This window comes from Terrirhizobium terrae (assembly GCF_030323265.1).
GTDB lineage: Bacteria > Pseudomonadota > Alphaproteobacteria > Rhizobiales > Rhizobiaceae > Neorhizobium.
Window position 1 is genome coordinate 683,249 of record NZ_CP104991.1, and the last position, 54,973, is coordinate 738,221.

Below are 54,973 nucleotides of genomic sequence, written 5' to 3' on the forward strand. Positions count from 1 at the left end.
TGTCGACACCTTGTCGAGTGGCCAATCTCCTTCAGGAACAGAGCTCACGCTGTGGCGCTAAACGCATGCCAGGCGGCACTGCGTGGCGAAATCGAAGCAGAGACTGCACAGGTTTTGTTCGAAGCATTCGCGCAGAAACATGATCTCGTAGCGGTCGAGACGCCGGCGGGTGTGGTTGCTCGGTCGCGCAGCGACAAAGATCCACAGGTCGAATGAGGGTGGAATTATGGACGCAGAGATAGTCCACCAACTGGCCGACAGAGCCCATGCCGTGCGGCCTGTGGTTTTGATGCAGGCCTGCGACTTGAACAGCCTAGCGATGTGAAAGAAACCTCAGCATTGTCTGTCTATAACAAGCGGACTATATTGGCCGCTTGGGCGTCCGACCTCTACGCTTCAGATTGGTGCCCGGCCCTTCGACAGTCGCCAGGGGATCCAGTACCGGTGTCGATTGATGATGTGCAGGCAGCATTGGTCGACCTCTACCGGCGGCATCACTCTTGAAGGGTGGCCGGCGTGGAGGATTGTTGCGCCGGATTCTTGAGCGTCGGTGTTCCGTGTCAAGTTTCCATGTCAAGTGACCTGGGCTTTGTTGCGTTCGGGTGGAAAACCAGATAAGCGGCGCAAAAAATGAAAAACGCGCCGCAAGGCCGGCAAAGCAAGAGCATCATTGCCGCCACGCCGATTGTGCCCCGGTCAAAACGCGCGTATCGCTACCCACTGGCCCCGCCAGCACCACGGCGAGCGGCAGTGCCGGAAACGCTGGCATAGCTCGCTAGAATTTTGAACCTGATTTAGGGGCTCCAGCGTACTGTCGGAGCCCTATTAATATCGTTCTGGCGAAGGACAGAGGTATTGTTCGCCTATGATTTCTTCCGGATGGTGGTGTAAATGATGTTCCTGTTGTGACCGTACCACACCGAGGTGTTCACTGTATCGGCCGTCTCGCTGGAGTGGGCTATCCGCCACATATCTGCTTCGGATCTCTGCAAAAGCTCCCAGTTCATGTAGGATTCCATATAGCCGTCGTCGGCCATCTCGTCTGAGAAGTTCGCGAACAAGAAGGTTCCGCCGGGCTTTAACATTTCCAAGCAAACCTGCGTCAGCCGGATCGCTACTTTGTCGCTAAGGTAGTCGTAGAGGCCGGCTGCGTAGATTAGATCGAATGACCCTATCTGATGCTTTCTGGCAAGAAGCCCACGAACTGAGCCGTCCATGGGCTCGATACAAGTGTTTCTGAATTGTGTGGCAATCGTGTCGATGCTAACAGGATCCTGATCTAGGGCGACCCACCGCTTGAGGCGATTTTCAGCCAGGGCATCAGATGTCTCTGCCTCACGAAGATGACCGGCAGCAATCGCTAGGATTTCCGTATCGAAGCCTACCCGCCTAGCCGTGTCATCAACGAATTTGGCAAGGATATCGCGCCTTTCCCTTACCGCGACCGGACCTGGGGCATTGATGGTGTACTCGTAGATGTCTCGGCCAAGGGGTGTGGTTTTCGCAACATCCTCAGCTATTGCTGGGTGCTGATAGATGAAATCGATAAGGGTGGCGTCGCCGGAGTAGCCCCGAGGTTTCTCGAATGACCAATTGGTAAAGGGGCACTGCCGCAGAACCTCGGCAGAAGAGTGCGATCTAATGATCGGTGCAAGTTTCTGCCATACGGCTGCGCCGTACTTCAGGCGGACGTCATGGAGTTGGGTAATAAGCCACTTTACTGCATCTGCACGGTCATGGGTGGATGATAACCGTTGCATGGCAACGTTGATGATGATCGCAAACTCAGCGGCTGCAGTCTGCACTAAGTCGTAGACCTGCGCCTCTGTGTAAGTAACAAGGTGATTGCTGACAGATTGCGGAGTGATCAAGCTTTGGCCGTCGAGAGAAAAAGCGGGCTTTGCCACGTGAACCTCTAAAGTTAATGAAGATCAAAATTATTCGCTAAAATCGTCAGCATTTGTGCCGACGCGAAGCATCCGAAAGTTGCACGATTTCATTAAGGCCGATGTAACATTCAGAGAATATTAGCGAAGTTGGAACAATTCCGTGCGGTTACGCCTCTGCGTCGCCGATGTTAATTGAAGCGAAGTACACGCAAGGCTATCCACCTTCAGCTAGCGGTCCGCATCGAGTGACTGCGCCAGATGTTGGGTGACAGGGCATGATGCACGTGTTGGCCGAAAACGCAGCTATGAATCCCAGTTCGAAATATTCGACACAAGAGCTGCGAGCCTTATTCGATCTGAATAGCGAGAGCGAACGCAAGAGTGCTACGCGAAGGGGGCTCTGGATCGCTGTTGGCGCGTACCTTGCTTACTCGCTTACGGACTATCTCTTCATCGCCGATGTCGCCCAAAGCACGGTTCTTGGGCGATTCATTGTCGGTCTTAGCGCGCTGGGCGTCTTGGAATTTTTGCTCCGTCGCAAAGCGATAGCAAACACAATCGATGTGGCTTCGGCGATCTCTGTGTCAACAGGCTACCTGGTGTGGCTGGTTATGGCGCAGATGACCGAGGATCGGGCGGCATTGTCGTACTACATGGTTTTTGGCGCGATCTTCATGATGAGCGTCAATCTCTTTTTCCGGTTTCGATCCCCCGTGGCGATAGCATCGTCCGCAGCGAATATGATCATCTTCATAGGCGCTCTATGTGTTTTCGAGCCAATGCCTCTCACTCATAAGCTGATATTGGGTGCATTCTGTATCTCGTGTTTCATTTTCACTGCGTACGTAAATCTTGAACTCAATAAAGAGCGGTACAAGGTTTTTCTCAACGCGCTCGAGGCAAGCCTACAGCAAGCAGCGGCCGGCGAGAGAGGCAAGGCCCTGTTGCATCTCTCGAACACCGACTCCCTTACCGGGCTGGAGAACCGTCGAGCTATCGATCAACGTCTACGTGACTACTGGCAGCGCTGGCACGACGATCGCGCATCATTTGCAGTCCTACTCATCGATGTTGACTACTTCAAACACTACAATGATTGCTACGGGCATCAGCTAGGCGACCAATGCCTTGTTACGATATCCGAACAACTCCAACAGACGGCCTCGTCTCATGGAGCAGTTATTGGGCGCTACGGCGGTGAAGAATTCATCGTTATCAAATCGTCATCCAGCCCTGACGACGTGAAGGAGCTTGCGGAAGCGATACGTCGGGGAGTTGTAGAGATGGCTCTGCCGCACCAGCATAGGCGAGATGGAACCCCGATAATTACTGTCAGCGTCGGCGTCTCGTGTACCCGAAATGAAATCAGGCAGGTCGACAAGGTTGTTCACGAAGCTGATCGGGCGCTTTATGCGGCAAAAGCCGGCGGTCGCAATATTGTCGCGGTCTTCGACGCCACGGATCCAAATTACAGCATTGACCGTGAAGATGTTGCTGCAACCCTCAAAATTGCACTCGATCAAAAGCTAGTCTCGCTCGTCTATCAGCCAATCCGCAACATGCAGACTGGCATGCTTGATAGTGCGGAGGCATTAATGCGCTTGAAGATGCTTGATGGAACGCCGGTCGGACCTGATGTCTTCATTCCAGTCGCGGAAAGGACGGGCGCGATCGTTGCGCTCGGACGTTGGGCTATACGGACGACGTGCTGTGATCTGTTGGCAACGGATCTGGTTCGTGTTGCGAGCGTCAATGTATCTCCAATCGAGTTAAAAATGCCTGGGTTCGCAGACTACGTCGCCGCCACATTGGCGGAATTCGCGATAGATGGCGAGAGGCTCGCATTCGAGATTACCGAAGGTGTAGAGCTCGAAATCGATCAAGACCTTGTCCGATGCATCAGCGATCTGCGAAAGTTGGGCATCCAGGTCTGGCTAGATGATTTTGGGACAGGCTTCGCGGGGTTGTCCTGGTTGCGCCTGATAGATTTCGATACGGTAAAGATCGATCGTTCCTTCCTGCACGACTCTCATACGGATAGAGGCAGGAGAATGCTCCTCGATATCATCAACCTCCTGAGAAATCGTGGAGTAAGAATTCTGGTGGAAGGTGTAGAGACGGTCGAGCATCAAAGACTGATGCTACAGTACGGCATTCATCATCTTCAAGGCTATCACATTGCGCGACCTGCGCCGGCGGATCAATTCGCAACCAATAACGTGCTGCCATTTCTACCGTCAAAAAACAGCGTAGGTTGATTGGACGCGCCTTGAGCCGTGTCTAATACAGGAGTGCCTTGAGACCGGCCGCCTCTATTTTTCGATAGGTGTCGAGCGCAATGTAGATAGCACTCTTCATTTTGAAGCGGTGCGTGCTGGGGGAGTGCGAAATGCCGTCTTGGGACGATACTGCCGTCAGCCGCATGACAGCTTTGACTGCCCGCGAATTGCGGAAGGTTTGGAATTCCGTCTCAACAATGGCGTGTTCGGCGGAGGCTGGCAGGTCATTACGGTTTTGCAGGAGTAGGAGCCTGGAGCGAAAGCGGCTGATCTTTGCCGCGAGCATGGGATATCCGAGGCGACCAGGCGCTGGAGATGAGAACGCCAAGCTGAAGACATTGCTCGCCGGCAATGCAGGGATTATCGCCGTAGCCGGCTCCAACGCTACGCAATGTGGAGGCTTCGCGTTTCAGCCGGTCGCTTCCACTCCGCCATTTGGCTGATGAAAAACCGCCAAGGCTTTGACCGTAGCCGGTCGAAACTTCAACGGCTGGTCACCTTTTTGTGGGAATCGTGGGTGATTTCGACCAGGCAGAGCAAGTGCCTGATTCTCTTTCGTTCGGTTTGATGATCGTACCTGGGGCAAGCGCAACGGCTGGTGTCGCGTATCTGGTCGTAAGCAGTCGCGCCGCGACTTTTCTTAAAGAAAGCTGATCGTCGACCCTACACCAACATGATGGAGTTTTATCGATGACTGATACCGGAAAAACGCGTCGAAAATCTCTTGCCCTTTGCGCTGCAACACCTGCAGCCCCTTCGATCGTTGGAAGCGCTGTCGCTTAGAAAGCCGCGGTGGTTCCCGAAGCATCGATTAGTGCAGGTCGATGCGCGATTATGATCCGGCTCATCACGGGGTATCCGCGCGGCCGAGCAACTGATTGGAATCGAATTCGGCGAGGGCGTTGGCGGTAAGGCTGGCAATCCAGTCAGACTTCCCGGTCGTGGAGGAGGTTGACCTTGGATCGCCCTTTCAACTGTCATCGACTACTGCAAGTGCAACGAGTGTCCTGCCCAAAAGCGGCAATTTGCAGTGCCGCCACCACCTAGGGCACTAGTCAGTAACCATGTCTCGGTACAGGCAATAGGTGGCTCCCATCAACGGGAAGGGAGTAATCAAGCGCTAGCTCTAACCGACACGAGACTGATCGCAAATCCTTGCGACCGATTAGGGCGCACCCTTTTTTCTTTAGAGTAATGTATTATGAGTTACTGCTTCATTAGTTGATTCTCATCAGGATGGATGACGTGTTTCCAGACGACGCAATTGAACACCATACGAAGCTACTCTCAGCCCTCGCCAACAGTAAACGCCTCGAGATCATGCGCATTATCTCGGAGCGAGAAGTGGGCGTAGGTGATCTGGCAAAAGAGGTCGGCCTCAGCCAGTCGGCTCTATCGCAACATTTGGCTAGGCTTCGACAAGATAAGCTAGTTGCGACGCGTCGCGACGCTCAGAACGTCTACTATTCGACAAGTCATCCTGGCGTCCGAAAGATTCTGGCGAGCCTGCAGTCGCTCGAACTTAGGGTTGAGGCTCATGACCCTGACGCCACCCGGCCGCGTACTCGTAAGCGCTAATGTGGTTGGTGGGTTGGCGAGGCCTGGGCAATCATGGGTATAACAATGCCAACATATCGCACGATGTCTCCGTCCTGGTCTCGAAATCCGCGGCCAAAGCCTGTGACGAAAACATAGTGTCCCTCTGTGTTCTTGACCCGGTAGCTTTCCTGCTGGGGCCGATCCGCGACGATGCTGTCTCGGATCGTCTTGGCCAGCCGAGATCTATCTTCCGGATGAACACGGTCGAGATAAGCCTCTATTGGTGAGCCTTGCGATGAAACTTTAGGATCTAAACCAAACAGGTCGGCGAGAGCCCGATCAGCGTAAAGAATGTTTTCTGGCACATCCCACGTAAAGAAGCCAACTTCGGGTGGTGCATCGCCCGTTGTGTGGGCCACATATAAAACCTCATCCAAAGTGCGCATTAGCTATCCAAAAACAACATCGATCCTTGAATTTTAGGGATCGCGCATTCAACTTCAAGTGCATCTTCGTTATTCCGCTTCTTTCAACCGGTCAAGGATTTCGGACCGAATGAAAAGCGAGCGTTAGCTTCCCGGCGTTACCATCCTAACACGCAGCCTGTAGGTCAGCAGCTCCGCCAGTAGTGACGGCCTTGATTCGAAGAACGCTGCGCATCGATGTCACTATCGCGCCGGTTTTGGAAACATCTAAAATGCGTCAGTGTTCATCCCCATGGCTGAGGCAGACGGATTGATGAGTGATGTTGGGCTTCGGGTTTTGGAATACGCCTGTAGTGAAGCGTTGAACTGGCCAGACGACGCACCAAAAACCTAAGCTCGCTTTCTCACGGTCATGGTTAACGCGGACATCGATGAGGATGGCTGCGGCATCTGTGATCAATGCCTCGCGACTTGAGTGTGGAACCGCATGAACCGGATTTGCGTTCAATGCCGAGGACAACAACCAGGAGGCTGAAATGGCTACGACATCACGGGGAAGGGCGCAGGATCGCAAGCTGGTCGCGGGCGGTCAGGACCATGAAGTGCAGTACGAAGCCGAGAAGACTGGGGCATCAAAGGACAAGGTCGAGAAGACCGTCGACAACGTCGGTAATAGCCGACACAAGGTCGAAGCGAACCTGAAGAAGTAGTCATCGATGCTCTCTCTTGATCCCGAACCGAAGGTGATCACCTTCGATTGCTATGGCACGCTCGTGCGGTGGCACGAGGTGTTCCTGCACGAGATCGGCGAGGTTTTGGCTGAGCACCAGGACAGTGATGGTGACAAGGTCGCGGCGATCCTCGGCAGCTTCTCCGCCCAGAGCCGTAGGCTGACCGCGGAGCAACCCCATCGCCTCTTCAAGGACATCCTGCGGATCGGCTTCATGGCCGCTTTCCGGGAGCACGGCGTGTCCCCTGGCGCGGATGAAATCGAGCGCTTCGCATATGCACCCTCCAAGATGGATCCACATCCAGATGTGCCAGATGCCCTGCGGCGGCTGCGGGACCGCTACAAGCTCGCAATCTTCACCAATTCCGATGACGACCTCATCGGGCCGACCGCAGCCGGAATCGGCGTGCCGATCGACTTCGTCGCAACGTCGCAACAGGCGCGGGCATACAAGCCATCGCGAGTTCTCTTCGAACACGCCTACCGCGAGATGGACGTGGTGCCGGAGGAAACGGTCCATGTTGCGATGGGCATGTACACCGACATGAAGGCCTGCCACGAACTCCGGTTGCGTGCCATCTGGGTGAACCGACGGGGCGAGACTGGCAACCCGGACTGGCTGCCTTATGCCGAAGTGTCAGACCTGGACGAGGCAGCATCGCTGCTGCTGCCATAGATCTGCACTAGGCAGTGTCCCCATAACCGGGGTTCATCTTGTTGACGTTGTGTGATTCAATTTCCTTGAAAGGAGATTGCCATGCGCCGTCACGAATTGAGCGACGAAGAATGGGCTATCATCGCACCTCTCTTGCCGAACAATAGCCGTGGAATTGAACGCGTTGACGACCGTCGGGTGATCAACGGCATCCTGTGGCGTTTCAGGACCGGTTCGTCCTGGCGAGATGTGCCGGAGCGTTATGGCCCGCGCACGACGCTTTACAATCGGTTCTCCCGCTGGCGTAAGGCGGGCGTCTGGGATCGTCTTCTGGACGCTGTTTCAAAGCGTTACGATGGAGACATCGTGATGATCGACAGTTCCTGTGTTCGTGTTCACCAGCATGGTGCCAACGCTAAAAAGGGGCTCTGCCGATCCTTGCATGGGACGTTCGCGCGGCGGCCTAACGACAAAGATCCATGCTCTTGTCGATGCAGATGGCAGACCGGTGCGGCTGGAACTCACCGCCGGCCAAGCCGCCGATGCACCAATGGCTGAAAAGCTGTTGAGCGACCTGCAGCCCGGCGCGACGATCCTCGCGGACAAGGCATATGACACCGACGCAATTCGTAACTTTGCCAAGCAACGCAAATGCTGGGCGAACATCCCTGCAAAGGCCAACCGAAAGCAGACATTCAGCTTCAGCCGCTGGGTCTACCGTCAGCGCAACCTCGTGGAACGGTTCTTCAATCGTATCAAGCAGATGCGCGGCCTTGCGACGCGATACGACCGGCGTGCAGACAATTACCTTGCGGCACTCAAACTCGCAGCCACAAGGATATGGATCGCCTCAGCTAATGAGTCCGCATCCTAAGGCGAGCAGCCGGTCCTCGTCATCCATGCTCATCGTTGCATGGAGGCGCTATGAGCCTTCGATGAGCCGATCCAGCAGAGTTTTGGCCCGATCAAGGCAGGCGTCCACCCCTTCGCCCACCGTCGATCGCGGCTGCCGCTTCCCTTAGTTCGAGAACGGCATTGCTTTCAGGTGCGGTGATCACGGCGAAGCGCGCACCGGGACTGTAGATGCCAACCCAGTAGTCCCGGTACCTTTCGACGTGGCTAGGCATATCGTCGTCCTAGGTTTCGTGACCAACCACTCTTATCGGAGCACGCTTTCGATGCGCTCGACGTGATTTGCGGCGCCGCCACCGTCCTCGGCCGCCGTGATCTCTTCTGTTGTCAGGCCCGTCGCGATCGCGAGATCCTCGAGGCTGTATCTTTGGCGAGGCGTCGGGAGGTGAGGCTGTCGTTGGCGCCCGCATGCTGAGGATTGGAAATGTGATCCATATGGTGACTCCGGTCTGGGTGGTCATGAACTCGGAAGAGGGGAGCTCTGTTCCTTCGAAGAATCGGGGTTACTTCGGGGAGGCCCTGCTTGCAGCGGCAAGTCGAAGCGCGCGTAGCTTGGCGCTCTTTTCTTCTCGCCGGATACGCTCCTCGTCGGCCGCTTCCTGAGCCACCTTGTTGGTACGCTCGAATGCTGCCGCGCGTTCTTCCACGGTCAGAGTCCTGCGGATCCTGCTTACCATGTTACCATCTTCGTGCTTTGTGAGGGTTTCCTTATAAGTGGTTGGGCGGGTAGTCAGGTTCAACCTCGGGGAACGGATGACAGGTATATCCCACGTGCATGGGTGCCGCCTTGCGTAGACTGCGTTCAAGCAACATCTAAGGCATGCCGCCCCGCAATCAGCGCAGCCTCCGCACCGGCCTCTCCGTCGCGCGTCGATGACTGTGCGTGGGGTATGAGGGCGCTCCCGGAAACGGTCGAGCGCCCTCGGCTTGTTATTCAGCAACACAAGGAACGACATGGCATCGCAGGATAGCCTCGTCATCTTCTTCCACGGCATCGGTCCCTCTGGCGCACAGTTGATGCCTCTGGCCAGTTCATGGCGGTCCGCGCTTCCTGGTGCCCGCTTCGCCGCCCCGGATGCTCCATTCACCAATTAGCGCGATCACCAGTGGTTCCGTACAGACGGCAATCCGCTTGCTTCCTGAGAACATTCGATCCGCGCGTGAGGGCCTCGATCAAATCGTCACCGAGATGTCGGCCATACGATCTCGCCCGACGGTGCGGAGAGAACGCTCCAGTTCCTGCAGAAGTCTGTCTCCTGATGGAAACCGCCGCCTCCGTCAGGCGTTCTCCGGCGATGGTAATTGAAGCCGACAAAGAGGTAGGCGCCCATCCGGAACCGGAAACGGTATCGTTCGCCTTCGACCGGATGACCGTCGCGCGGTTCCGGGAGACGTTCCCGCGTGCCCGCTGGAGCGACGCGCTTCAGGCGTGGACGGTTCCCGGCACGACCGCCCGCCGCCGCATCGACCACTGGCTGGCGACCGAAGCCGCTCGGAGGACGCCCTACGAGGAGGAACGCGGCCGTGACGCCTACGAGTTCGAGCCCATTCTCAGCCCATACCTGTCAGTCTATGATCGCGGATTCCGGATCCAGACACCTTACTCGCGAACCGTGGCCGAGGAACTGAGACAGATCCCGTTCGCGCGATGGAACGCCGACGAGAAGGCATGGGAGGTTCCGTACGCCTCTTATGACGAGCTGCAGCATCGGTGGGAGACGATCGAGGAGGCTGCCAAACGGAACGAACCCGAGGAACGCCGCAAGCGCTTCGAGGCCCGCAAAGGCACCGAGGAGGAAACGCAGTCGAAGCGCCGTTCACTGGAACGCCGCAAGAAGCGCCTCCCAGTACCAAGCGACGACCTACCGCCACCGGAGCGACCAGTGGCAACCGTCAGATACGGGATCGTCGTGTTCACTGAGGTGACGGGCGAACTGGTCGACGCAGGAGAGGTCGCCGAGCTGTATCCGCATGCTAACGACGAATACGTCTGGGCAACATGGCGCCCGCCGACCGTCAATGAACTGGTACACACATGGCCTGCTCGGGCGGAACCGGGAGAGTATGAACGTGGCCGTGGCTGGTGGCAGCCGAGCTTGGAAGAACTTCGTGACGCTCGACGAAATGCGAAACGCCGTCAGCGAGGCGGTGTCGTTGCAGAGTGAATTCCCTTTCGTCACAAAAGACTAACTGGAACCCTAGGCGGATCTCCGGGTTGTAGGCGCGGTACAACAGGAGAGACCTCATGAAGAAGATCCTACTCGCCTCCGCATTCGTCCTGACAGCTACCGGTGCCTTCGCCCAGTCCGCCTCGGAATCGACCGGAGTGAACTCCGCCCTTGGCGTCGCGCCGAAGACCGAGGACTTTATCCTTCAGGCTTCCGCCAGCGACCTGTTCGAGATTGCGTCCAGCAAGCTGGCCCTTCAGAAGGGCGACGAGACCACCAAGGCGTTCGCGCAGCAGATGGTGACCGACCACGAGAAGACCACCGCCGAACTCAAGGCGCTGCTGACCAGCGGCAAGGTGCAGGGCAATCCAGTCACCGCTTTGACGGAAGACCACAAGGAAGAAGTAGACGAACTCGCCAAGCTGGAAGGCGCTGAGTTCAACGAGGAATACATCGACGATCAGGTGGAAGCCCACGAGGATGCCGTGGACCTGTTCAAGCGCTACGCCGAAGAGGGCGAGAACGCCGATCTGAAGGCCTGGGCCGCGAAGACGCTTCCTGCACTCGAGCATCACTACAAGATGGCTCAGGATCTCGACAAGTAAGCTGCTTGGAGGTTGGGAGGGCGTGCGGCCTTCCCAGTCTACCGTCCGCATTCCTGTTCCTGCTTGCTGAAGGAGAATATGATGCAGAAGGATATCGTGGAAGTCGCAACGCGAACCGAGGCAGGCCTGACCCCATTGGGCATCATGAATGCCGAACAAGCCCAGGCGCTGCCGGAAGGTCTCGACATTGTCGTTTCCAATTCGGACGGAGAAGGGATTCCGACCGGACCTGGGTTCGAAGAGCCAGATCAGGCAGAACCGCTTCGATAGTTGAATGGGTTCGTGCCTTTATCCTCAGTCCGAACACCTGTCGCAAGCACGTCGCTCTCCCGCACCCAAACCTTGCCGTCGACATCTTCGCCCCGGCGTATCACGGCGGCCGCAAGATCTCGATAGAACTCGGCGTAGCAAACGACACGACGTAGAGACTTCTCCGAAAGAGGAGTATTTGCCTTCATTGCCTCGCAGGTTACAATCACTATCCAGACGGTCGATCGGCCGTGACCGCGAGCTGACCGTTCTCGTAGTAAATGAAGGGCGCGGGCTCGCAGAGTTCGATGTCGCAGTCTTCCATCATCTAGCCTTCCTCTGCTTAGTCTCGCCTGCCAGGCTTTTGCGAAGTGCATCCGTGATGTCGATGACGTTGCCGTTGGACGGAGTGTCACTCGACTTCGAGCGTGACTTCTTCGTAGGTTTCAGAGCTTTCATTTTCTCGGCAATGACCGACAGGAGGGATTCCTGGATCGGGTCGGAAACCATGTCCGGAGACCACTTGGCTGTCTTCTATTGATCAGCTTTTGGACCATTGGCACCAGTTCTGGATCGCCCTTATCGTCAATGTCCTCGAAATAGCTCTCCTGCGGGCGGACCTCGTCTCCGAAGCGTAAGGTCCACAGAACGATGCCTTCACCACGAGGCTCCAGCACGACGGCACGTTCGCGTCTGCCCATGACCAGCTTGGAGATGCCGACGACATCACCGGCCTCCATCGCATCTCGGATGACCGCGAACTCTTCCTGACTGTGAGTTCATGCTGAACCGCGACTTGCGGGCCGCTTCAAGCTAACCGGCATGTCTCATCTGGGCGAGCAGTTTTTTGCGGAAGACTTCCGCCGGCGTTCGATAGCCGAGGCATTTGCGCGGCGTGCCGTTCAGTCTGTTGCAGATCTCGATCAAGTCGGTATCCGTCACCGACAGCGGATCGACCTCTCTCGATAGCCATTTCCGTGCTCGTCTATTGGTATTTTCGACAGTGCCTTTTTGCCAGGGCGATTGCGGGTCGCAGAACCAGGTCTGGGTGCCGATGCTCGCCTGGAGGTAAGGCCAGTCGGTGAACTCCGTGCCGCGGTCGAACGTGATGGAACGACGGGCGAGGTGGGGCAGGGCCTGGAGTGCTTGCACAAGGCCGTTCATGACCGGTCGAGACTGCCGATCGTTATTGCGCAAAAAGATCGCAAAGCGGCTGACCCGTTCGACCAGCGATGTGACATTGGCCTTTCCGAACTTCTTTCGGAACTGGATCAGATCGCATTCCCAATGTCCGAACTGCTTGCGATCGGCGACAACATCCGGGCGGCGCAGGATGTTGAGATCGGGGCTAAACCGTTGACCATGCTTGCGTCTTGCATGTCGCGGTCGCCGTCGAGCCCGATGCTCCGGCAGGTGCCGCCACAGCTTGATCGCTTGGCCGTCGGACGAGTATGCGAACTTGTAGATTGTTTCGTGGCTGACCGAGATCGGATGCCGCTCTAGGCGCATTCGGCCGGCAATCTGCTGCGGCGACCAGCCGTGCATGATCCGCTCTATGACTGATTGCCGGACATGCGAGAAGCGCACCAGCTTGCGGAGTTTCGCACGCCGTTCGCAAGCCATATCGTGCGCCGTCACACAATAGTAGCCGTTGAGATCCGGGCGACCTTGTCGACGAACATGTTGCGCTTGATCTCGCGGAAGATCGTCGAGCGATGTCGTCCGAGCTTCTCGGCGATGATCCCAACGCCAAGCCCGGCCATCCGCCAGCGGGCGATCTTGCGTCGTTCATCCAGATCGATATGGGAGTAGGTACGGTCCATTGCGTCTTCCTTGCGAGTGACAACCCATTGGTATCATTCGCAAGTCGCACTTCATCCTTGAACCCACCCCGGCTACATACGATGTCAAAGCTGGATAGGGCTGCGACGCTGTCGGCCAGTTAGAGATGCGACACTGGCTCCGACGATCAGCCCCCGATCCGACCGGCTGGGCCGGGTTGCAAGGGAGGAGCGGGGGCGGGTGAGGGTGAGGGTGAGGGTGAGGAACATCCCCCGGCTTTAGCTTTGAGACTATATTGCCTCATCACTCCGCCGCTTCCATCTCCGCCAGCGCCTTCTGTCTTTTGGCAATAACCGCAGGATCACTCATGAAATCCGTCCGCCGACCCGGCTTGCGGCCACGCTTCTGATACCCGTTCGCCGTGCTGCCGTCGCGAATGCCGAACATATGATCTTTCTGCCCGGTGCGCCGTGGTCCGCCCTTGCTTCGCTGCTGTTCCCGCTCAGCCTGCATCTCGGCGACAACCGACAGCATGTCGTCCAGACGCTTGTTGTCGACAACCTCGGCACGATGCACCGAGCGCAACGTGTCGAAAGTTCTGTAGGGCAGGGCATAGCTCTCGTGCATGATCTCCAGCCTTCCGTCCGGATAATCGCAGACAATCACCTTCTGGCCAGCCAAAGACGTGGAAATCTCGGTCGGATCGAGGATGAACAGCACCTTGTCGTAGCGCAGCGTCAAAGCCTGCGACAGCGTGCGAACTTCCTTGCGACACATGGCGCCATCGAGGTTCTCGTGATCGGCCAACGGCCTGTGCATGTCCTTCGGATTGCGCGGTTCCTTGCCGAAACGCACGTTGAAATCTAAAATGAACTCAGGCGCATAGGCGTTGGCTTCCTCGATCGTGTCGATGCCGCGAAGCCGCATCTCCTTGACCAGCCGGTCCTGCAGCGTCTGGTTGGCACGTTCCACCCGGCCCTTGGCCTGCGGGGTATTGGCGCAGATGATGTCAATGTTCAGCTCATAAAGCGCCCGGCCGAACTGCGTTAGGCCGCTCGTCCGGTCTTTCTTCGACGGATGGAGCGAGCGGAAAACGCCGTGCTTGTCGCTGTAAAACGCCAGCGGCTTACCCCATTGCTGCAGATAGGCCTTCGTCGCATGCAGATAGTCGAATGTATTCTCCGAGCCAGCAAACCGTAGATGCAGCAGCTTGCCAGTCGCGTCATCGATATAGACGAGCAGGGCGCATTTGGGGCCACGGTTCTCGAACCACCAGTGATGTGAGCCATCGATCTGCACCAGTTCGCCAAAGCAGTCACGTCGGCCGCGTGGCTGGAAAACCCGTTTCTTGCGTTCCCGGCGTGAGACCCAGATACCAGCCTCGGTCATCCATTGCCGCAGCGTCTCCTTGGCGACAGAAATCCGGTGCAGCTCGATCAGCTTCTCGCGCGCCAGCGTCGGGCCGAAATCCAGATAACGTTCGCGGATCAGATCCAGCGCCGCATTGCGGAACTCTTCGCTATGGCGCCGATTGCTCGGCCGTGATCGCTTTTTGAAACAAGACCGGCCGGACCATCCCGGTCATAGGCCTGCAGAAGCCGATGGACCTGACTTCGACTGAGGTCGAGCCGTTCGGCCGCCTGGACGACGCTCAGGCGTTCGTCACGAATCTTCTGGATGAGTTCGAGGCGATGCAACTCTTTCTGCGACATGGTGATCATAAAGGACATGACGACTCCGACCGCTCATGGTCTCGACCAGGCTGAAGATCGTCATCCTTGCTCCCAACGTTGGCTTTGACCAGTGCGTCGAGAGGCGAGACTGTCGCATCTCTAACTGGCCCAACTGTCGCATTACTAAATAGCCCTTACATACGAAGATCGCATAAGATAGCTTATGGAACTCGCAGTTCTTGATGTGAGTAGTGAGCGTCATAGACGAAGCTGCCGTGGCGCGAGGACGCCTTAGCCGACCTTGTGAACTCAATGGGCCTGAAGAGCGCTTGTCAGCCACGCCGCGGCTCGGTCAATTTCAACAGTGCGCCGCAATCGCTGCGGAAGCAAAACATTGTAACGCCCTTCCACCGCGAGCTCCGAGTCGTTGAACTTACGAGCGTTCCGTCATCAAGTAAGGTTTTGACCAGAACTCCCAGCGGAGTGCCACGCCTTGCCCGGAGCGTGCCGCCAAGAGCGCTTTGGTGTAATAATTGAACCGCAGCGACGGCGTGATGACAAAGTGACGGTCCGTGCCAATGGTTCCACGAGTACCAGGATCGGTCAAACACATCTGTCTCAATGTATTCCTCGGTTGGAGAAACGCTCCGCCTTGTCGGCGCGCAAGATATTTGGGCGAATAGATGGGGAAGTTCACGTCTCCTCGGGAGGCTATACAGCGCCATCGCTGAAGGATCGCTGTCCGTAGCGGATCACCAGGTCTACCTCACCGTCCCCAAGGCTCATTTTCGTATCCTGGGAAACCACCCGCACCTTAATTCCCGGATTCATGCGTCGTCCTAGATCTAATTTTGCTCTTTTCACAGCTTACTGCTCGGTGTTTACAATGAATAAGCTCGGAAGGAGACGACGTTGAACGGCGAGATCCACGACGCTGTTGTCGCGTTTACAGGCGCTCGCACCCCCGGACGGGGCGAAGCCCGGCATCTTGGGCAATAGTCAAAGGGGCTTGTCGCCTCGCACGTCGCGAGCCTTCTTCCCGAGTTGGCCGCCCTCTGAGACAGAGCGATACATTAGCCCGCCGCTGAAGATGTCATCCATCTTGTGCAGCTGCGCGGCGCTGACCGAATCTGCAAGGTCAGGCTCAAAGACATCAATGATTTCCTTGGATCAAAGTGATGCGGTCGCGCAGATCTGCCAAGACTTGGGCCACGACAGCCGACATCCTTCGGGGAAATCCTTCCGGTTCGCGGTGGTTGGCGAAGACGGCATCATGCCGCATGTGGCCGGGATTGCCGGCGCGCGTGGCGATGACGAAGGCCGACTAGTTTTCATCAGACAAGCCATGTCATGCGAAATGATACGCCGAGGAGCGTTAGCGCTGAAATGCGTTAAAGGATCAATATATTTCAACATTCTGCAAATCTGTAATGGAACAAGCTGAGCGCTAATCGGTTTCCCGTCCAAAAGGAGAGACTATGCCCTACTTAAGCAGCCGCCAGCAGAACCACACAGAACCGCATTTTCGTCGGTCCACCAAAAATAATGGTCCTGCGCTGACCGCCGTGCTGGTTTTATTGTGCTGCGCTGGACTTTTTTACTGTGGCATGACGCTCTTCGGAATGACGACCGGCTCTTAAGAGGTAAGCCGGTGTGAATCGCGTACCGCAGACTTCTTATCCTCATTTGCTCGCTTCAGGTGGTCTTTTAGCCCCTGCTCCCATAGTCGACTAAAGACAGCGAGTACCGCGATAGCCGATGGGCTTGTCGAGCGAGACGCGGAATTACGCTTGCGCGCTCGATACCGGCTAACGACAGCGAGAAATGCTTGAAGGACCAATTCGGCCCGCCCATCCGTGATAAATAAGATCAGTAACGGATTCTGGGCTTCATTCTGGCATTCATCAGAAGCTCGTGCTTCGTGGCGTAGGTGCCAAGCAAGCGGAGAAGGCGAATCTGCTCATCACTGGTGAGCTTATACATCAGGCAAAAATCACGAACGCTCATCACTGCCTTGAGGTTCTTTTCATCAATATTTTGAGTATCGATACGCGCGGTCACAGTGCCCTCCCCTATGCGGTGGCGGACAACGCGGATTCTGCCCGTTTTGTTCCGATTTGTAAGAAGGTTTTTAGTAATTTGAGCGCGTGAGCCATTATTAGCTTGGTTACGCCGGCTCCCTGGAGGCTGTACAGTCCGTTGACGATCTCGTGCTGATCGAAGCTTCGCCATACCTGCCATTGTCATCCCGCCGAAGACAAAGCCCCGCCCGTCTGCGACTTAAGAACCTACAAGGATCGAAACTGCACCGAGCGGATGTTCTATCGGATCAAGCAGTTCCGTCGTATTGCTACCCGATGCGACAAGACCCGAAAATCTTTCGATGGCTTCCTCGCCCTTGCCGCCGCAAAACTATGGTTGGCATACTGTTGTTAACAAGACCCAGGTTTGTCCGCGTAACTCATTTGGAGGCTAAAATCTTGACTGTTGCTTTGGTCGGAACGTCGTCCTTTGATCGGTTCTTCAATCCGGCCCATGACGCGTTGCAACGGCGTGGCCATGGTGTGGCACGGTTCATCACGCGCGAGGAACTGCTTGCCGCCGTTGATGCATTGCAGTCTTTGGAAATCCTTGGCGCGACCTCGAGCTTTGCAGCCGACCGGGAGCTGTTTGCCAGGGTGCCGCGTCTGCGCGCACTGGTTTCTCCGTTCACAGGGGTCGAAGAGTTCGATGTTTCGGCCGCGACGGAAAACGGCATCCTAGTGGCGAATGGCCAGATAGCGGAAAACACCGTCAGCATGGCCGAGGCCGCAGTTCTCTTTACCCTGGCTTCGCTCTATGACCTTCATGGCACGGAGCGCTACCTTCGCGAAAACCTGCCGCGTCCCTCGCAGGTCCGTGCGCGCATGCTCATGGGAAAGACAGTTGGCCTGATAGGCTTTGGCAAAATTGGACAGGCCATCGCGGAGCGGCTGTCTGTATGGGGCGTGAGACTCGTCGCTTCGGTGCGCACGGCGCGATCGATGCCCGCCTACGTCACCTCCCAGAGCTTTGATGAAGTGCTCGCAACAAGCGATGTCGTTATCATGGCGGCTGCACTCACTCCTGAATCACGGGGAATGCTGGATCTTGACGCGTTGCGCCGAATGAAACCGGACGTGGTGTTTGTCAACATCACGCGGGGCGGCATCATACCCGACGATACACTCGCCACGCTCGCCGCAGAGCGACCGGCTATGCGCCTTGCCCTCGATGTGTTCGACCCGGAGCCGTTGAAAGAGGATAGTCCGCTACGCGACCTTCCGAACGCCATCCTCACCCGACACATGGTGGGACATACAGTCGAGTCGCAGATGCGCCTGCGGGAGACATTTTGCGAGAACCTTCTCGCGGTGGCAGAGTGGCGGGTGCCTGAATACGTCGTCAATCCGTCTGTGATCGAAACGTGGCTGGAAAAACAGGACTGCCCACAGCTCTAATTGCGTCCGAGCTTGTATCACTCATCAGTGCATCGTCATCCATTCGCGGGCGGCGCGTAGTGCAGCGGCGAGTTCGGCCTTGCTTATCGTTTGGGCAGGGTCACCGCGCAGTGCTGCAGCTCGGTCGGAGCCCTTGATGGCGGCGATGTTCAGCCACTTGTGGGCGGCGATGAATCAACGGCGCAGCCGCGACCGGTCGCATACATGAGCCCCATTTTGAAGAAGACGTCGGCGTGACTGTCGCCGCCCACTCGAAGGGATCAGGCCGGTCATCCCGCCGAAGACAAAGCCCCGCCCGTCTGCGACTTGAGAACCTACAAGGACCGAAACCGCATCGAGCGGATGTTGAATCGGATCAAGCAGTTCCGTCGTATTGCTACCCGATACGACAAGACCCGAAAATCTCTCGATGGCTTCCTCGCCCTGGTCGCCTCAAAAATATGGTTGCCATACTTTGTCAACAGGACCTAGCCTCTCGTGCTTCGTTAGCACAGCTTCGAAGAATGCGCGGCGTCTGTAAGTCTCAATGCTGTTCTCCATAGCACGGCGGATAGCTCGGGTGTGGCAGGATAGAACTACGCCTCAAGGCGTACATCGACATTCGCGGGCTTGTGTGGCTCAATGACCGCGAGCCTTGTGGTGTCCGCTCAAACCTCCCAACCTCCTATGCCCCTCCGTATTTCTCTATGGAGGGGATCTTTTTATATATCCGTTGCCTACTCTTTATGAGCGAAAGTCATTATTTGACGGTTTTGAAATTCGGCTGGGACTAGGCAATGAAGCTTACTGAGAGCGAGAAGAATGATATAATCCGGGCGGGCACGAGAGCGGCGCTGAATGGCGTTGGAGCATTCACCTGTCCACATATTGATGACGATCTCCGCTTTGATGCTTGGATATCGGGCTATGAACTGGGTGAGCTTCGTTTAGCGTCCGCAAGAAGGCGGAATGATCCGGTGGAGGAAGCTGAAGGGTTCTGGGCTGAGGTTCGCCGAATTGAACGATAGGAGGTGCTAACCCGGATTACAGTATTGAGCATCCTCTTCCACACAAGGCTCAGTCCGTAATCCGTCCCGGTAGCGATCTTGCCAGTAAATCGTTCTTAGCGATGCCGCTACTCGACGGCATCGCGATCGACCGATCGAATGCCTTTCTCGGCTGGTTTGATAACGCAGGCTATGAAGCGTTCAGGAAATTCTTGCTCTTGATCCTTTGGCTTCATAGGTCTCTGAAACACCGCATGACCAGGCAGGCGGCAGCTAGCAACCTAGTCTTTGGGAAAATGCGGGTTTGACGTTCAGGCGCTTTAGATTCTCGCGCTCGGTAAGGAACCAAACTCACAACCGTAAGTTATGAGGCTCGCTGACCAGGGGCTTCGCATGATCATCGATGATGACGAGTGGTATTCTTATGCATTTGAGCAAGGACGCCGCGCAGCTCGCGTAGGCTTACCGATCACAGCCAATCCCCATCTCGACAGCCAACCCCTTGCCGTTGCGGCTTGGACGGATGGTTTCAGATCAATAGACACCAGCCGTCTTTCTTCTGATCATCGATTTCGCATCTATGAAGAAGGGCGAATAGCTGGCGAGCGTGGAGAGCCCGCTTCGGTTAGCCCATACCTTGATGATGATGATCCAGAGCCGTTGGAGCTTTGGTTGCTTGGTTATGCTCCCCATGTGTAGCAATACAATCAGCAAAACAAAAAGGGGCCGCACGAATGGGAACCCCTCTGGCGACGATGGAGGCTGCGGAACACTCTTCTCTCCAGGAAATGCTTGATTCCGGGTCGTAAAGCGGAAATGATTTAAAGCGTTCGATCATCTCCTTTAGGCGCTCAACGTGTGCTACCGTAGCTGTGAAATAGCCACGATCAGTAGCACGATGCGATCGCGACCTGCACATCAACCGCGTGAGAAGCCGGTTGGATGTTCCTCTGAGGTGGCTGAAGAAGGACAAGCCCGACGTCGGCTAAGTCGGGAGCTCTCCTCTTAAAGAGATCGAGCGTGCCGGATTGGCGCGGTCTGGCAGGGACAGAAATTAGGGAACGGGGTCGCGATCCTCGCCTGTGGACACCGAGCCGCTTATCACGTGCAAGGGCCTGCCGGACGATCCGAACAACAGTCACTCCCATTATAGCGAGCTGCGCTCGATGGCATCCTGCTTGGAAGCTACTATCTGCCAAATGGAAATCCTGCACCCGGGCGGTGCTCGACGCCATCGAATTCCGGCGCGTCCTGTAATGCCGGGCCAGAGGATCCCTCGCGATCTGCTAGGAAGAGTTTTGCTGATTGTTTCCCTAAAGAAATCCCTCGAAGAATGCGAGACGCTTTTCGCCCGTCGCTGTCGATTGCTCGACAACAATACGGTCCTCGCGCGGATGCGCGCCCATTTTCTTGGACAAGGTAGCGATAACTTTTGCCGAGGTTCCCGAGGTAAAGGTGATCGCAAGTGCCTTGGGGCCTGCATCCACTCTTGAAATGCCGCGACGGCCTGCAGCAATCTGGAGTCGGTGCAGGCGCAACAGTATCGAGGCATCTTCGGGAAGTTCGCCGAACCTATCGTCAAACTCCTCCTCAAGGCCGTCAACTTCCGTTACGGACGTCGCGCGCAGCAACCTTGCATGAAGATTAAGCCGGACTGCGGCATCCGAAACGTAGTCCTCAGGAATAGAACCAGTTGCGCCGACATTGACGACGGCGCGGGTGAAATTCTTGGCCGTTTCTTTGCGGATACGACTTAATGCCTTCCCAAGCAGGTTCTGGTACAGGCCAATTCCAATTGCTCTCACGTGCCCGCTCTGATTATCACCAACGACGTCGCCTCCACCGCGTAGGTCAAGATCACGCATGCTTATGGCGAGCCCAGACCCTAAACGATCCTGCTCGACCAAGGTCGACAGCCGAGCATGTGCTGCTTCGCGCGACTCGTTGTCGTCCCCGGTCAGGAAATACGCGAAACCCTGGGCTCTCCCTCTCCCGACGCGTCCTCGCAACTGATGAAGCTGAGACAGCCCAAATAGGTCAGCGCGCCAAATAAAAATTGTATTTGCGCGCGGGACATCGATGCCGTTTTCGATGATGTTCGTTGAAAGCAAAATGTCGCCACGCCCATCTGAAAAGCCGACAATCGCCTCGTCCATCTCCGCTGTGGGCATCTTGCCGTGCGCAATTTGAAATTTCAATTCCGGAACAAGTCTCGAAAAGATCGCCTCGATTTCATCTATGTCCTCGATGCGCGGGACCACAAGAAAACTTTGACCGCCTCTGCGAAACTCTCTCATCAACGCCGACCGCATAGCTGCTCGATCGAAGGTCGAAAGGAATGTCCGGACCGGTCGACGTTTGGACGGTGCTGTACGCAAGACATTGACGTCCTGGATACCGACCATTGCGGACTGCAGCGTGCGGGGAATGGGCGTCGCCGACATGGTCAACGTATGGAGCGAGGATGCTAAGGCACTCATCGCTCGCTTGTCCCTAAGACCGAACCGGTGTTCTTCGTCAACGATCAAAAGCCCAAGGCGAGCAAAGGTGACGTCCTTTGCCAAAATCGCCTGTGTCGCAACGACAATGCCGATCTCTCCATCGGCAAGTCCGGCTTTCACCCGTTTCGCCTCACTTAAACTGACGAGACGGGAGAGCATCGCTACGGCAACACCAGTTTCCGCGAAACGCCGTTCGAATGTCATAAAATGCTGCCGCGCGAGTACGGTGGTTGGCGCGATGATAACGACCTGGCCGCCAGCGTGTGCTACGGCTGCAGCGGCCCGCAACGCGATTTCCGTTTTGCCGAAGCCGACGTCGCCGCAGATGAGCCTGTTCATCACTTTACCGGAAGCGAGATCGGACAGGACAGCCTTTGTCGCCCTCGTCTGGTCGACCGTCTCGATATAGGGGAAGCGGCGCACGAACTGCGCATAGGCCGACCGAGGCGGGACGAAGGTCTCGGCGCGTGCCGTATGCCGACCCTTCGCGGCTTTCAGGAGATGGCGTGCAGCAGAGCCAATATCCTTTGCGATCTGGGCCTTTTTCTTGTCCCAGGCATCCGTATGAAGGCGATCCAGCTTTACTGCGTCCGGATCGGATCCATACCGCCAGAGTTTGCCGAACTCCTCGGTCGGCAACAGAAGAGACGCGCCGTTATAGTATTCAAGCCGGGCCGCGTCCCGTACAGACGCTTCGATGTCGATCTGTTCAAGACCAGCCAGCAGTCCGACCCCATGATCTTCGTGAACAACCACATCCCCGATCCGCAACTCTGGTTCGGCCAGTATCGGCGCATCCACAACGGAGGCCGTCGTGTCGTTTCCGGCTGCGACAAGGATGATGTCCTGAATATTGTCGACAAAGCCATCCTCTAAATCGCCTTCAAGCTTTAGAAAAGATCCCGATCTCGCCCTGAGGATATTCTCCCATCCGGCTACGACCGAAAAGTTCTGCCCTGCCGCCTTCACGATCCGCCGGCAAAGCGCCTCTAGTGGGCGACCGCGTCCGGCAACCACGACCTTGCGGCCGTTCTGCATGCCCTCCGCGCAGAGTTCCGCGAGTTTCCTGCGCAGGTCATCGGAATTTGCCCCTAAGATCGCGTCGCCGCCGGACAGATCCAGGTTCACTTGCGACAGGGTCTGGAGCTCCCCGATCCACTCCACACGTTCGAGATAGATAGAACGACGAGCTGGATGCTCCACACGGCCGATTTTTTCCTGCGTCCGACGGGCATCGGCGATGAGGTCAAGATATTCTTCGACACGTTCTTCCCACCCCGGCTCGAAAACGATGGGGCACTGCCCAATGATCTCAAAAACTGACGGCATCACCTCGTAGAGGCGCAGAAGAGACCGCTCAATGCGGTCCGCCGGAGTGTCATCTTCCGCTCTACTGTCAGTAGGGATCGCCTCCGACGCAGGACCAAAGACGATCGATTCAAGAATTGCGTCTGTCCTTTGCGTCTCCGCGTTATACGATCTGATTTCAGTGACAGAACCGTCCTGCGAGAGAACGATCCGCATCGGAAACGCCCCTCCAGCGGGAAAAATGTCGATAACTTCGTCACGGATGGCGAGTTCGCCCGGTTCATCAGCAACGCCTTCAAGGGCGTAACCCGTCGAGCGCACGAACATCTCGAACGCTGCCCGGTTGAACTGCTCGCCGACCTTAAGTTCGTAGCGGCTGCTTTTGATGACTGGCAAGGGAGGGACACGCTGCAGTGCTGCGTCTAGCGACGTGATCAGCAATCTAGGCCGATCGGAGCTGGCGCTCCATACCCTCAAAGCATCCATTCGCCTTCCCATGCACTGCCTCGACGGAGGAACACGATCGTAAGGCAGGCAATCCCATGGCGGCAGGTAAACCACATCGATAGCGGGACACAGGCACCGGACCGATTTCATGAGGCGTTCAGCAGAGCTCTCGCTGAGAGCGACGTAGCAGAGCGATGTGCCGACGCGTTTGAGCCAATCATCGATACGTGTCGCAATGAAGGGAGCTGGCTGCCTGATAACCGGCATTTCGGAACTGCGAGATGATGGCTGTGTAAGGTTTTGAACTTCGTAGTCTATGACGCGCAACTGAGGACCCCGCCTGGTGGCACGGCGACTTGCCGTCTTGCGCAAACAAAGAACGCGAGCGCTTGTTCCGCTCGCGTTCGAAAGTCGCCTTGGACAAGCTATTCGAATTACCAAGGTCACGAGCCTACTTAAAAGTGACCGTATTACCCTGGGATTGAGGCGCTTCTCAGTCGGTTACGACACCTACGATCTGTTCGACCTTGGTGAATTCGAGCAGAAAAGAACGGTCGCGACCAAGTATGGTGTGATCCACGATGTTGTATTCAATCACAAGTTGGGGGCCGACGAAGAAGAGACCGTCTATGTCAGGCGCGTCAAACCCGATGATCGCAATCAGATCGAAGACGAGTTGTTCGAAGCGCTCGCCTATACACGCTTCACCTTTCCGGGCCGTGGGGATACCCATTCAAGATTCATCTGGGACCGGAAATGCTTCAGCGGCGTCGATGTGATCGAAAACCCTGATGAAAGCGGCGTTTTCCGGCTCATCAACGAGTATGGCGAAGGCGAATGGAACGCCGAGGTCGACGATGAACTCGGCAACTTCGACTACTTGACGGGCGCTGATGTCGAGTTCCGCAACACGGACGAGCCTACGCCTTATAACAGGGCAGACCGCGAATGGTGCGCTCCAGGCGGTGCTCCGGAAACGAATGGCTCGGACGGGGGTTAGTATGCCGAACCTATTGGACACTCGCCATGACGCAGATCCGAACAAACACGCCAATTCCTGATCGAACCGTAATTGACCAACTGGCCAAGGCGCACGGGATAGACCCGATCTCGTCCAACCCCAGACGGGGCAGACGTAGCGGTCTCGCAGGAGACCTTGGCGAAACTTCTGCATGCCCTGAATGTGGACCTTTCCAGTGAGACCTTATCAAGGCTCGAAGCACCAGAGCCGCAATTGCATGTCTCGGAAGATCCGAGCGTCTGCTTCCTTCCGGAATTCCTGTCTAGCGAACGAGTATGGGGCATCAGTCTCCAACTCTATGAGTTGCGTTCAGCGAGGAACTGGGGGATCGGCGATTTCGACGATCTTCGAGTAATGATCGATTTGGTTGCATCGATCGGTGGAGATTTCATTGGATTAAACCCGCTCCACGCACCCTTTCTTGCAGATGCCGGACGCTGCAGCCCCTACGAGCCGTCCAGCCGGCTGTTCCTCAACCCGCTTTATATTGCGGTCGATACGTTGCCGGGCTTCCAGTTCGATCCGGATCTGCAGCAGGAAATCGCCGCCCTGCGTAACGGCGATCTGGTTGCCTATGACGCGGTCGCGTCAATTAAGCTTGCGGCCCTGCGTTCAATATGGGAGCGCTCGGTGCGCGATGACAGCGGCGACGGCGATTTGGCCGAGTTTCGATCCTTCGTCCTCGACGGCGGCGAGCCGCTCAAACGTCACGCAGTTTTCGAAGCTCTGTCGGCGCATATGGTGCAGAGCGGGTACCCGGCCGGCTGGCAGGCATGGCCAGACGAATTTCGGGATCCCGGATCAACGGCGGTTCGTTCCTTCGCAAAGGAACATGACGACGACGTTCGATTTCATATCTGGCTGCAGTGGATCACTCATCGCCAGCTTCAGGACGCGGGCACTCATGCCCGCGCCGCGGGCCTGCGGATCGGTCTGTACCTCGATCTCGCAGTGGGCGAGGCGCTCGACGGGTCGGCAACGTGGAGTGAGCGCGGCGTTTATCTCACTGACGCGACGATTGGCAGCCCACCAGATCCGTTTGCTCCAAGTGGACAGGACTGGCATCTCGCGGGTTTTCAACCTTCGCGGATCGCGGCTGGTGAAAACTCCCCATTCAAACGGATGGTCACCGCTGCCATGCGATATGCCGGCGCTATCCGGATCGACCACGCCGCGGCGCTCCGTCGGCTGTTCTTGGTTCCGATCGACGGCACGCCAGCCGAAGGCGGTTATGTCCGGTATCCGCAGGAAGATTTAATCAGGATCCTTGCAGAAACGTCTGCGCGACATCGGTGCCTCGTCATCGGCGAAGATCTCGGCTTGCTGCCCGATGGACTTCAAGATGATCTAACGGCAGCAAAGATCCTATCCTATCGGATTCTCTCCTACGAGCGCGATGACATCGGCTTCAAGCCGGCCACTGACTATCCGGTACTAGCACTTGCCTGCATCTCGACGCATGATCATCAGACGTTGGCCGGCTGGTGGCGGGGTGCTGATATCGCCCTGAGGGCCGAGCACGGCATTGTTTCACCGGACTTGACAGAACAGCATGATGCCGAGCGCCGTGACGAGAGGCGGCAATTGGTCAAGGCCGTGGGATGCGTACGTGCTTATAATACCGAAGGAAACGCAGCCGAGGCGGCCTTACATGATCTGACCGTCAAGGCGCATCGGTTTATCGCTCGGACTCCAAGTAAGCTTGTTGCTGTCCGTCTGGCTGATCTGAGCGACGAAAAGCGGCCGACCAACGTCCCAGGCACGAGTAGCAGCGGCTACCCCAACTGGCGGCCAAAGCTTTCAGTGACGATAGAGAGCCTGCCCGGGTTGCCTTTGCTCGCTGCGATAGCTTCTGTGGTGAACGAAGGCAGAAAGCTCCGTCTAGAAAGCCCTGATACCGCGCGAAGGCTCCATGCCTTCGAAGAACAATGCGAAGAAAACAACACGACCGATGCCCAACGGCTCGATGCGGTTGTCGAGAAATATGCCGCGAAAATGCCACGCCCTCTCGGGCGTCTTATCCGATGGATGCGAAAACCGGACCTGCGATGGGTCCGCATGATAGCGGGCACGCTGTTTGTCTTGTGCGGGTTCATCGGGTTTCTTCCCATCCTTGGTTTCTGGATGGCACCGCTTGGTTTGATTGTCCTCGCGCAGGATAGTAGATGGCTACAGCGTCCGACGCTCAAGGTCGTCACGTGGCTCGAGAGAAGATTGGGCGCATAGGACCATGGATCTAAAGTTCGGCGTTGCCGATAAACAGAAAGGTTAAGGGACGTCATGATTCTGCGATCTCCTGCGGGAAGATCTTTGGGATTGAAACGGCTCCTTCCACGCCGCCAAGCTCTTTGATCACCGCAAGCCACTGCTGCTGATGCATCGTGGCGCGAGCAATCAGAAAGTGCGGCATATCCTTCATGCCTTGATCATGTGCTGCGTTGAAAAGTCGGACAGCGAGGACACGTCGGTGCTTTCGGCTGGCGACGTTGCGGTACATGTCTGCTGCAAGATTTCCGCTTGTGTAGGTAGTCGAAGGGAACACCATCAGTATTGGCTGGAAATGTTGCCATCTCGGTCGACAGGATATGATCGTGCAACTGCGGAGCCCGCCAGCCCTTTGGACAGGGCAAGTGCAATGTCATCTTTGGAAGCGAGGACAACGATCGGCTTCGACAACCTGTCGGTGATCGGAAGTTGTTTGCGAAGCAAGCCTATATCTATGTCCGGTGCCGCAAGAACAAGTTGGTCGATCGACCGGACAACATCCCGCTCGCCCATCAATGAGAGCTGGCGGACGGACTCAACTGCCAGCCATGCTCCCATGCTGTGGGCAAGGATCGTCGGGAGCACACCGTTATGCGAAAGCTGAGTAAGAACTGTCGCCAGGTCGTCGCGGGAGAAGGCAGCCGAATGTTTGTCCGCGACGTATCCGGTGACTTCTGGCTGAGCTAGACGCGGTGAGATCCCGGTAGAAGAGAAAGATGCCCTCAAAGACGAAACCAAAGGCGAGCAAACCCGCGAAAGGTTGCGTAAGGCACCGATCGGCGTCTTCGCGCGCAACGGGTTTAACAGCACGAAAGTCAGTGACATCGTGGCAGAGGCGGGCCTCAGCCAGCCGTCGTTCTACCTCTATTTTGAATCGAAGGAGGCCACCTACGAGTCGCTGGTGGAGGAATTCAGAGAGGACCTGAGACGCGTCACCCTCTCCAACCTCATTGATCCATACACGACGCAGGAAGCGCTTGAGGCCCAGGTGGCGATCAGCTTCCGGACGTTTCACCACTTCATGGCGGCGGACCGGGCATTGACGGAAATCGGCTTTTTCCAGCCTCCGGGCTGTTCTATCGCAAAACAGCAGATGGTCGGCTGGGTGGCTTCCAACCATCGGGAAGAGCAATCGAACGGCATCTTCCGGCCAGGTGTAGCTGCGGACGAGATGGCACGCGTGCTCGTTGGTATGATTGATCAGTTCGCTCGTATCGACGCCAATGCAGAGCGGACGCGACTTGCGGGCGTTTGCGCGAAAATGTTCTTTTCAGGGGCCTTCGTCCTCTAAAAAAGGGACCCGTTCAGTGAGAGCGGCTGAATTTCTATCACGACATGAGAGATACCCCTGCGACCCTTTGATTTTCCTGAGCCTGGTATCCCAGACAAGCCGAGCGAGTGCCTAGATCGCGAGGCTGAAAAACGGACAGCTTAGCGCTGAAGGCGGGATCGGGTGACGTGAGGATGTCGACCAGCAGAAAGTGGTCGTGTCCATCTGGAACAATCGGCTGTAGTCCCTGCTCTAGAAACAGTTTCGGCAGTTGACAGCGTATCTGAGGAACCATCTTACATCCCCTTTGTTGAGGTCAAAACAACGAGGAGATCAATCATGAATGAGAAGAAGACAGACGGAACCAGCGATGCAGTTCGCTCTAACCCTGATGTCGCAGATGATGCTCGCGAAGACCTGAGCCATACAGCAGAAAAGGGTCTACGCAAAGCAACAAGCGGGGGTCGCTACAAGGAGGACGTGGACACCAGCAAGACGCCGGAAGACGAGCGCAAGGCGCCCCGTAACGGTGAAGGCTATCCTGGGGCGACTACCAAGTAGCAAACGCTACAGACAGTATGCCTGACCCCTCTTATGCTGATCAACAAGGATAGCCAGATGCCAATCAACGACCCCAACCTTCAGCACAAGACACCTGCGACGCGTCGTCCGAAATTCGGTGTCCCTACAATTCTGCTTTTGCTTCTGGGAGCGATCGTCATCGCGGGGCTGTTCATCTTCTTCGCGGGTTATGGCGCTGTGAATTCAGCAGCCCAGTAGATCAAGGGTGCTTAGGCCGTCAGACCAACATCGACTAAACGTGCTTGATGAACAAGCGATCATGACTTTGTGCTGTCCTTCTTCAGGTTGGCTGACTTGGACCGATCGTTTCAGTTCGGGAGGCACAAAACCTCTGTCTCAGACCTCGCTTTCGCATCTAAGAATGGCTGGCGCGCGCGATCCAGCCTCGGTTAGCCGAAAAATTCGACGATGATGACGCGGAGCCGTAGGATTGCTGCCTCGGCTACCGTTCCCCAGGTCGAGGAACCTGACGGGGTGTTTCCAGTTACTTTCCTATGAGACAGCTACAATACCGCCCAAATGTCATCACGCTCATATTTTCAGTGGCTATCTGCCTGATGGTATTCGCCGTCCAAACATGGATGACGAATCGTTTCGGCGAAACTGATACGAAGAGCAGTGTGGCTGATCCGCCGATCTAAGTCACCGCCGATCGTGCTACGGGGTCCCTTGACGTTTTCACTATTTTGGGCAAGCGAGACCTGGAATAGGTTTCACGTGCCAGCCTTACTATCCGCGGATAGCGGTGCCGCTCCGCGCGTCTGGGGGAAGCGTCACCGATGACACATTGAGTGAGTATATAAACGGTTATCTAACTTCGTCGGGATATGATGGCCTCAAAAGGAGGACTTAGATGGGTTGGAGTATTGTTTACGCGGTCACGCTGACGGTAGTCATTGTGGCGGCCTTGCGCGCCAGCGCCCTCATGAGCTTGCTATTCGTACTGGCCATTTCGGTACTTGCGACGGTTATGCTAGCTTTGATGAACTCCGACGACGATCTGCTATGGGCGAGCTTGATTGTTCCACCAAGCCTCTTGCTTGCATCGCTTGCTTTAACATCCGCTCTCGATCGCATTGCTAGGAGATCTTGGCACAGGAGCTGATCGATTAAAACTTCGCCACACCGGTCGTGATAGCTTTCGCTTTTGATTGCATGAGCATCGCCCCGAAGCTCACGCCGTCATACTGAGCATGCCCGCGACTGTGATCGCTCCAAAGCTATTGCAAGGCTCGATAGTGCTTCGTACCGTTTCCTATTACGCCTTGCCAATACACGCAACGTCCCACGTCTTGTAGTTGCGTGCGAGGGAAGGTGGAAATCCGCGAACCATTTCAGCAATTAGTGAAGCTGCCCCAAACGGCTGCCATCTGTTGCAGACTTGATGCAACTGGCGATTTGGAGGTCTTGCTACGTAAGTAGTCTCGGCGCGAGTCTTTGGATAATCCGGGAAGGCAACCGGGGACAAAAAGAGCGGCGCTACCGCGCTGCTCAGCGAGATGCCCGCGAGGGATTAAGTGTCGTGGGTGAGAACGAGAAGACTGTAGGGTTCTTCTCTCACCTGCAGGACGGTCGCAGATCGACAATTGCGGTTGTCCACATGCTCCGCACACGCTTTTCACAACGAATTTTGCGGAGCGTGGAGATCGCAGGCTGGCTTGGGTCCATCCATGAGCCGCTTCCGGAATGGTGGACGAGCCAGAACTCGTAGAGATTTTTTCTGGCGATTGCAGAAGCGTCGTCACCTGGTCATCAACACATGGAACTGCGATGCCGCAAAAGCATTCAACCGACTGCTTCGCGAATCGCAGGAAGCTTTTCGTTTAGGTATTACTCCATCGCTACACGATGAAGATTAAGGGTGCCGCGGTTCACGGCTTACCTATGGTGTAATAAATCTGTAACCGCTTTCACCTTCAGTGCTGCTGTGCGCGAAACCGGGAACCGTACTAAACCATTATTCTTCTACGATAGGCATCGGAGAGAATGCATGGCCCGCCCTCACCTTACAACCGAGCAACTCGATCGTTTGAAGGTAGTTCTCCGTTTTCTATGCCGCGAAAACAATATCAACCCGAAGAGCCACGAGGCTTTGAAACTGGCTGCTCGTTTACTGGACGAGTGTGACAGGACCGAAAGCGTTGAGGAATTGTCGCAACGGTCCCCCGCCTAAGAGTGTAGTAAAATTTGCAAGGCGGTGGCTGAGATTAGCGCATCACCCGCTGACTCGAACGAAATTTTGCGCAAACCCACCATAACCACGAGCTGCAGGGAACATTCTCATCCGGTTTCTGATTTAGGCAGCATGGACAGAACTGATACCCTCCGCTCAACATTATTGCTGGAGCTTAGAGCGCGAAGCGAAACGCTGGATGCGATCGTTGATGCCGCTCGGGCAGGAGCGGACGCAGCTGCACTTGAGGCAATTGCTTCGGATCCAATACCTGCTGACGCGTTATCGGACACTGATGCCATCATTGATGTGAACCCTCGGCATAGCAGGCAAACGAGATAAGCGGAGGAACCCTGTTCTCCGACATCTGTTATCAGCCCTGATATATGGAGGATAAAATGACCGGTCATCGCGCTCAGTGGAAGGGCCACTTGAAGATTGGCGAACTCAGCTGCGCGGTAGGCCTCTACACGGCTGCCTCGACCTCAGAGCGCATTAGCTTTCACATGATCAATGAGGCGACGAGAAATCGCCTCAAGCGCGAATTTATAGATAGCGACACGGAGGAAGTTGTCGCTCGTGACCAACAAGTCAAAGGTTTCGACATTGGCAATGGCGACCACATAATGATTGACCCTGAAGAGGTCGCGTCGGTTGTCCCTGACTCTGACAAGATGCTCGAAGCTGAGGCTTTCATCCCATGCGGCGGTATCGATGACGTTTACTTCGACAAGCCTTATTATCTGGTCCCTGTTGAGAACGAAGATACGGACGCATTCACTTGTATCCGTGATGCCTTGCGCAAGACTAATGCGACGGCTATCGCTCGGACCGTGCTTTTCCGACGTATGCGAACGGTGCTGATCAGGGCACATGGTAAGGGGCTGATCGCGACAACGCTAAACTTCGACTACGAGGTTCGCTCATCAAAAGAGGCATTCAAAGGTGTCGCCAAGCTCGAAGTCGAAAAGGAAATGCTCGATCTGGCCAAGCACATCATCGGTACAAAAAAGGCGACTTCGATCCTGCAAAATTCGACGATCGCTATGATGCCGCTCTCGCCGCGCTTGTGAAAGCCAAGGCCGAAGGCAAAGCGATCCCGAAACCGAAGCCTGTGAAAGTCTCCAAATCCAATGACCTTTTGAAGGCACTCCAGGAAAGCGCAGGATTGGGAAAAGGCTCGAGACCAAAAAACCGAAGGCCGCAAACGCCAACAGCGGAAAGAAGTCAGCTTCGAAAGCTTCCGGCGGCCAAGCAAAGAACCCTCAGAAAAAAGCGAGCTGATGCCATGGCACCGCGTCGACCCTATTGGAAAGGCTATCTCAAGCTTTCTCTTGTCACCTGCCCTGTCGCCATGACGCCAGCAACGTCAGACTCTGAGAAGGTGCGCTTTCACACACTCAACAAGGAGACAGGGAACCGCGTCGTCTCGCAGTACATCGACAGCGTCACCGGTAAGTCAGTCAAGGACGAGCATGAGGCTAGAGGCTATGAACGTGGAGAGAACGATTATGTCATCTTGAACGATGACGATCTTGAAGCCGTCGAACTGGAAACGGTCCGGACGATCGACATTGAGAAGTTCATCCCTCGCGGAAGCATCGAATGGGTCTATTTCGAGAAGCCCTTCTATCTGACCACAAACGATAAAATCGGGGACGAAGCATTCGCCGTTATCCGTAAGGCAATGGAAGCGGAGGATGTTGTAGGAATATCCAAGCTTGTTCTCGGGCGTCGAGAGCGAGCTGTAGTCTTGCAGCCGCGAGGTGAAGGGATTGTCCTGTGGACGCTTCGTTTCGGCGACGAGGTGCGACCCGAAGCCGAATACTTCACTGAGATCGATAAAAAGTCTGATCCGGACGGCGTCACGGCGCTCGAGAAGGTGATCAAGAAGCGTTTGAAAGATTGGTCGCCTGCGATGGTGTCCGACCCTATTCAAGAAAGCCTGTTAAAACTTATCGCTCAGAAGAAAAAGCTAAGAAGCCTACTAAGAGGGCTTCCAAGTCCAAAGCGCGTGAAACAGACAAAAGCAATGTCATCGACATTATGGATGCCCTCAAGAAGTCGGTGGCCAAGGAATTGAAATCTCGGAAAGCGAGCTGACCGACGCCGCTTGATGACAGTTTTGAATATTTGACGGGAGACGTGCTTGCACTATGCGGTCGTAGACATCGGCTCCCCGAAGCAAGGCAATCTCGGCTGGTGGGTTACTGGGCCGTTCAGTGAGGACGGCGGCACGGATCCCGATAAGATGATCGCGGCGTTGACCGAAGCCGTTCGGATGGGCCCGACCGTCTTGGGGTTTGAGGCAACGATGTACGTCCCCGCTAAACGAGACATCCGGAACACGCTTCAACAACGCCCAGGAGAAGCTGGTCGACCTTGGAGCGCTGGGGCAGGAGCAAGTGTTACCGCAATGGCTCTGGCCTTGGTGCCCGCAATTCTGGACAGGATCGCCGCCAATGTTCCCGGTGCGACGGCATGGCAAGACTGGACGCGGATGCCGCAGAAATCGGGTGAAATCCTGGTGTTCGAGGCTTTCGTGACAACAGGTGTGTCCAACGGCCATGCTGAGGATGCGAAACTTGCAGCCTATGCGGCTCGGGCACTAATCAGCGACGAGACCGTCGTTAGTGCTCTCGGGGACGAACCTTGTATGAGCACATTGGGGGCGGCGCTCTTGCATTCTGGAATGTCGCAAGACCTTGGGGAACTGCGGAGACAATGCCTTGTGGTAAAGCTGTCCAAAACCAAGCAGCCGCAATAACAGTAGTAATTCGCCAAAACACCCGCAGTTGGCTGCGATTTGTTCGTTTGGCAACTGTGGTCCAATATACGGATGGCTTATCCGCTTTCGCCTTGGCGACTGGTAAGAACCCTTAGCTCACCGGGATGGATTTTCACCAGGATGTCTTGCTCCATCGCGACAAGCTCACCGTCCATCACACAACGGATGCCGTGGCGGTGTCGCGGAAAATGCAGCCGTATCTCCGACGCAGCTAGAGCCGTGACAGAAGAGTTATCCTTGAGCCGCCCTCTCAGGATGTCGAAAGCAAGGTAACTCGCGGATCGAAACGTGAGGGGCGCAGCCATGTACACACCCAAATGCCCGCCATCCAGCTTCTCCGCGTACATCAATGGATCTTCGCCGAATTCGTTGTTGGAAATCGATAGCGCTGAAATCTTTTGAGTATCTTCGCTGCCATCGATCCTAAATATGATGTCGAACCGCGGCGGTTTCGCTATGACGATGGATGCAGCTTTGATGGTCGCCCAGATTTTGCTCAGGCGCGATCCGTACTCCCTCGCTTCGCGCAGACGGACCATTCGAGATCGCATACCCGCAGAAAACTGATGGATAAAGGTTTGGCCGTTAGCGGAGGCGATATCAACTGATTTGATTTCGCCGAATGCGAGCGTCTCTAGGGCGTCCCATATGTCGAGTGGCAGTTTCAGGGAGCGAGCGAATAAGTTCATTGTCCCAGCCGGAACGATGCCTAGAACTTTCCCGCTTTTCCATGCGCATCGGGCAGCCACCGAAATTGTACCATCCCCTCCCCTGCAACGATACAATCGACCGCGGGTCGACCCGCTGCATTCTTAAGAGCTTCGACAACTTTATCGCCACCCACTATGCGGCAGTCTATCTTGTGGCCAGCCGCAGAGAAGACCTCGACAAATTTAGCTTCGAAAGCCGACATATCTGTCGTCTTGAACGTGCCGCCATCCCGGTTGAAGACTGCAACGATATCCATACTACCCGTCTACGACCCAGAGTTCAGAAAGAATGCGGGCATGGCGATCCTAAGTGAAAGAACTGAATCATGAGATCCTGCAGACGATACGTTTTCTCGTGAAGCCAGCAGCCCGACCCGTCAGATCGATCTGCTGGCTGGAAGGTTGTGTGTTTTACATGTCGACCTTGGCGTTGTCGCCCATGTCAGGATGTGCGCTCGACACAGCAGCTGCTGCCATTTTGATGTAGCTGACAACGGTGCCCGGACTATCCCAATATTCCGCAGATGCCGGAGTGACTTTCAAGATCCGGATTGAGGGATCGTCTGGACTATCCCACCAAGCCTTGGCTGGCGTCGCCCACAATTCACGGATCTTTTCGCGATCATTTTGCACTTCGGCAGTACCTGAGACCGATACGTACTTCTGGCCCTTGGAATCCGCGAATGCCAAGCACACGTTCGGATGGCGGGAGATCTCCTCGTCCTTGTGGCTAGCAACGTCCGTCAGAAAATAGAAGGCGTTGTCTTCTCGCTCGCTGTAAGCTGACATAGGGCGCGCTCGCAAGTCGATCCCACTTTGCGTGGTGAGCATGCAGAACCCGATCTTGTCAGCCATATCCCAAACTCTCGAAGTGTCATCGTCGTGAAGGGGCATTCATAATCTCCTGATGTTCCGGGGCTGAAACGAGAGGAGAACTGGAAATGTTCCGTCTGGAGATCGTGCCGCAGCTAGGATGCTTGCGCTAACTGCACTGAACAGTCGTTTGCTGGCCGAACCTCCCCATGGAGTTGTTTGTCCAGGAGATCGAGGATTGCCTGCACGCCAAATGGCTTCGGCACGAAAGTCCAATCCTCCATCAACCCATCTATAACCGTTCGCCCTGAGGTTATGATGATTTCAGTCGCACGAGCATGCGAACAGACCATGGCTGCGAGGTCCAACCCGGTCAGGCCCCCAGGCATATCAACATCAGTTATCAGAATATCGAACGCCGGATTACGGCCGATCACGCCAATCGCTTCTAGGACATTGGAGGCGATTGATACATGGTAGCCTTCATCGATCAGCGCTTCGGCGAGCACCATCCTGATGAGAGGTTCATCTTCAACCAAGAGCACAGAACGCGTAGACATGGCAGGCCTCCATTGACGTCGGTTCACTCACAACTCGTCCGGACCGATGTTCGGCCTGCCCCGTCCATTATTCTTTGCGAACATATTTAATAAAATGCGAACATTTTGTTTGAAAGGGGATGCCCGCAGATGAGATTGGTGAGCAGGCCTTTCAGCGATTTGGTTGCCATGACCGCTAAAAGGTCGCCCGAGCTAGGCGGGAGCACTGCCGCGCTGCGTGCGTCGCTGTTGGGAATAGCAATGTGTAAGATGGCGCTCCTGGTCTCGGCCAAGCGGCATCCTGAAAACGATCTCATCGTCACCGCCCTGGATTCGATTGCGATGGATATTGCCTCTCTGATCGATAAGGACCAGGCAAGCGTCTAAAATCTCATCCAGACGCTCAACGGCACTTCAGGGACAGATGGCAAACGACCCGCTTTGATTGACGCGACTCGCCAGCCTCTTTCAGCGTGCCACCATCTTGTCGAAGCTATGGAGGCTCTCGAGCAAGCCCGTGGCCAAATCGAGGCGTCCGTCACTAGCGACTACTTCGGCGGCGTCGAGATAGTTGGCGCATCATTTCTGGCAGCGATGATGGCGATCGACCAAAACCTCAAAGCGGATCTGCTCACTGAGATGAAAGACCGCACAAAGAGCGGACGCGCTGAACTCAAGGCAAGGTTCGATCACGCCTTCGATAGCTTGGGTCGCGCATCGACCCGCTGAAAACCTGAAATCTCTCCAGACCGGATCATGCTGCCCGCTTGGACGTCTTCTCCAGCCGCTTTATAGCTTGCTCCAGTGATCGCTGGCCGTCGCAATAGTCCTGCCATGCTGTGCTGTCTTTCAGGATACCTGGAACGGTACGGATGGTGAAGCGCTTCGGGTCGAGACCCTTTTTCACCTGCGTCCAGTTTAGTGGCATCGAAACCGTTGCGCCTGGGCGAGCGCGTGGCGACAAAGGAGCAACTGCCGTCGAGGTTCTATCGTTGCGGAGGTAATCCAGGAATATGCGGCCGTTCCGTTGGGCCTTGGACATCTTGATCAGGTAAACCTCTGGGTTGTCCCGCGCCATTGCCTGGCAAACATCTCGGGCAAACGTTTTTCCCTGATCCCAGTTCAGCTTCCTGCCCTTCGGCACCGACAGCGGCGTCACCACATGTAGCCCCTTTCCTCCGGTCGTTTTGCAGAAGCTCACGAGACCAAGCTCCTCCAAGCGGTCTCGGATCTCGCGTGCTCCTTCAATAACCGTAGCGAAATCAACATCGGGACCAGGGTCAAGATCGAAGACCAGACGCCCAGGGACTTCAGGTTGATAGGGCCCGCAGTTCCACGGATGAAGCTCTGTACCCCCGATCTGCGCGACGGCAGCAAGACCTTCGACCCGATCAATCTGCAGGTACGGTTGCTTATCACCGGACACCTTGACCTGCTCGATCAGGTTCGAGGTTCCCTGCATCGCATGCCTTTGAAAAAACTGCTCATCTCCGATCCCGTCGGGGGTTCGAATGATTGAGCAAGGTCGTCCCTTAATGTGATCGATGAGCCATGGGCCGACTGCCTCATAATACTGGGCGAGGTCGACCTTAGTGACAGGTTCGCCGTCTAGGGCGTTAGGCCAAAGCTCCTTGTCTGGGCTGGAGATGAGCACGCCCATGACATCGACCTTCGCACCCTTGCGTAGCCGGGAGGGCTTGTTCCGTGAAGATGGAGGCGGTTTCGGTGCGTCGTCAGGCTCAGGTGCGTCAACCTCGTTAGGCTCTGCAGGTTCTTCGGCTTCGACCTCTTTCGCAGGCTTGTCCTCTCTTAGGCCTTTGAATGAGGCCTGACGCACCTGCCCGTCCGCAGTCCAGCCTGCAAATTCGATTTCGGCGACAAGCTCCGGCTTCAACCAAACAATGTCGGTCGATTTCTTTGGTGCTCCGATGCCAGTGAACGGAGACTTGGAAGTTTTCAGTCTCTGCAGTTGTGGCAATATCTGATCAACGACCTTTGCGCCGTAACCTGTGCCAACCCTGCCGACATAGACAAAGTGATCCCCCCGGTAGACACCTGCTAGCAAAGATCGAAAGGCACCGTTCGTCGTCGCATACGCCCCGATCACGACCTCATGGCCTGCGCGACACTTGGATTTGGCCCAGGTATTGGAGCGGCCAGATCTCGTATGGGGCATTGCCTCTCTTTGAGACGATACCCTCTAGGGAAAGCCGACATGCAGATTTTAGTACGGCATCACCACCCGTTTCGAAGTGCTCGACAAACCGTATGCGGGGATCGTCTCCGGCATTGGAGAGCACCTTAGCCAATCGATCCTTACGCGTAGTCAGAGGCCGATCCCGGTAATCTGTCTCGCCCTCGAACAGCAAATCAAAAGCGAAAAAAACAAGATCGTCAGTTTTGCCCTCGGAGAGAGCGGCCTGCAGAGCGGCAAAATCCGGTGCTCCGTTCTCATCCAGAGCACAAATCTCTCCATCGATAATCGCGTCCGGTAGTTTTGCTCCAGATTTTGCTATTGCTGGAAACTTGGCTGTCCAATCCAGACCTTTGCGGGTCTTCAACGTGACTTGGCCGCTCTCGATGCGCATCTGTATCCGATACCCATCAAACTTGATCTCATGCACCCATCCTTGCGGGGACGGAGGCCGCTGCAAAGTCTCACACAGCTGGGGTGCGATGAAATCTGGCATCGGCATTGAAGGAGCACGCTGCTCTGACTTCGCATTCGATTTGGCCTTCTTCAACCCTGCCGTCGTCTTAACACCTGCCGCTCGTTCTTCAGCAGCAGGCCCCTCGCTGCTGTCCCATACGGCGTCGGCTTCGACTGCACCTCCAGTGGTCATGAACGGCTGCGGTTTCTTTCCTCTTCCGGCGGCGATCGCTTCCATCGATCTGCCAGACGCAACAGAAGTGACATTCTGCTTGAGGATAGAGCTACCATCCTCGTCGACCGAGTAGTCGTCATTGTGTTTGATCAGGAGCCAGTTGGTCCGCTTTTCGCCTTCGCGGCTGCGCATCCGGACCAGCACAAAACTGCCGTGTAAGCGCTCGCCTTCAAGCGTGAACTTGAAGTCGCCTTTCGCCAAAGCCTCCTCCGGGGTTTTATTGCCCTCTGGTTCCCAATAGCCCCGGTCCCAAAGCATGACCGTGCCGCCGCCATATTGCCCCTTTGGGATCGTGCCCTCAAAATCACCGTAGTCTAACGGGTGATCCTCGACCTCAACGGCCAAGCGCTTGTCCTGGGGATCGAGCGAGGGGCCCTTTGTGACGGCCCAGGACTTAAACACCCCGTCCATCTCGATGCGGAGATCGTAGTGGAGGCGCGTCGCATCATGCTTCTGGATTACAAAGCGACGACGGTTCGATGACTTTACCTCAACCTCCCCGCTCGGTTCGGCGGTTTTTTTGAAGTCCCGCTTCGAGCGGTATTTGCTCAGATTGTCAGCCATGTTCGGGTCTTATCATCGTTCGGGACTGGATGCCGTCGACTCGCTAGCTCCATCATGACCACTCAACTTGCAACGACATCGGTTGCGCCCAATTCATTAAGGGCGGCTTGAACGCTCTCTTCCTGGTTCGCGGCAACGTCAGCAGATACCCCTATGTTCGACGACAGCGACCCATCACCCCGCGCATCTTCGTCCATTGTCGCGGCATCTCCGCCACTGATCTCGGTGCCGGACGAATTGTCTGAACCGTTGGTCTGTACAAAGATATCCGCCCGGTCGACGCCGAGTTTTTGAACAAGATGCTCGACCGCCAGGTCAGCGGCCTCCCGAGTAGAAAAGGTGGCGGTGATGGTTTTCGTGCTTGTGTCAGACATCAAGATTTCCTTTCGTTTCTACTGCCAATAAATCATGCGGTCTGCTTGAATTCACGCAGCTGATCGATCATCGCTAGGGCTTCTGCTTCTGTTTGGTCCTCGCTATGGCTCAGATGAGCAGACATTCTGACGGTGATGAGATCGCTCCCCTCACCCTTGAATTCCACGGTGACGGTCGTTTCTGTGGTTTTCGCGACATTTATGTTCTTCAGCAGCGTCGGATTAATCCTTGGACGAAGATGGATGGGCATGCATTTCTTGAAACTCGTATCGATCTAAGAATCGATCGGTCTTGCCCGGCTCGTCATCGGGATGAGAGATCTTCACATCAACATCAGAAGGCAGGCTCATAGCCTGCTCGGCATTCATTATCCCTAGCGCGGTAACGCCGTCCTCCAACTCGGCAACCACCTCTACAACCTTACGATCCATCGCTTTCCTCCTTGTGAACATGTCCGCTTCCTGAACTACCAGCTGCGCTCGGTGGTTCCCTTGCTTTGCGACGACGCAGTTGAGCCGGAACGATCGTCAGCGGCACTGGTTGTGCTAGGTCAACGGAGGATTTTGCAATGGGAACCACGACACCGAGCGACGGCGCTCCGGGCACGACCGATCAATCTCCGCGATGGGAAGGACCTCAAGAGAACAAACCCCGCGGTTACATGAAGGCGAAGGACGATCCCGATCGGGATGAGGATGCCGTTGGCGAAACGAATGCCAACCCGCAGAAAACCAGCGTGTCCGACGCTCTCAAGACGAAGGATGAACCAGATGCCTAACTCTGAAGACGATGCAAAAGGTCAATATGCTCCATCGCAAGCGGATCGAAAAGCCTCCGGCGTGCACAGCGCGAAGCCTACGGTAGTCACCGGTTCCGAAGATGCAACGGTGCACCGCGATCCGCCTGGAAAGAAGGCCGGGAAGGATTGGGATGTGAACTATGATCCCGCAGAAAAATCCCGAGGAGAGCTCTAAAGGGTCGCGTTAGCCGGCCCAAATCGATAGTGTGAGCGGGATACGGGGTGCCAATCGACTGGGAGGCACTCTCACCGTCGCGAAAGCGATCCGGCTGTATAGCGGATAGAACGAAAGTTCGAAGAGTTGTCGAGTTTCCAAGGGGCTTCCGAAAGAAGACCCCTTGATGGTTCTACCAGCGCTTCATCGCCGTCTGGGAAGTTAGCCACTTCTAACGCATGCGTTTTCGGACGCTGCCCCTTAGCTCGATGAAAGCGGACAGGTTGCCACTCATCTTTTCGGCGGGTCCACTAAGGGATTTCCAAACAAGTCGACACGCACTGGTGAACTGATACGCTTATCATTGCTGCCATCTGATAGGCGTCCGCCGAATGATCTAGCGCTGTTTGGCCGTCCAGACCACAGCACTAACTCGACCTTCTCTCCCGCCCTGATATCCCGATGAGCAATGAAGTAGCCGCGATGATCTGGAGCGCCCTCATGACCAGCCTTTTCATTTTCGAAAAGGCTGACATCGCCTGGCTTCGCTTTGTAACGCATTCCAAGATCCCTCGGTCGTATGACAGTCTCGATACAGAGATAGCGTTAGGCCCGCACTCGACAACTTGAAACATGCGCGAACTAGCAACGGGTGCACTGCCTTAAGCATCGAACGGTTGGACGCCCAATCCATTGTTAGTTCCCTCCAAACTCGTTTTGCGGAACAGAGAGCCTCATCGCCAGTTCCTAATGCGGCATGAGGAGCAAACTGATGAATGTTTCACACACACGAGTAGTCCACGAAGGCGCAGGGAAATGGATTGTTGATTTCGTCAGTGATGATGGTGAATCTGTCTCGGTGAAAGTCACTGACGATAAGCTGGCCGAGGAGGAAAAGGTCATTGACCACGCCAAGCGCATCATGAGTGAATTTGCCGACTAGGTCGATCTCCTCGTGGAGATCGGCGAGACCACCTGGATGTCGGTAGCCTAGCTGGGGCCTCATTGAATTGAAGATTGCCACTTACAACGTGAATGGGATCAACGGCAGGCTAGATATCCTGTTGCGGTGGCTCGAAGAAGACGGACCGGATGTAGTCTGCCTTCAGGAGCTCAAGTCTACGTCATTTCCGCAGAAAGAGATTGCCCGTGCGGGGTACGGCGCGGCTTGGCACGGCCAAAAGTCCTGGAATGGCGTCGCAATCCTGGTGCGGGACCAAGAGCCCTTCGTCACGCGGCGCGGCTTACCAGGCGATCCAGATGACACTCAAAGTCGGTATATCGAAGCTGCGGTCGACGGCATCATAGTGGGCTGCCTTTACCTTCCGAACGGCAACCCCGCCCCGGGCCCGAAATTCGATTACAAGCTCAAATGGTTTGACCGCCTCCACCGCTACGCCGCCGATCTCTTAGACCTTGATATCCCGACCCTTCTCATAGGTGATTTCAACGTGATGCCGACGGAGCTCGATGTCCACAGACCGGAACGATGGGTCGATGACGCCTTGTTCCGCCCACAAGTCCGCAAGGCTTACGCTGCCTTGCTTGAGCAGGGATGGACAGATGCGGTCCGGCATTTGCATCCCGAAGAGCGGATTTACACCTTTTGGAAATACTGGCGCAACAGCTTCGAGCGCAATGCTGGTCTGAGGATCGACCACTTCCTCCTGTCGCCTACTGCCGCGCAATGGCTCAAGTCAGCTTCGGTGCGCAGGAAGCCCCGGGGTTGGCCACATACAAGTGACCACGCACCTGTGGTGATCGAACTAGACGTCCCGGGAGATGCAAAACCATGAGAAACACACGGCTTCAGTCAGCGCTGCAGAGTGAAATCTCGGACTGGTTCAACACGCTGGAACCCGTCGATCCTGAGGACATGATCGGTTTGTGGAAGGGATCAGGCCACCCGTCTGGCCACCCTTTGGATGGAGTTCTTGAAAATCTGCACTGGTTCGGGAAGCGTTTTCATCCTGATATGCGGGCCGACGCACTATTGTTCGAAGGTGATCCAGGAAAGATCGTCGCAATTGAGCCTGCCTTTTTCCCCATTCGCTGGGCAGTGAGATTTGCTGGGTTCGGAAGGACGGCCCGCGCGTTGAACCTCTTCTCTCATCTGCGACCGCGGCTCAGAGCGAGGGGGACGACAGCCTCTCTCCAGCAGCGACTGGATGAAGGCGTTTTGACCGCATCAATGGTCTATGATCGGCAGCCGATCATTGATCATTTTCGTCGCGCAGACGACATCGTCTACGGTAAAATGGTAGTCGAGGGTGATCCACGTCGGTATTTCTTCAGGCTACAAAAGATCGATGACGGTCAGCCAAAGTGATATAGACCTCCTGATACTGAGGCGCCGCAAGTCAGAAGGTCAAGGCATTCACTGCCATCACGATCGGTAACGCAGATGCGGCGATTGCGGCCGTCCAGGCTATTAAGATTTTACCTACATAGGCGCGGCTAGCTTTTCTCGCATTCCACTCATAATACACGCACACTCTCCTGAAACACGGTAGTGAATATGAAGCACCACTAAATCGCGGTGTGAAGTGGCGCAGCAGTTACAGTACGCATTTAATTGGGGTCAGTGGGCATCGCTCTCGATGGATCGCATCTCCCTTCACATCAATCCAAGGATGCATGCGGCTCTCATATATCGAGCGCTGAGGTGCCGGATAACCCGGATCAGCGAACGCGCCCACTGGTATCGCATAGACACCGGGCGTATCCTCATTCTCGTAAAAGACAGTCGACCCACATTCCGGACAGAAATGATAGCGTGCCCACATACCGCTATCTCCAGTCCTCTCGTACAGCCGAGAACCTCCTTCGACTGCCACATCCGTTTTTGCGTATCGAGCCTGGACTGCAAAGGCGGATCCAGTTCGTCGCTGGCATTCCAGGCAATGACAGACTGAGACCCTTTGCGGCTCCCCATGGCATTCTGCCCGTAGCTGTCCGCACCTACACTCTGCTACCCGCAGCGACATGTTGGACCTCCACAGCGAAAAGGCACCTCAAGACTTCTTTTTAAGGGCGCTTGGCTTGTGTGCGGCCTTGGCTCCAGATTCAGAGCTCTCGACGATGATTTGAGGATCTGCCTCAGAAGCCTTAACCTCATGCCCCTTGATTTTCGTTGGGCTAATTTGCTTCTTGATTACCTTGCCTGTCGTCTCACCCTGGCTCGTTTTCCACGCCACGGTGTCGCCCTTCTTCAGATCCTTTGCCATACTGCCTCCTCCATAATATCGGCGAGCAAACATCTCAGAGGGTCTTATGGTTCCGTTGAAGCGTTCGTCACTTGTGTGAGCTATCTCACTATGTACGACATGCCCACAGATCTTGGGGCGGTTTCGTTGAAACCAAATTGTTCATAGAGCTTGTTGGCGGGTACGTCGGCAATCAAGCTCACATACGCTGTCTCCGGCATCGTTGTGTCCACGTATTCCATAATTGCCGTCATGATCGCCTTCCCGAGCCCGCGACCCTGGTGATCTGGCTGTACTGCTATATCGGTGACCTGGAAAAAGCAGCCGCCATCGCCAATCAGCCGCCCCATTCCGATAACCTCACCATCGACAACTACGACCACAGCGAAGACAGTCCCCTCAAGCCCGATCTCAGCCGCAGCCCTCGAAAATGGCGTCAAACCAGCTGTTTGGCGCAGACGCATGTAATCGTCGATGTCGGGCGTTCTTTTCTCAATCACATAGCATTCATTTTTAGTGGTCATATGTGTCTTCCCATGTGCACGCTCGGGGTACAGTCTTATAGCTGCTCGTTCAATTCCTTGAGCAACTTCCTGCGTTCCCGTCTGCGCGTGATCTGGCGTGTCAGCGCTTCGGATGCTCTAATTGCCGATCTCCCGTCGGACTTCGTGAGGTCGAATTTTCGCGTCGCGCCAATTAGCAGATCTTCAGAGCCGTAGATGCCCAGGATCGTAATCTCTATGTTTTCTGCAACGGCATCGAGTTTGCTCGTAAAATGTTCGCCTGCTTCGATCGCGTTCGCCTCAGCATACGCGATGATGCAGTCGAAAGTCCCCATGTCCGCCATCGTCCCGGGCTGCAACGGGCCCTGGCGCGTCATTCTCTGCCAGCCAGTATCGATGCCTGATTGGCGGATATCCTCTGCGTCTGTGATGTAGGCGGTGTAGGTGTGGTTGTCGGTTTTGACTTTTGCGACAACGCTTTGAATGTGCACGGGCTCCCTGCTCATGTTTGTCACCAGACAATGAGCGTTAAGTGCCCGCTCCTCGCCGTGGTTGATAACGAGCATCGGTTTGACCTGTCTTCGATGCCCTCCAACGAAGATCTGGAGGTAGACAGCCCAGATGCAAAGGGTTCCAAGGCTGGCCGCAGCGGAGACGATAGGAGCGTTCGCTTGCAGTAACTCTAGCATACGGAATTCCCGTCTCTGAAAATCAGCCTAGATGTGTGCGGAGAAAATCCAGGCCGAGCCGTGCGCTCGTCACTGAGATCGTATGACCAACACCTGGCTCGATCTTCAGATCAACCTTGAAACCAGCCGTTTGGAGCTGGGAGGCGGCAAGGGTAGACGCAAATGGTGGGATAGTTCGATCATTCTGTCCGTGAACCAGAAGAACCGGTGTGCCACTACTTTCGGAAGAAACCGGGACGGGTGGGAGAAGGCCGGAATAGCCGATTAGAGCGCCGACTTTCCATCTGCCAGACGCTACAGCGTCAAGAGCGACAATCGCGCCCTGTGAGACACCAACAAAGGCGAGCCGATCAAGTGCTTCTTCGTATCCCTCGCGCTTGATGATCTGATCGATCGTGCGATCGAATGCGTCACGTATTTCGGCAAGGCGATCAGGCCGGAGTTGATTGCCGTCGACCTGAAACCAAACGCGACCAGGTCCGACGGCCTTGTGAAATGGCGCATCTGGCGTGGCGAACCGGGTTGTGGGTAAGCTCGTCTTCCAGGTGGTTGCGAGTGGCATCATCTGCGCACCTGAAGCACCTATGCCGTGGAAAAGAATGATCAGGTCAGTTGTCGGCGGCAAGCTTGCTGAATTTCAATGTGAGATCAAAAGACAGAGGGCGCTCAACCCTTTGCGTGGAGCGCCCTCTTCGATCCGCATAGAGGCGGCGCAGCTTTTTGTCACGCCGTCTCGTCATCAATCTTGGGCGTGGGCCCTGGATGACGGCCCAGACTCCAGATTACAAATCAGAGCCGTTCGGCGGTCGTTTCGAACCAGGCGCGGTGACGGACTTCGTCCTGATGGGCCTTCATAAAGAACGCCTTGGTTTCCGGCCTGGCTTCCTCATGCTGCGAGGCACGCTCGTAAGCGGTGACTGTGTCGTCTTCGTTTGTCTTCATTGCCTTAAGAATGGTCTTGTCGCCGAACATGTCCGCGAGGGCAATCTTGCCGGTTGTCAGCATCTGCTTCATATCGCCTTCATCCGGAGCCTCTACGCCAGCCTCGGCAGCGATCTCGCGCAAAGTCGTCAGGTGCTGTAGATGGTCTTGGTGGAATTCGGCCACCTTTGCACTCAGCGTTTTGTCGTCGAGACGTTTCATCGTCGACTCGTAAGCTGCGATCGCATCGTGCTCAAGATAGAATGAGATCCTTCACGAGCTTTCCGAAATTGCTCTCGTTACCAACCATAGTGACCATTGTTTTCTCCCTTTTCCAATGAGGCAGGGGAAAGACTTGACCGTTCAGCGCGTTCCATACGTGAGGATTACCGTACGGAACCGTACGATCGGGTCCTCTCAGCAACCCAAGGCAATCAGAACGGTTCTATAAGCGCCGCCGCGTATCCGGCAACTGGATCCCTCCAGCAGAGCGCATGCAAAGCTGGATCTCGCGGTGGAACAGGCTCTGACCATAAAGTAAGCCGAGGATTTGAGGAGGTTGAAATGGCGAATGAGAAATCACCTGCGGTTAACGCGCTTGAGGCTGAACAGGCACAGCAAAGATCTGCTGGCGCTCTCGATGAAGGATTGGAGGACACGTTTCCAGCATCCGATCCAGTGTCGGCCACCACCACGGCTATCCCTTCAGGAACTGGGCTGTCAGTAAAGTCCGATGCGCCGCATGTCGACGAAGCTCTTCAGTCGATACTTGAACATCGCGATGACCCATACGTCGAGCCGCGTGAGCATCTTGCTGCGCTCAGGGACGAGGCCGAGAGTTTGCAATATCGAGCGGCAGACAATGTGAGAGACAGAATCCGACGTAATCCCTGGCAGGCCATTGGGCTCGCTGCCGCCGTTGGGTTCATCGTCGGAATTACCCGGTAACTGGCTTGAACGTGACAAGGCCGCCCATTTGTTGATGTGGGGGCCGATCTTTTTACAGCACCCAGCTCACTTCCCTGCCTTATCGTACCGAGCAGCGGCCGCCTCGATCTGAGGGCCATTCTCGAGCGACCAGGCGCAAAGTGCTTCGAATGGTTGTCTGAGAGAATGCCCCAGAGGGGTAATGGCGTACTCGACACCGATCGGCTGCGTTGGCAACACAGTCCTCGTCACCAAGCCATTACGTTCGAGCCTCTTCAGCGCGTCAGCGAGCGCCTTGTGTGTAATCCCATCAAGGCGTCGCTTGATTTCATTGAACCGCGATGGCTTCGGACAAATCACGGTTAGGATAAGGATCGTCCACTTGTCAGCGATCTTATCTAGTACGGGACGCACAACGGCCATCTCGTTGAGAGCGCGGCAGGAAAGCATTTCCAGGTCAGTATACTGGTCCATATCTAGGCTACTTAAGGTGCGTAATTGATATCAGATTTACGGCGTATATCATCTTGAGACCATCAAGTGAAAGGAATTCAGATGGCTCGAATGCATAACAAAGTCGCGCTGGTCGTCGGGGGAGCAAAGGGTATCGGTCTGGCAATCGCCGAGCGGCTGGCCTCCGAGGGAGCGACGGTCTTCATTACCAGCCGTCGCGCCTCTGACGCCGAGAGAGCAGCCTTAAACATCGGAAAGGGTGCAGTTGGCATCGCCGCCGACGCCAGCTCACCTGAAGACATGCTAAAAGCGGTAGATCGCTTGCGTCAGACGCATGCGCGGATTGACGCTCTAGTCCTGAATGCGGGCATCTCCGAGCCTGCGCAAATAACTGAAGTCACCCTAGATCACTTCGATCGTCACTTCGAAGTCAACGTCCGCGGCACGGTTTTCGGACTGCAGGCCGCCCTCCCAGCGATGGGAGACGGAGGTTCAGCTGTGCTGGTAGGATCAATCGCAGATAATGCAGGAATTCCCTCGTACGGCACTTACGCCGCTACCAAGGCAGCACTTCGCTCCTACGCAAGGACATGGACCGCTGAGCTGGCTCCCAAAGGTATCCGCGTTAACGTCGTAGCTCCTGGCCCCACGGATACAGAGATGATGGCAGCTGTTCCAGACGATGTCCGCGAGACATTGATTGCGCCTATCCCTATGAAGCGGATGGCGCGCCCTGATGAAGTCGCGGCGGCGACGCTGTTCCTGCTGAGCGACGAAGCAAGCTACATCGCAGGTGCCGAACTCTGCGTCGACGGAGGAATGCGGCAAGTCTAGGCTTTCTGGACCATCTTACGTGACAGGGAGGCGGCCCACTCAAGTTCACCGTATGCGGGCCGCCTTAAATTTCACTGCTGAGCAGCTCTAACGCCTTCAAACTCCGGTGCGCGCTGCACCTGCCGGCGCTACATTCAGCACGATCCGCTCCGGCAGGCGATCCGACCCAGCTTCTGCCGCCAAAGCATCAGTGTCATCTGCAGGAGCCGCACTTTATGGGGCGCCCGGAGCTGTAGTCTCACTCGAAACGCCGGGCGCTGCTCCTGCCGCAGCATTGTTAGGACATGGTGCCAGGACCCAACTGCAGAAGCTGGTGTCTACAGCAACATTCTTCTCACCAATCCCGAGGAAGCCACCTACTCCGACGACAACGGCGTTGACGCTTCCATTTTGACTGACGAGCACATCGTTAATCGGACCGATGCTCTCGTTTCCAGCGCCGTAGACCCGCTTGCCTTCGAGATCACTCACGCGCCATGCCCCAGTTTTGGCACGGTGGCGAAAGGGCCCGCAGTCGTTTCGTCGCTCGCGGATGCCTGCTCAACAGGCTTGTCGATTGCGCTGTCGTGTGCCGCGTTAGCGTCCGAAGCCATCGGAACTGGCGTCGTCAGAGCGGTCAACACGGCACCTTCAGCCTGCGCGAGTGCTGCGATAAGGAGAGTTACGGACAGGCTAAGTACCGAGTGTTTATCGGACAGGAATGAAATGGAATGATCCGACCGTGGTTCATTCCAATAACATGACCTTCCAATGACAAAGTCGCGTGATCAGTGTCGTCAGTTTAAAGGCGGCCTTTGCAAAGAAGTCGCGCGGGTCAAGCGATGTTTCCCCTCAGTGGACAGATGCAGACGACGGAGCATTTATTCTCGTCGCTGGACTGCCAACATTGGTGGCAATGAGCACTGTCGCGATATCAACTAGCGAGTGGTACCCTCTTTGGTAGATACGCATGGCAGCCTCGAATAGCATCTTGTCGACGGGTCGGGTTCGGTCGACATCGTAGAACTCAAACCAACGTTGCACTGCTTCAGCGAGCACCGCGGCGTCGGGGGTATCTCCTTCGGGATTTATGCCCGGCTCTCCGAGAGAGGAAATAGTTGAGCTGTCGTGAGCGTCAATGGAAAGACTTACAAGAAGCCAGGTAATTCACCGGTAACGCCTACCGTTACCGCCGGAGCATCAACTGGGCAACTATTATCCGAACGCAGCCGGGACAGTTGCCATCGCCCACGGACAACGTTGGCTTCCATCATCAAGCAAAGCTGAGCCCGTAGACCGCTATTGAAATGTAGACGGCAAAAAGGGCAGCCGCGAAACACGCGAGGAAAATTATAAATCCCTTGCCTATTTTGGCCTTTTTCGCACGGTTGCTCGGTGCCTCAGTTTTGTTCTGAAGGAAATTCTCGTTCTGCGGTCTCACCATGGTTCTCTCCCTGAGTGCGAGTAGAACAGACGAAGAGAAAGATTCTGTTCCTGCCGCCGCATGTTGCAGCGGTCGGAAGACTGGCCCAGAACTGTCGATAGAGCACAAATACCTTTTGACGCTACAGCAGAAGCAGGTCGAAAACGGTGTGATCCTCTCTGACGATCACAGCGGATAGCGCCTCGCCTGGATGATGGCCGAGTGGATCCTAAAGGCCCATCATGGGAAAACTTAGGATTAGCTCGGCGCGAACATGCTGAGTGGTTTTGCATGATCGAGACATCCACCACTGTTCGGACAGCGTTGGCAAACCGCAGCGAATGGAATAGACAGAGATTTCCGATCCTTCGCAGAGAGCCTTGCCATGATGGCGACCGCTTAAACAGATACGCCGGACGGACGCTAGTTTATCGTGCGAGGCCGCCTCCGGCGCAAAAACAATCGATCCCTAGGCCCTGAAGCTGGAGGCGAATAGGTCAAGGAGCGGCCCTCAGCCACGCGCGCTGTCAGGCCCGCAGATGGCGATCCCGCAACTGTGGCAGAAGCCCGACGGCGCGTGGTTGAGGTGTAGGCTGCGCTGGGCGAATGTGGCCATGTCTGGTGGAAAAATGGCAGTCCGGATCTTATTCGCTGCCGAGTGAAGAAAACGACATATGCCGCGTGCTTCGCGAATCTGGCGGGCCTGGAAGAACAGCTCCGGTCTGTACGGCGTGGACGCCAGTTACTTATCAGAGGCCGGCCAATCGTTGGCAGGTTCATCGAGGACAATCTGCGGCGGCGCATGTCCTCGTTCGGGATCGCTATCGTTTGCGAGCTTGAGCTGCTCGATCGATTTCAAAAGTTCTGAAATCACGTCTTCCCGTCGCGCACCCGTCGTCACAGCACGCTCGACTAAGCTCTCCACGGCGTCTGAAATCTCACCTCGCCAGTTATCCATTCTGTTTTCTCCTTTCCAATTTCAACTGTGCCGACAAACTTATCGCCTCGAAATCCGCATGGCGCCAATCTCACAGATCGTGCGCTGGATTGTAGCCAGTTGCTTTTCAGCGATGTCGGCTGAGACTTCGATTTCGCCTTCCAGTGGTGTGTTGTCGCGGGCATACGATAGGAGAAAACATCCTCCCGAGCGCAGCGAGCCAGTCGTGTCCGCGTCATGAGCGGCCTCAATGAAAATATCCGGTCGGGGAGCACCACGCTTCTTTACCAGGTGGTCGACAACGAGATCGGCAGCTTCGCGCGTTTCGAAGATCGCGCGGATTGTGGTGGTGCTACTGTCAGACATGAGTTCATTCCTTCATCATGACCAAGGATGAACTAATGGCAGCAATAATGGTTTCACGATCAGCGTGTGGATATCTGGAGGTTCACTCGCAGAGTATACCAGCACTTTTGGCGGCAATCCGATAAGCGGCAGCGGCGATGTCGCCGGTGATCATGCCCGATTCCGCCCGAGGGCAGACCTTCCGGGCCTTTCCGGCATCAGTTGGCCGACAATCTGCGGAGCATCGAGGCATTGCAAAAGTTCCCTCTACCAGCGGAACGATGGCGCCAACGGCCGGAACGTTTACTGTGCATCAATGGCTGTCTCATCCTAAGGGCACGTCATGCGTTACTAAATCAGCGTATCGGCTCGATCCAGCGGATCCTTTTGGAAAAGCAGGGCGGTCGACTGGTACGGTTGACAAATAACAGGACGACGTTGACGTTGCGAGGAACTTTGCGAAAACGGGGTGATAGGTCTTTCCTCTCGCACGGTCATGGCCGCTGCGCCGGTCGAGTTTCTCCAATCTCCACTGCCAGTCTGAGCTGCACTGTTGTTCTTGGTACGTTGGCGTACAGGAACCGTTCGCTTCGACCGCGATTTAACTTCATGCTGGTGTGGTACTTGCTTCACCTTTCGCACCATTTCTACAATCGATGGAGGACGACATGGCAACTGCCAAGACACTCGACGACCTGTTTCTCGACACTCTGAAGGACATCTATTTTGCCGAAAAGCAGATCCTGAAAGCTCTACCGAAGATGGCACGCGCATCACAGTCCGAGGAAGGTAAGGACGGCTTCCTGCAGCATCGCGAGGAAACCCAGGGCCAGATCGATCGGCTCGAACAGGTATTCGAGCTTCTAGGCAAGTCGGCACGCGGCAAGACCTGCGAAGCCATCCAGGGCATCATCGCCGAAGGCGAAGAGATCATCGAGGAATTTAAGGGATCGCCCGCGCTTGATGCCGGTCTCATCTCGTCTGCCCAGGCCGTGGAGCATTATGAAATCGCGCGCTACGGCACTCTCATTGAGTGGGCCAAGCAGCTCGGCCTGAAGGATGCAGTGCCGCTCCTCGAGCAAAACCTGTCGGAAGAGGTGGCGACCGACAAGAAGTTGACGGCACTGGCAAAAGCTTCCGCCAACGACAAGGGCAAGAAAGCTGCCTGATTAACCGGAATGACGAGAGGCCGCCCGCAAGGCGGCCTTTTTCTGTTTCCTAAACATGAGGACGGGCAAATGGCCAAGAAGACACAATCATCAACCGATCAAGTTGCCATCCACGATCAGAGACTCTCGCGCGGTAACGGCGGCGAGCTTCATCAGACAGCGGAAGACGGCTTCGAAGTGCTGACGACATCGCAAGGCGCTCCGGTCGCCGACGACCAGAACACACTACGTGTGGGTCCACGAGGCCCGGCTCTAATGGAGGATTTTCACTTCAGGGAGAAGATCTTCCATTTCGATCACGAGCGCATTCCCGAGCGCGTCGTCCATGCGCGCGGTTATGGGGCCCACGGCTATTTCGAGACATACGAGACTCTTGCAAAATACACTCGGGCAGACGTCTTCCAACGTGCCGGCGAAAAGACCCCGGTCTTCGTTCGCTTCTCGACGGTTGCCGGCAATAAGGGATCGGCCGATCTCGCGCGCGATGTGCGTGGCTTTGCCGTGAAGATGTACACCAAGGAAGGCAACTGGGATCTAGTCGGCAACAACATACCTGTCTTCTTCATCCAGGATGCGATCAAGTTTCCTGATCTCATCCATGCGGCCAAGCAGGAACCCGACCGGGCGTTCCCGCAGGCCCAGACCGCCCATGACAATTTTTGGGATTTCATCAGTCTCACACCTGAAAGCATGCACATGGTCATGTGGATCATGTCGGATCGGACAATCCCGAGATCGCTACGCTTCATGGAAGGCTTTGGGGTCCATACTTTCCGGTTCATCAACGACAAGGAAGAACCCACTTTTGTTAAGTTCCACTGGAAACCGAAGCTCGGCCTGCAGTCTGTCGCCTGGAATGAGGCAGTCAAAATCAATGGCGCGGATCCAGATTTCCACCGCCGCGATCTGTGGCAGTCGATCCAATCTGGCAATTTTCCGGAATGGGAGCTCGGGGTTCAGCTCTTCGATCAGGACTTCGCCGATAGCTTCGATTTCGACGTCCTAGACCCGACCAAAATCATCCCCGAAGAGGTGTTGCCGGTGAAGCCAATTGGGCGGTTGGTCCTTGATCGTATGCCGGACAACTTCTTCGCCGAGACTGAGCAGGTCGCGTTCATGACACAGAACGTTCCGCCGGGCATCGGCTTCAGCAACGACCCGCTGCTTCAAGGTCGCAACTTCTCTTATCTCGACACACAGCTTAAGCGGTTGGGCGGCCCGAATTTTTCCCACCTGCCGATCAATGCGCCCAAGTGTCCCTTCGCGCATTTCCAGCAGGACGGCCATATGGCAATGCGCAATCCGGCCGGGCGGGTGAATTATGAACCGAACTCTTTCGGAGAAGGTCCGCGAGAAAGCAAGTCTCGTGGTTATCGCCATTTTCCGGCGGAAGTGTCCGGTACCAAGGTGCAGCTTCGTCCTGAAAGTTTTGCGGATCACTACAGCCAGGCCAGACAGTTCTTCATCAGCCAGACACCGCCAGAACAGCGGCATATCGTGATGGCGCTCACCTTCGAACTCAGCAAAGTCGAAACGGTCGCGATCCGCGAGCGCATGGTTTCCCATCTGCTCAACATCGATGAGACCCTCGCGTCCGAGGTCGCTCATCGGTTGGGGATGGCCGCTATGCCGAAGGCAGCTCCGGCGGCCGTGGAAACACGACAAGATCTTGAGCCGTCCCCAGCGCTCAGTATCGTTGAGCGTGGACCGAGACGTTTTGAAGGCCGCAAGCTTGGCGTTCTTGTCACCGACGGTGTCGATGCGAAACTCTTGAAGGCTCTGATGAGTGCAGTCTCGAAAGAGAATGGCTTGGTCGAGCTCATCGCACCGAAGGTTGGCGGGGTAATGGCATCCGACGAGAGCTTCATCGAGGCGCACCATATGATCGACGGTGGCCCCTCGGTGCTCTTCGATGCTGTTGCACTCCTCCTATCTGAGGCAGGTGTTGAAGATCTGCTCAAAGAGGCAACTGCACGGGATTTCGTGGCGGATGCATTCCAGCATTGCAAATTCATCGGCTACAACGAGGGCGCCCTACCATTGCTCGAGAAGGCCGGTATCGCGAAGGACGTCGACGAAGGTGTTCTGGAACTCTCCGGCGGAACGACTTTGACAAGTTTCGTCGAAGAGCTAGGCAAGCTTCGCGTCTGGGGACGTGAGCCGTCAGTAAAGCTCGGCTCGGCATCGGTGCCTGGAGCTTAAACACAATTACACGGCGCGGGTCATGGGCTCGCGCCGATATCGTTGACGCCGATATCGCTGTAAGGACGGCCGCCTCATTCGCCGTAAGATGCGCGGTGCGGCGCCCCTTTAGCGATCACCTGTCATGCGAGCCAGGTGCAGCGGAAGAATCCGCGGCCGCGTAGGGCCAGCATCGTACCCTCGATCTGCTTTTCTTCTTTGGCAGGAACCCACCCAAAGAAGCCAACATTCTCCGCCCTCTGTTCCGTTGCGCGGTGCCGCGCCGAGCTATCAATCGCTGTTCGCGGCTCTTATCGGATCGGCAGTTTGAGGATAACAAAAATAGGTGGCGAGGATGTCTTCGTTTTCCGGCAGGGAGGTTCAAATGGACAAAACGTGAGGAATGGACGGCCCGTCGTGCTTACGAGCTGTAGGAGCAGGCTGGACAGCCTGAGGGCCAGGAGCACGAGCCACCGGTCCAAGGCCGGCGCAGAATGGGATGCTCGAGCCAAGGCATTTGAACCTGAACGCCCATCATGGGACGACGAAGAATGAACCCAATATAGATGCGTAGGCGGGTGATCGACTTCACCCGCCTTGCAGGTAAATTCGTACTGAAGTCAGATATCTCAACCTTGGTGCAGCCGAAGCACGTCGCGAAACTTAACAGTATCAACAATAACGCCGTTGTCGTCGGTCAGCTCAAACGATTGCCCATTGATCTCCTCTCCATTCAGCACGCGCTGGGACAAAAGCTCGCGAGCTGAGCGAACGGCTTCCGTACGTGCGGTTTGGACGTCCTGGAACTCGGCACCCTCCGGATCCTTGGACAACCGATCTC

The 54,973-nt window shown here is 55.8% G+C and carries 51 protein-coding genes and 14 pseudogenes (2 of these 65 cut by a window edge); 32 read left to right on the plus strand and 33 right to left on the minus strand.

Features of this window, described 5'->3' with window-relative positions; translation table 11 throughout:
- Positions 1-216 (plus strand): annotated as a pseudogene (locus tag N7E02_RS07250) (DUF982 domain-containing protein); its annotated part reaches 21 nt to the left of the window's first position; the annotation flags it as partial.
- Between the two features lie 647 nt (positions 217-863).
- On the opposite strand, the gene N7E02_RS07255 reads toward N7E02_RS07250, so the two are convergent.
- A complete protein-coding gene (locus tag N7E02_RS07255; RefSeq protein WP_286578649.1) occupies positions 864-1,907 on the minus strand; it encodes a class I SAM-dependent methyltransferase in 1,044 nt (347 codons plus the stop codon).
- Positions 1,908-2,164: 257 nt separating this feature from the next.
- On the opposite strand from N7E02_RS07255, the gene N7E02_RS07260 reads away from it, so the two are divergent.
- Complete coding sequence (locus tag N7E02_RS07260) at positions 2,165-4,147, plus strand: putative bifunctional diguanylate cyclase/phosphodiesterase (RefSeq protein ID WP_286578650.1); 1,983 nt, start codon at positions 2,165-2,167, stop codon at positions 4,145-4,147.
- Between the two features lie 22 nt (positions 4,148-4,169).
- On the opposite strand, the gene N7E02_RS30015 is transcribed toward N7E02_RS07260, so the two are convergent.
- The gene (locus N7E02_RS30015) at positions 4,170-4,454 is read right to left on the minus strand and encodes a hypothetical protein (protein ID WP_286579108.1); all 285 of its coding nucleotides are present in this window, start codon (positions 4,452-4,454) and stop codon (positions 4,170-4,172) included.
- 950 nt (positions 4,455-5,404) lie between these two features.
- Between N7E02_RS30015 and N7E02_RS07270 the strand changes: the two genes are divergently transcribed.
- The gene (locus N7E02_RS07270) at positions 5,405-5,746 is read left to right on the plus strand and encodes an ArsR/SmtB family transcription factor (RefSeq protein ID WP_286578651.1); all 342 of its coding nucleotides are present in this window, start codon (positions 5,405-5,407) and stop codon (positions 5,744-5,746) included.
- Here the strand turns inward: N7E02_RS07270 and N7E02_RS07275 are convergent.
- Positions 5,743-6,153, minus strand: a complete 411-nt coding sequence (locus tag N7E02_RS07275; RefSeq protein ID WP_286578652.1) for a PAS domain-containing protein — start codon at positions 6,151-6,153, stop codon at positions 5,743-5,745. The two genes, N7E02_RS07270 and N7E02_RS07275, sit on opposite strands and share 4 nt — an antisense overlap.
- A gap of 515 nt (positions 6,154-6,668) precedes the next feature.
- Here N7E02_RS07275 and N7E02_RS07280 point away from each other — a divergent pair.
- The 3 genes from N7E02_RS07280 to N7E02_RS07290 all read left to right on the plus strand — a co-directional run bounded on the left by N7E02_RS07280 (position 6,669) and on the right by N7E02_RS07290 (position 8,391).
- Positions 6,669-6,842 carry a DUF3606 domain-containing protein gene (locus N7E02_RS07280; protein ID WP_286578653.1) on the plus strand — a complete coding sequence of 58 codons (174 nt, stop codon included), beginning with the start codon at positions 6,669-6,671 and terminating at the stop codon, positions 6,840-6,842.
- A gap of 6 nt (positions 6,843-6,848) precedes the next feature.
- The gene (locus N7E02_RS07285; RefSeq protein WP_286578654.1) at positions 6,849-7,538 is read left to right on the plus strand and encodes an HAD-IA family hydrolase; all 690 of its coding nucleotides are present in this window, start codon (positions 6,849-6,851) and stop codon (positions 7,536-7,538) included.
- Between the two features lie 75 nt (positions 7,539-7,613).
- Positions 7,614-8,391 (plus strand): IS5 family transposase gene (locus tag N7E02_RS07290; RefSeq protein WP_286579094.1). Its coding sequence is split into 2 segments (ribosomal slippage): positions 7,614-7,940 and positions 7,942-8,391, totalling 777 coding nucleotides; the frame shifts between segments, so codons are not numbered across the junction.
- Between the two features lie 91 nt (positions 8,392-8,482).
- On the opposite strand, the gene N7E02_RS07295 is transcribed toward N7E02_RS07290, so the two are convergent.
- On the minus strand, positions 8,483-8,644 hold the full coding sequence (locus tag N7E02_RS07295; protein WP_286578655.1) for a hypothetical protein: 162 nt from the start codon (positions 8,642-8,644) through the stop codon (positions 8,483-8,485).
- A 288-nt stretch (positions 8,645-8,932) separates the two neighbouring features.
- A complete protein-coding gene (locus N7E02_RS07300) occupies positions 8,933-9,076 on the minus strand; it encodes a hypothetical protein (RefSeq protein ID WP_286578656.1) in 144 nt (47 codons plus the stop codon).
- 648 nt (positions 9,077-9,724) lie between these two features.
- Between N7E02_RS07300 and N7E02_RS07305 the strand changes: the two genes are divergently transcribed.
- From N7E02_RS07305 to N7E02_RS07315, 3 genes are all read left to right on the plus strand, one after another.
- A complete protein-coding gene (locus tag N7E02_RS07305; RefSeq protein WP_286579104.1) occupies positions 9,725-10,594 on the plus strand; it encodes a hypothetical protein in 870 nt (289 codons plus the stop codon).
- A gap of 80 nt (positions 10,595-10,674) precedes the next feature.
- On the plus strand, positions 10,675-11,202 hold the full coding sequence (locus N7E02_RS07310) for a DUF4142 domain-containing protein (protein WP_286578657.1): 528 nt from the start codon (positions 10,675-10,677) through the stop codon (positions 11,200-11,202).
- An 81-nt stretch (positions 11,203-11,283) separates the two neighbouring features.
- Complete coding sequence (locus N7E02_RS07315) at positions 11,284-11,472, plus strand: hypothetical protein (protein ID WP_286578658.1); 189 nt, start codon at positions 11,284-11,286, stop codon at positions 11,470-11,472.
- A gap of 303 nt (positions 11,473-11,775) precedes the next feature.
- Here N7E02_RS07315 and N7E02_RS07320 read toward each other — a convergent pair.
- From N7E02_RS07320 to N7E02_RS07335, 4 genes and pseudogenes are all read right to left on the minus strand, one after another.
- Positions 11,776-12,218, minus strand: a pseudogene (locus N7E02_RS07320) (Ku protein); the annotation flags it as partial.
- 46 nt (positions 12,219-12,264) lie between these two features.
- Positions 12,265-13,274, minus strand: a pseudogene (locus N7E02_RS07325) (IS30 family transposase).
- A 262-nt stretch (positions 13,275-13,536) separates the two neighbouring features.
- Positions 13,537-14,963: pseudogene (locus tag N7E02_RS07330) on the minus strand (ISNCY family transposase).
- A gap of 1,812 nt (positions 14,964-16,775) precedes the next feature.
- The gene (locus N7E02_RS07335; protein WP_286578659.1) at positions 16,776-16,967 is read right to left on the minus strand and encodes a hypothetical protein; all 192 of its coding nucleotides are present in this window, start codon (positions 16,965-16,967) and stop codon (positions 16,776-16,778) included.
- A gap of 216 nt (positions 16,968-17,183) precedes the next feature.
- On the opposite strand from N7E02_RS07335, the pseudogene N7E02_RS30170 reads away from it, so the two are divergent.
- Positions 17,184-17,342: pseudogene (locus N7E02_RS30170) on the plus strand (IS5 family transposase); the annotation flags it as partial.
- A gap of 44 nt (positions 17,343-17,386) precedes the next feature.
- Positions 17,387-18,385 carry an NAD(P)-dependent oxidoreductase gene (locus tag N7E02_RS07345; protein ID WP_286578660.1) on the plus strand — a complete coding sequence of 333 codons (999 nt, stop codon included), beginning with the start codon at positions 17,387-17,389 and terminating at the stop codon, positions 18,383-18,385.
- Positions 18,386-18,409: 24 nt separating this feature from the next.
- Here the strand turns inward: N7E02_RS07345 and N7E02_RS07350 are convergent.
- A pseudogene (locus tag N7E02_RS07350) lies at positions 18,410-18,636 on the minus strand (sel1 repeat family protein).
- Between N7E02_RS07350 and N7E02_RS30175 the strand changes: the two are divergent.
- Positions 18,636-18,856 (plus strand): annotated as a pseudogene (locus N7E02_RS30175) (IS5 family transposase); the annotation flags it as partial. The pseudogenes N7E02_RS07350 and N7E02_RS30175 overlap by 1 nt on opposite strands.
- 908 nt (positions 18,857-19,764) lie before the next feature.
- Positions 19,765-20,070, plus strand: coding sequence for a hypothetical protein (locus tag N7E02_RS07360; protein WP_286578661.1), 306 nt, complete (start codon positions 19,765-19,767; stop codon positions 20,068-20,070).
- A gap of 614 nt (positions 20,071-20,684) precedes the next feature.
- Here N7E02_RS07360 and N7E02_RS07365 read toward each other — a convergent pair.
- Complete coding sequence (locus N7E02_RS07365) at positions 20,685-23,621, minus strand: DEAD/DEAH box helicase (RefSeq protein WP_286578662.1); 2,937 nt, start codon at positions 23,619-23,621, stop codon at positions 20,685-20,687.
- Between the two features lie 496 nt (positions 23,622-24,117).
- On the opposite strand from N7E02_RS07365, the pseudogene N7E02_RS07370 reads away from it, so the two are divergent.
- A pseudogene (locus tag N7E02_RS07370) lies at positions 24,118-24,537 on the plus strand (alpha-amylase family protein); the annotation flags it as partial.
- A gap of 116 nt (positions 24,538-24,653) precedes the next feature.
- Positions 24,654-26,874 (plus strand): annotated as a pseudogene (gene malQ, locus N7E02_RS07375) (4-alpha-glucanotransferase).
- 67 nt (positions 26,875-26,941) lie between these two features.
- Here malQ and N7E02_RS07380 read toward each other — a convergent pair.
- Both N7E02_RS07380 and N7E02_RS07385 read right to left on the minus strand, forming a co-directional pair.
- Positions 26,942-27,245: pseudogene (locus N7E02_RS07380) on the minus strand (manganese catalase family protein); the annotation flags it as partial.
- Positions 27,193-27,738, minus strand: coding sequence for an alpha/beta hydrolase (locus N7E02_RS07385; protein ID WP_286578663.1), 546 nt, complete (start codon positions 27,736-27,738; stop codon positions 27,193-27,195). The pseudogene N7E02_RS07380 and the gene N7E02_RS07385, both read right to left, overlap by 53 nt.
- Between N7E02_RS07385 and N7E02_RS07390 the strand changes: the two genes are divergently transcribed.
- From N7E02_RS07390 to N7E02_RS07415, 6 genes and pseudogenes are all read left to right on the plus strand, one after another.
- Complete coding sequence (locus N7E02_RS07390; RefSeq protein WP_286578664.1) at positions 27,674-28,204, plus strand: TetR/AcrR family transcriptional regulator; 531 nt, start codon at positions 27,674-27,676, stop codon at positions 28,202-28,204. The genes N7E02_RS07385 and N7E02_RS07390 overlap by 65 nt on opposite strands.
- 318 nt (positions 28,205-28,522) lie before the next feature.
- Complete coding sequence (locus N7E02_RS07395) at positions 28,523-28,744, plus strand: hypothetical protein (RefSeq protein ID WP_286578665.1); 222 nt, start codon at positions 28,523-28,525, stop codon at positions 28,742-28,744.
- Positions 28,745-28,777: 33 nt separating this feature from the next.
- The gene (locus N7E02_RS07400; RefSeq protein ID WP_286578666.1) at positions 28,778-28,963 is read left to right on the plus strand and encodes a hypothetical protein; all 186 of its coding nucleotides are present in this window, start codon (positions 28,778-28,780) and stop codon (positions 28,961-28,963) included.
- Between the two features lie 2,373 nt (positions 28,964-31,336).
- Positions 31,337-32,222 (plus strand): annotated as a pseudogene (gene ku, locus N7E02_RS07405) (non-homologous end joining protein Ku).
- A gap of 4 nt (positions 32,223-32,226) precedes the next feature.
- Positions 32,227-33,041: pseudogene (gene ku, locus N7E02_RS07410) on the plus strand (non-homologous end joining protein Ku).
- A 46-nt stretch (positions 33,042-33,087) separates the two neighbouring features.
- Complete coding sequence (locus N7E02_RS07415) at positions 33,088-33,705, plus strand: hypothetical protein (RefSeq protein WP_286578667.1); 618 nt, start codon at positions 33,088-33,090, stop codon at positions 33,703-33,705.
- A gap of 77 nt (positions 33,706-33,782) precedes the next feature.
- Here the strand turns inward: N7E02_RS07415 and N7E02_RS07420 are convergent.
- From N7E02_RS07420 to N7E02_RS07430, 3 genes and pseudogenes are all read right to left on the minus strand, one after another.
- A pseudogene (locus N7E02_RS07420) lies at positions 33,783-34,693 on the minus strand (diacylglycerol/lipid kinase family protein).
- 154 nt (positions 34,694-34,847) lie between these two features.
- Positions 34,848-35,330 carry a pyridoxamine 5'-phosphate oxidase family protein gene (locus tag N7E02_RS07425; RefSeq protein WP_286578668.1) on the minus strand — a complete coding sequence of 161 codons (483 nt, stop codon included), beginning with the start codon at positions 35,328-35,330 and terminating at the stop codon, positions 34,848-34,850.
- 74 nt (positions 35,331-35,404) lie between these two features.
- The gene (locus N7E02_RS07430) at positions 35,405-35,809 is read right to left on the minus strand and encodes a response regulator (protein WP_286578669.1); all 405 of its coding nucleotides are present in this window, start codon (positions 35,807-35,809) and stop codon (positions 35,405-35,407) included.
- A 129-nt stretch (positions 35,810-35,938) separates the two neighbouring features.
- Here N7E02_RS07430 and N7E02_RS07435 point away from each other — a divergent pair, with 129 nt between their 5' ends.
- Both N7E02_RS07435 and N7E02_RS07440 read left to right on the plus strand, forming a co-directional pair.
- Positions 35,939-36,175 carry a hypothetical protein gene (locus N7E02_RS07435; protein ID WP_286578670.1) on the plus strand — a complete coding sequence of 79 codons (237 nt, stop codon included), beginning with the start codon at positions 35,939-35,941 and terminating at the stop codon, positions 36,173-36,175.
- Positions 36,176-36,283: 108 nt separating this feature from the next.
- Positions 36,284-36,517 carry a hypothetical protein gene (locus N7E02_RS07440; RefSeq protein ID WP_286578671.1) on the plus strand — a complete coding sequence of 78 codons (234 nt, stop codon included), beginning with the start codon at positions 36,284-36,286 and terminating at the stop codon, positions 36,515-36,517.
- A gap of 25 nt (positions 36,518-36,542) precedes the next feature.
- On the opposite strand, the gene ligD is transcribed toward N7E02_RS07440, so the two are convergent.
- The 5 genes from ligD to N7E02_RS07460 all read right to left on the minus strand — a co-directional run bounded on the left by ligD (position 36,543) and on the right by N7E02_RS07460 (position 40,043).
- On the minus strand, positions 36,543-37,895 hold the full coding sequence (ligD, locus tag N7E02_RS30180; protein ID WP_445344455.1) for a DNA ligase D: 1,353 nt from the start codon (positions 37,893-37,895) through the stop codon (positions 36,543-36,545).
- A 4-nt stretch (positions 37,896-37,899) separates the two neighbouring features.
- A complete protein-coding gene (locus tag N7E02_RS30185) occupies positions 37,900-39,237 on the minus strand; it encodes a DNA polymerase ligase N-terminal domain-containing protein (protein ID WP_445344456.1) in 1,338 nt (445 codons plus the stop codon).
- Between the two features lie 62 nt (positions 39,238-39,299).
- Positions 39,300-39,611: a hypothetical protein gene (locus N7E02_RS07450; protein ID WP_286578672.1), complete on the minus strand. Its 312-nt coding sequence runs from the start codon at positions 39,609-39,611 to the stop codon at positions 39,300-39,302.
- A 32-nt stretch (positions 39,612-39,643) separates the two neighbouring features.
- Positions 39,644-39,862, minus strand: coding sequence for a hypothetical protein (locus N7E02_RS07455; protein WP_286578673.1), 219 nt, complete (start codon positions 39,860-39,862; stop codon positions 39,644-39,646).
- The gene (locus N7E02_RS07460) at positions 39,834-40,043 is read right to left on the minus strand and encodes a hypothetical protein (protein WP_286578674.1); all 210 of its coding nucleotides are present in this window, start codon (positions 40,041-40,043) and stop codon (positions 39,834-39,836) included. Before N7E02_RS07460 ends, N7E02_RS07455 begins: the two co-directional genes overlap by 29 nt.
- Before the next feature lie 137 nt (positions 40,044-40,180).
- On the opposite strand from N7E02_RS07460, the gene N7E02_RS07465 reads away from it, so the two are divergent.
- Together N7E02_RS07465 and N7E02_RS07470 are read left to right on the plus strand one after the other, a co-directional pair.
- Positions 40,181-40,390, plus strand: a complete 210-nt coding sequence (locus N7E02_RS07465) for a hypothetical protein (protein ID WP_286578675.1) — start codon at positions 40,181-40,183, stop codon at positions 40,388-40,390.
- Positions 40,383-40,586 carry a hypothetical protein gene (locus N7E02_RS07470; protein ID WP_286578676.1) on the plus strand — a complete coding sequence of 68 codons (204 nt, stop codon included), beginning with the start codon at positions 40,383-40,385 and terminating at the stop codon, positions 40,584-40,586. Before N7E02_RS07465 ends, N7E02_RS07470 begins: the two co-directional genes overlap by 8 nt.
- Before the next feature lie 270 nt (positions 40,587-40,856).
- Here the strand turns inward: N7E02_RS07470 and N7E02_RS07475 are convergent, their stop codons facing one another.
- Complete coding sequence (locus N7E02_RS07475) at positions 40,857-41,126, minus strand: hypothetical protein (protein ID WP_286578677.1); 270 nt, start codon at positions 41,124-41,126, stop codon at positions 40,857-40,859.
- A 211-nt stretch (positions 41,127-41,337) separates the two neighbouring features.
- On the opposite strand from N7E02_RS07475, the gene N7E02_RS07480 reads away from it, so the two are divergent.
- From N7E02_RS07480 to N7E02_RS07490, 3 genes are all read left to right on the plus strand, one after another.
- Complete coding sequence (locus N7E02_RS07480) at positions 41,338-41,508, plus strand: hypothetical protein (RefSeq protein ID WP_286578678.1); 171 nt, start codon at positions 41,338-41,340, stop codon at positions 41,506-41,508.
- Between the two features lie 67 nt (positions 41,509-41,575).
- Positions 41,576-42,361, plus strand: a complete 786-nt coding sequence (gene xth, locus N7E02_RS07485) for an exodeoxyribonuclease III (protein ID WP_286578679.1) — start codon at positions 41,576-41,578, stop codon at positions 42,359-42,361.
- Positions 42,358-42,894, plus strand: a complete 537-nt coding sequence (locus N7E02_RS07490; protein ID WP_286578680.1) for a GXWXG domain-containing protein — start codon at positions 42,358-42,360, stop codon at positions 42,892-42,894. The genes xth and N7E02_RS07490 overlap by 4 nt, the downstream gene beginning before the upstream one ends.
- 229 nt (positions 42,895-43,123) lie before the next feature.
- On the opposite strand, the gene N7E02_RS07495 is transcribed toward N7E02_RS07490, so the two are convergent.
- The 6 genes and pseudogenes from N7E02_RS07495 to N7E02_RS07520 all read right to left on the minus strand — a co-directional run bounded on the left by N7E02_RS07495 (position 43,124) and on the right by N7E02_RS07520 (position 46,203).
- The gene (locus N7E02_RS07495) at positions 43,124-43,552 is read right to left on the minus strand and encodes a GFA family protein (RefSeq protein WP_286578681.1); all 429 of its coding nucleotides are present in this window, start codon (positions 43,550-43,552) and stop codon (positions 43,124-43,126) included.
- A 27-nt stretch (positions 43,553-43,579) separates the two neighbouring features.
- Positions 43,580-43,792, minus strand: coding sequence for a hypervirulence associated TUDOR domain-containing protein (locus N7E02_RS07500; RefSeq protein WP_286578682.1), 213 nt, complete (start codon positions 43,790-43,792; stop codon positions 43,580-43,582).
- A gap of 80 nt (positions 43,793-43,872) precedes the next feature.
- Positions 43,873-44,295, minus strand: coding sequence for a GNAT family N-acetyltransferase (locus N7E02_RS07505; protein WP_286578683.1), 423 nt, complete (start codon positions 44,293-44,295; stop codon positions 43,873-43,875).
- A gap of 35 nt (positions 44,296-44,330) precedes the next feature.
- Positions 44,331-44,963: a hypothetical protein gene (locus N7E02_RS07510; RefSeq protein WP_286578684.1), complete on the minus strand. Its 633-nt coding sequence runs from the start codon at positions 44,961-44,963 to the stop codon at positions 44,331-44,333.
- A gap of 22 nt (positions 44,964-44,985) precedes the next feature.
- Complete coding sequence (locus N7E02_RS07515; protein WP_353622800.1) at positions 44,986-45,588, minus strand: alpha/beta hydrolase; 603 nt, start codon at positions 45,586-45,588, stop codon at positions 44,986-44,988.
- Between the two features lie 164 nt (positions 45,589-45,752).
- Positions 45,753-46,203 (minus strand): annotated as a pseudogene (locus N7E02_RS07520) (DUF892 family protein).
- A 245-nt stretch (positions 46,204-46,448) separates the two neighbouring features.
- Here N7E02_RS07520 and N7E02_RS07525 point away from each other — a divergent pair.
- The gene (locus tag N7E02_RS07525; protein ID WP_286578685.1) at positions 46,449-46,832 is read left to right on the plus strand and encodes a glycine zipper domain-containing protein; all 384 of its coding nucleotides are present in this window, start codon (positions 46,449-46,451) and stop codon (positions 46,830-46,832) included.
- A gap of 66 nt (positions 46,833-46,898) precedes the next feature.
- On the opposite strand, the gene N7E02_RS07530 is transcribed toward N7E02_RS07525, so the two are convergent.
- Positions 46,899-47,285, minus strand: a complete 387-nt coding sequence (locus tag N7E02_RS07530) for a winged helix-turn-helix transcriptional regulator (RefSeq protein WP_286578686.1) — start codon at positions 47,283-47,285, stop codon at positions 46,899-46,901.
- Positions 47,286-47,366: 81 nt separating this feature from the next.
- Here N7E02_RS07530 and N7E02_RS07535 point away from each other — a divergent pair, with 81 nt between their 5' ends.
- Positions 47,367-48,098 (plus strand): SDR family NAD(P)-dependent oxidoreductase, encoded by a 732-nt coding sequence (locus N7E02_RS07535; RefSeq protein ID WP_286578687.1) that lies wholly within the window; start codon positions 47,367-47,369, stop codon positions 48,096-48,098.
- 213 nt (positions 48,099-48,311) lie between these two features.
- Here N7E02_RS07535 and N7E02_RS29550 read toward each other — a convergent pair whose 3' ends face one another.
- From N7E02_RS29550 to N7E02_RS07545, 3 genes are all read right to left on the minus strand, one after another.
- Positions 48,312-48,569 (minus strand): PRC-barrel domain-containing protein, encoded by a 258-nt coding sequence (locus N7E02_RS29550; RefSeq protein ID WP_353622801.1) that lies wholly within the window; start codon positions 48,567-48,569, stop codon positions 48,312-48,314.
- 1,673 nt (positions 48,570-50,242) lie between these two features.
- A complete protein-coding gene (locus N7E02_RS07540; protein WP_286578688.1) occupies positions 50,243-50,458 on the minus strand; it encodes a hypothetical protein in 216 nt (71 codons plus the stop codon).
- A 39-nt stretch (positions 50,459-50,497) separates the two neighbouring features.
- A complete protein-coding gene (locus N7E02_RS07545; RefSeq protein WP_286578689.1) occupies positions 50,498-50,803 on the minus strand; it encodes a hypothetical protein in 306 nt (101 codons plus the stop codon).
- Between the two features lie 647 nt (positions 50,804-51,450).
- Between N7E02_RS07545 and N7E02_RS07550 the strand changes: the two genes are divergently transcribed.
- Together N7E02_RS07550 and katE are read left to right on the plus strand one after the other, a co-directional pair.
- Positions 51,451-51,951: a YciE/YciF ferroxidase family protein gene (locus N7E02_RS07550; RefSeq protein WP_286578690.1), complete on the plus strand. Its 501-nt coding sequence runs from the start codon at positions 51,451-51,453 to the stop codon at positions 51,949-51,951.
- Between the two features lie 69 nt (positions 51,952-52,020).
- The gene (gene katE, locus N7E02_RS07555; protein ID WP_286578691.1) at positions 52,021-54,153 is read left to right on the plus strand and encodes a catalase; all 2,133 of its coding nucleotides are present in this window, start codon (positions 52,021-52,023) and stop codon (positions 54,151-54,153) included.
- Positions 54,154-54,761: 608 nt separating this feature from the next.
- Here the strand turns inward: katE and N7E02_RS07560 are convergent.
- Positions 54,762-54,973: the 3' portion of a DUF6894 family protein gene (locus N7E02_RS07560; protein WP_286578692.1), read on the minus strand. 31 nt of this gene lie beyond the right edge of the window; 212 of the gene's 243 nt are visible here — the last part of the coding sequence; its start codon lies off the right edge, out of view; the stop codon is at positions 54,762-54,764.

What these genes read in the sequence shown, in the direction of transcription:
- N7E02_RS07260 (WP_286578650.1), top strand. Translation starts at nt 2,165, where the DNA reads ATGATGCACGTGTTGGCCGAAAACGCAGCTATGAATCCCAGTTCGAAA.
- N7E02_RS30015 (WP_286579108.1), bottom strand. Translation starts at nt 4,454, where the DNA reads ATGCTCGCGGCAAAGATCAGCCGCTTTCGCTCCAGGCTCCTACTCCTG.
- N7E02_RS07270 (WP_286578651.1), top strand. Translation starts at nt 5,405, where the DNA reads ATGGATGACGTGTTTCCAGACGACGCAATTGAACACCATACGAAGCTA.
- N7E02_RS07275 (WP_286578652.1), bottom strand. Translation starts at nt 6,153, where the DNA reads ATGCGCACTTTGGATGAGGTTTTATATGTGGCCCACACAACGGGCGAT.
- N7E02_RS07280 (WP_286578653.1), top strand. Translation starts at nt 6,669, where the DNA reads ATGGCTACGACATCACGGGGAAGGGCGCAGGATCGCAAGCTGGTCGCG.
- N7E02_RS07285 (WP_286578654.1), top strand. Translation starts at nt 6,849, where the DNA reads ATGCTCTCTCTTGATCCCGAACCGAAGGTGATCACCTTCGATTGCTAT.
- N7E02_RS07295 (WP_286578655.1), bottom strand. Translation starts at nt 8,644, where the DNA reads ATGCCTAGCCACGTCGAAAGGTACCGGGACTACTGGGTTGGCATCTAC.
- N7E02_RS07305 (WP_286579104.1), top strand. Translation starts at nt 9,725, where the DNA reads ATGGTAATTGAAGCCGACAAAGAGGTAGGCGCCCATCCGGAACCGGAA.
- N7E02_RS07310 (WP_286578657.1), top strand. Translation starts at nt 10,675, where the DNA reads ATGAAGAAGATCCTACTCGCCTCCGCATTCGTCCTGACAGCTACCGGT.
- N7E02_RS07315 (WP_286578658.1), top strand. Translation starts at nt 11,284, where the DNA reads ATGCAGAAGGATATCGTGGAAGTCGCAACGCGAACCGAGGCAGGCCTG.
- N7E02_RS07360 (WP_286578661.1), top strand. Translation starts at nt 19,765, where the DNA reads ATGATCATCGATGATGACGAGTGGTATTCTTATGCATTTGAGCAAGGA.
- N7E02_RS07385 (WP_286578663.1), bottom strand. Translation starts at nt 27,738, where the DNA reads ATGTCACTGACTTTCGTGCTGTTAAACCCGTTGCGCGCGAAGACGCCG.
- N7E02_RS07395 (WP_286578665.1), top strand. Translation starts at nt 28,523, where the DNA reads ATGAATGAGAAGAAGACAGACGGAACCAGCGATGCAGTTCGCTCTAAC.
- N7E02_RS07400 (WP_286578666.1), top strand. Translation starts at nt 28,778, where the DNA reads ATGCTGATCAACAAGGATAGCCAGATGCCAATCAACGACCCCAACCTT.
- N7E02_RS07425 (WP_286578668.1), bottom strand. Translation starts at nt 35,330, where the DNA reads ATGCCCCTTCACGACGATGACACTTCGAGAGTTTGGGATATGGCTGAC.
- N7E02_RS07430 (WP_286578669.1), bottom strand. Translation starts at nt 35,809, where the DNA reads ATGTCTACGCGTTCTGTGCTCTTGGTTGAAGATGAACCTCTCATCAGG.
- N7E02_RS07435 (WP_286578670.1), top strand. Translation starts at nt 35,939, where the DNA reads ATGAGATTGGTGAGCAGGCCTTTCAGCGATTTGGTTGCCATGACCGCT.
- N7E02_RS07440 (WP_286578671.1), top strand. Translation starts at nt 36,284, where the DNA reads ATGGAGGCTCTCGAGCAAGCCCGTGGCCAAATCGAGGCGTCCGTCACT.
- N7E02_RS30185 (WP_445344456.1), bottom strand. Translation starts at nt 39,237, where the DNA reads ATGGCTGACAATCTGAGCAAATACCGCTCGAAGCGGGACTTCAAAAAA.
- N7E02_RS07450 (WP_286578672.1), bottom strand. Translation starts at nt 39,611, where the DNA reads ATGTCTGACACAAGCACGAAAACCATCACCGCCACCTTTTCTACTCGG.
- N7E02_RS07455 (WP_286578673.1), bottom strand. Translation starts at nt 39,862, where the DNA reads ATGCCCATCCATCTTCGTCCAAGGATTAATCCGACGCTGCTGAAGAAC.
- N7E02_RS07460 (WP_286578674.1), bottom strand. Translation starts at nt 40,043, where the DNA reads ATGGATCGTAAGGTTGTAGAGGTGGTTGCCGAGTTGGAGGACGGCGTT.
- N7E02_RS07465 (WP_286578675.1), top strand. Translation starts at nt 40,181, where the DNA reads ATGGGAACCACGACACCGAGCGACGGCGCTCCGGGCACGACCGATCAA.
- N7E02_RS07470 (WP_286578676.1), top strand. Translation starts at nt 40,383, where the DNA reads ATGCCTAACTCTGAAGACGATGCAAAAGGTCAATATGCTCCATCGCAA.
- N7E02_RS07475 (WP_286578677.1), bottom strand. Translation starts at nt 41,126, where the DNA reads ATGCGTTACAAAGCGAAGCCAGGCGATGTCAGCCTTTTCGAAAATGAA.
- N7E02_RS07480 (WP_286578678.1), top strand. Translation starts at nt 41,338, where the DNA reads ATGAATGTTTCACACACACGAGTAGTCCACGAAGGCGCAGGGAAATGG.
- N7E02_RS07490 (WP_286578680.1), top strand. Translation starts at nt 42,358, where the DNA reads ATGAGAAACACACGGCTTCAGTCAGCGCTGCAGAGTGAAATCTCGGAC.
- N7E02_RS07495 (WP_286578681.1), bottom strand. Translation starts at nt 43,552, where the DNA reads ATGTCGCTGCGGGTAGCAGAGTGTAGGTGCGGACAGCTACGGGCAGAA.
- N7E02_RS07500 (WP_286578682.1), bottom strand. Translation starts at nt 43,792, where the DNA reads ATGGCAAAGGATCTGAAGAAGGGCGACACCGTGGCGTGGAAAACGAGC.
- N7E02_RS07505 (WP_286578683.1), bottom strand. Translation starts at nt 44,295, where the DNA reads ATGACCACTAAAAATGAATGCTATGTGATTGAGAAAAGAACGCCCGAC.
- N7E02_RS07510 (WP_286578684.1), bottom strand. Translation starts at nt 44,963, where the DNA reads ATGCTAGAGTTACTGCAAGCGAACGCTCCTATCGTCTCCGCTGCGGCC.
- N7E02_RS07525 (WP_286578685.1), top strand. Translation starts at nt 46,449, where the DNA reads ATGGCGAATGAGAAATCACCTGCGGTTAACGCGCTTGAGGCTGAACAG.
- N7E02_RS07530 (WP_286578686.1), bottom strand. Translation starts at nt 47,285, where the DNA reads ATGGACCAGTATACTGACCTGGAAATGCTTTCCTGCCGCGCTCTCAAC.
- N7E02_RS07535 (WP_286578687.1), top strand. Translation starts at nt 47,367, where the DNA reads ATGGCTCGAATGCATAACAAAGTCGCGCTGGTCGTCGGGGGAGCAAAG.
- N7E02_RS07540 (WP_286578688.1), bottom strand. Translation starts at nt 50,458, where the DNA reads ATGGATAACTGGCGAGGTGAGATTTCAGACGCCGTGGAGAGCTTAGTC.
- N7E02_RS07545 (WP_286578689.1), bottom strand. Translation starts at nt 50,803, where the DNA reads ATGTCTGACAGTAGCACCACCACAATCCGCGCGATCTTCGAAACGCGC.
- N7E02_RS07550 (WP_286578690.1), top strand. Translation starts at nt 51,451, where the DNA reads ATGGCAACTGCCAAGACACTCGACGACCTGTTTCTCGACACTCTGAAG.
- katE (WP_286578691.1), top strand. Translation starts at nt 52,021, where the DNA reads ATGGCCAAGAAGACACAATCATCAACCGATCAAGTTGCCATCCACGAT.